Raw genomic sequence first — 55,708 nt, 5'->3', positions numbered from 1 at the left:
TGCCGTCGAAGTTGACCTGGACGTCCTCAAGGTCGTTGATCGTGGCGACGATCGGGTGGGTGGAGGGCAGCTGGTCCTGGCGGTACGCCCAGCTCTTCTCCATTGCGGCGAAGGTCGTCCACGCCTCGGTCCACTCGGTCGCCTCGGCGGTGGCGAGGGTGGAGGCGTACTCGGCGAACGACTCGTTCAGCCAGAGGTCGTTCCACCACTTCATGGTGACCAGGTCGCCGAACCACATGTGGGCGAGCTCGTGCAGGATCGTGACGACCCGGCGCTCCTTGATCGCGTCGGTGACCTTGGAGCGGAACACGTAGGTCTCGGTGAAGGTCACCGCGCCGGCGTTCTCCATCGCGCCCGCGTTGAATTCGGGCACGAACAGCTGGTCGTACTTCTCGAACGGGTACGCGTAGTCGAACTTCTCCTCGTAGAACGCGAAGCCCTCGCGGGTCTTCTCGAAGATGTAGTCGGCGTCGAGGTACTCGGCGAGGCTCTTGCGCGCGTACACGCCGAGCGGGATGGTGCGGCCGTCGCGGCTGGTCAGCTCGCTGTGCACCGACTCGTACGGGCCGGCGATGAGCGCCGTGATGTAGGAGGAGATGACCGACGTCGGGGCGAAGGACCAGGTCTTGGCGCCCTCTGCGGCGTCGACGGGCTCGGGGGTGGGGGAGTTGCTCACGACCGCCCAGTGCGCGGGGGCCGTCACGGTGAACGTGAACTCGGCCTTGAGGTCGGGCTGCTCGAACACCGCGAACATGCGGCGGGAGTCCGGCACCTCGAACTGGGAGTAGAGGTACACCTCGCCGTCCACCGGGTCGACGAAGCGGTGCAGGCCCTCACCGGTGTTGGTGTAGATCGCGTCGGCGTCGACGGTCAGCGTGTTCTCCGCCTGGAGGCCGTCGAGCTGGATGCGCACGCCGTCCGAGACCGCAACGGGGTCGAGCTCGACGCCGTTCAGCGTGACGGAGTGGACGGTCCGCGTGATCGCGTCGATGAACGTGGACGCACCCTCGGTCGCGGAGAAGCGCACGGTCGTTGTGCTGCGGAAGGTCTCCGGCCCGGTCGTCAGGTCGAGCGCGACGTCGTAGCTGTGGGTGCGGACGAGCGACGCGCGCTCCTGGGCTTCGATGCGGGTGAGGTTTTCTCCGGGCAACGCTGACTCCTTGAAAAGCGGATCGGGGGGTGTGGATCGTGTCCACCGGAACCACCTTACTGACGCGACGACGGCGGCGTCGGCGGCCTTCCCTAGACTGTTCGCATGCGCATCCACATCGCCACCGATCACGCCGGTCTCGAGTTCAGCACGCACCTGCAGGCGCACCTCACGGAGGCCGGTCACGAGGTGGTCGACCACGGCCCGACCGAGTACGACCCGATCGACGACTACCCGGCGTTCTGCATCAACGCGGCCAAGGGTGTCGTCCGCGACCAGCAGGCCGGCGTGAAGGCCCTCGGAGTGGTGTTCGGCGGCTCCGGCAACGGCGAGCAGATCGCGGCGAACAAGGTGCTCGGCGTCCGCGCCGCGCTGGTCTGGAACGAGAGCACCGCAGAGCTCGCCCGCCAGCACAACGACGCCAACGTGATCTCGATCGGCGCGCGCCAGCACACCGTCGAGGAGGCCACCCGCTTCATCGACCTCTTCATCGCCACCCCGTTCTCGCTCGAGGAGCGCCACGTGCGCCGCATCGCCCAGCTCGCGGAGTACGAGGCCACCGGCGACATCGCGGGCAAGAACGTGGACCGCTGATGCCCGAGGGCCACTCCGTCCACCGGATCGCGAAGCAGTTCGCCGTCAACTTCGTCGGGCACCGCGTCGCGGTGTCCTCCCCGCAGGGCCGGTTCGCCGAGGACGCGAAGCGCATCGACGGGCACACGATGATCGCCGCGAAGGCGGTCGGCAAGCAGATGTTCCTCGAGTTCGACAACGAGCTCTGGCTGCGCGTCCACCTCGGCATCTACGGCGCCTGGGACTTCGCGGGCGACATCAGCATCGACCCGACCATCGCGAGCGCGAACGGTCGGATGGGGCAGACCAACCAGACGGGGACAGTCCTCGACGAGGCCGGCGAGAACTCCCTGCACTCCATCGGCGCTCCCCGCCGCACCCGGCTGCGCATGTCGGAGTCCGAGAAGGTGGAGGCCGACATCGACGTCTTCCCGCCGGAGCCGATCGGTCAGGTGCGCGTCCGGCTCCTCACGGACACGGCCGTCGCCGACCTCCGCGGCCCGACCGCGTGCGAGGTGCTCGACCCCGCCGAGGTGGACGCCGTGATCGCCAAGCTCGGCCCCGACCCGCAGGTGGACGACGGCCCGGGGGCAGAGGAGGCCTTCGTCGCGAAGGTCCGCAAGAAGCCGACCGCCATCGCCCTGCTGCTGATGGACCAGAGCGTCGTGAGCGGCATCGGCAACGTGTACCGCGCCGAGCTGCTCTTCCGCGCGCGCCAGAACCCGCACACGCCCGGCAAGCTCGTCCCGGAGGACACCGTCCGGGCGTTGTGGCGCGACTGGGTGCACCTGCTGAGGATCGGCGTCGAGACCGGCCAGATGATGACGATGGACGACCTGGACGAGGAGTCGTTCCGCAAGGCCATGGCCAAGCGCGAGGACCGGCACTGGGTCTACAAGCGCGAGGGCCTGCCCTGCCGGGTGTGTGGAACGCACATCGTCATGGAGGAGCTGGGCGGCCGCAAGCTGTACTGGTGCCCCCAGGATCAGAAGTGAGGAGACGTTCGTGCGTCAGAACCCCAGCTTCACGCTGACCGACCGCGCCGAGATCGAGCGGATCATCCGCGAGAACCCGTGGGGCACCTTCGTGAGCAACGCCTCCACCGGGCTGGTCGCCTCGCACTACCCGGTCATTCTGGACGACACCCGCGACGAGCTGACGATCGTGAGCCACGTCGGCCGTCCCGACGAGCAGCTCCACGAGCTGGGCGAGCACGAGCTGCTGGTGATCCTCCAGGGCCCGCACGGCTACATCTCCTCGTCCTGGTACGACGCCGACCCGGCCGTGCCGACGTGGAACTTCGTCGCCGTCCACCTCTCCGGCGTGCCCGAGCTGCTGAGCCCGGAGGAGAACCTCCAGGTGCTGGAGAAACTGGTCGACCACTTCGAGCGCGAACTGCCGGACCCGCGACAGATGCGCGGCACCCTGGAGGACGAGCGCTACGCCGAGCGCATCTCCTCCGGCACGGTCGGCGTGCGGCTGACGCCGACGAAGATCGTGGCGAAGCAGAAGATGAGCCAGAACCGGCCCGACCACATCGTCGACTCGATCATGGCCGAGCTCGGCGGCGACTCGCCCTACGCGAGCCCGACGCTGCTGCGCGAGATGACGCTGGTGCACGACCGCCGCCGCGCGGCGCGATGACGTTCGTCCTGGCGGACGCGCGACTGCCCGGGGCGGGCCGGCGCGTGGACGTGACGGTCGCCGACGGCCGCATTGCGTCCATCCACCCGGCCGGGGTCGCCGGCGAGCGGAGCCTGGAGCGCATCCCGCTCGACGGGCGTTGGCTGACTCCGGGGCTGTGGGACCAGCACGTGCACTTCACCCAGTGGGCGCAGACCGCGCGCCGCCTGGACGTGTCGCGCGCGACGTCGGCGGCCGAGGCGGCCGCCCTGGTGCGCTCGCGCGCGGAGGCGGACCCCGGGACGGACGTGCTCGTCGGCTTCGGTTTCCACGACGCGCTGTGGCCCGACCTCCCGACCCGAGAGCTGCTCGACGAGGCGGCGGGGGAGCGACCGGTGGTGCTGATCGCGGGAGACCTGCACTGCTCGTGGCTGAACACCGCGGCGTTCGCGCGCTTCGCCCCCGACGCGGAAGGCGCGCTGCTGCGGGAGGACGAGAGCTTCGCCCTGACCAGCCGGCTCACTCCGTCCGACGAGACGACGCTGGACCGGTGGGCTGCAGAGGCCGCCGAGCAGGCGGCGACGCGCGGCGTTGTCGGCATCGTGGACCTGGAGTACGGCTGGAACCTGGAGGTCTGGACGCGCCGGTTCGCCGCGGGGTCCCGAGCGCTGCGCGTCGAGTTCGGTGTCTACCGCGACCGGATGGCCGACGCGGTCGCCCTGGGCCTCCGAACCGGCCATGCCGTGGACGGGACGGACGGCCTCCTCACGATGGGCCCGTTCAAGGTGATTTCGGACGGCTCGCTGAACACCCGCACCGCACTGTGCCTGCACCCGTATGCCGACGGCGGCCACGGCGTCGCGAATCTCACCCCCGACGAGCTGGCGGCCGACCTCCGGTTCGCCGTGGACAACGGGATCGAGCCGGCCGTCCACGCGATCGGCGACGAAGCCAACCGGCTCGCGCTGGACGCGTTCGAGGCCGTCGGCGCGGGAGGCCGCATCGAGCACGCACAGCTCATCGACCCGGCCGACGTCCCGCGCTTCGCCGCGTTCGGAGTGGTGGCGAGCGTCCAGCCCGAGCACGCGATGGACGACCGCGACGTCGCCGACCGGCTCTGGGCCGGCCGCACCGGCGACGCGTTCCCGCTGGCGTCGCTGCTCGCGTCCGGCGCGCGGCTCGCCTTCGGCTCCGACGCTCCGGTCGCCCCGCTCGACCCGTGGGCGGCCATCGCGTCCGCGGTCGGTCGCACCCGCGACGGCCGGGAGCCGTGGCATCCCGAGCAGCGCATCCCGGTGGAGGCGGCGCTGGACGCGTCGACGCGCACGCGGGTGACCGTAGGGGAGCCGGCGGACCTCGCCGTCGTGGAGGCCGACCCGTTCGCGGCGATGCCGGACGGGCTGCGCGGCATGCCGGTCGCCGCGACCCTGCTCGCCGGACGCTTCACGCACAACGCGCTCGCCTGACGCGACCGGAGGGGGATAACCCCCGCACGTTTCGGGAGGGTCGCGGTATGGGGCCGCGCGCGTCCCTTCGCGAGGCTGGAAGCATGAACGAACCGACCGCCGTCCCGCTGCCCGCGGGCACCGTCCCCGACCCGGCAGCCGCGTCTGCCAGGGTGGACACCGTGATCGCCTCCTCCGCCGCCCCGAGCGCCGCCTCCCGTACGTCGTACGGGTCGCTGTGGCGCGGCGTCCCGCGCGAGCTCGGCTTCCTGCTGCTGACCATGCCGATCGCGATCATCGGGCTGTCCGTGCTGTGGTCGCTGTTCTGGACGGGCATCGGCACCATCGTGATCTACGTCGGCTTCTTCATCGTCCTGGCCACGTTCTACACGGCCCGCGCGTTCGGCGTGGTGGAGCTGACCCGGCTGGACTGGGCGGGGCGGCCGGCGATCCCGCGACCGGTGTGGGAGGACGACAGGCCCCGCACCTTCTGGCGCATCCTCTTCGGCCCCTGGGCGAACGGCCACTACTGGCTGTACCTGCTGCACGGCGTGATCGTCAACCCGATCGTCAGCGTCATCACCTGGAGCATCACCGTCACCTGGGCCTCGGTGGCGCTGGGCGGCCTGACCGGCTGGATCTGGCTCGGCTTCATCCCCAACGGGACCCGCGACTTCTTCCTGTCCCGGGTGGTAGCGGACGCCGTCTTCCGCACCCACTCGACCTTCGACCCAGCGGTCGGCGACGCCGTCCTGTACCTGATCGCCGGCGTCCTGTTCGCCGCGACCCTGCCGTTCGTCACCCGCGCCCTCACCCTGCTGCACCACGCCGTCGCCCGTGGCCTGCTCGGCGCGTGGCCGTCGGAGGCCCTCCAGCGCGAGATCGCCGACCTGTCGGCTCAGCGCGGCGCCGCCGTCGCCGCCGAGGACCAGTCGCTGCGCCGTCTGGAGCGCGACCTCCACGACGGCCCGCAGCAGCGCCTGATCCGCCTGCAGATGGACATCGCCGCCGCCGAGCGCAAGCTGTCCGATGATCCGGAGGCGGCCGCCTCCCTGCTCGCCGAAGCCCGGAAACAGGCCGGCGACACCCTGGAGGAGCTGCACGCCCTCTCCCGCGGCTTCGCCCCGCCGATCCTCCAGGACCGCGGCCTCGGCGCGGCGGTCGACTCGCTCGCCGCGCGCAGCACGGTGCCCGTGACGGTGGAGTCCACGCTGGAACCGGGGGAGCGCTTCAGCCCAGAGGTGGAGCGCAACGCCTACTACGTGCTGGCCGAGCTGGCGGCGAACCTGGCGAAGCACTCCGGCGCGACCGCCGGGCGGCTGGTCCTGGAGCGGACCGTCGACGCTGCGGGTGACCCGTGGCTCTCGGTCTGGCTGACCGACAACGGCCGGGGTGGCGCTGTGATCGTGCCCGGGCACGGGCTGAGTGGCCTGGTGGAGCGAGTCCACGGGTTGCGCGGGGAGCTGCTGGTGGACAGCCCGGAAGGCGGCCCGACCGTGATCGGGGCACGGCTGCCGCTGGCGTAGAGGCCGGGCCTTGGGCCCTCGGCTCTAGGGTGGAGGGGTGCCAACACCCGCGCCCCTCCGCGTCGTCGTCGCCGACGACTCCGTGCTCCTCCGCGAGGGCCTCATCCGCCTGTTCGACGAGGCCGGCTTCGTCACCGTGGGAGCGTTCGGCGACGCCGACGCGCTGCTCGCCGCCCTCCCGGACCTCGCTCCGGACGTGGCGGTGCTGGACGTGCGGATGCCGCCCACCTTCCGCGACGAGGGCGTCCGCGCCGCCCTCACGCTACGGGCGTCGTTCCCTTCGGTGGGCGTGCTGCTGCTCAGCCAGTACGTGGAGGGCACCTACGCCGAGGAGCTCCTGGCGAGCGGCCGCGGCGGCACCGGCTACCTCCTGAAAGACCGGATCGCCTCCCTGGACGAACTCCGCGACGCGGTGACCCGCGTCGCCGCCGGCGGCACAGTGCTCGACCCGGAGGTGGTGCGCGAGCTGCTGGTGCGGCGCACGGACCCGCTGGCTGCGCTGACACCGCGGGAGCGCGACGTGCTGACGCTGATGGCGGAGGGCCGAACGAACGCGGCGATAGCCTCCCGCCTGGTCATCGGCGTCGGCGCAGTGGAGAAGAACGTGACGTCGATCTTCCAGAAGCTGGCGCTGGAGGACTCGGGCGACGACCACCGGCGGGTGCTGGCGGTACTGGCGTACTTGCAGCGATGAGATCGGTCCTCACTTGTACCAGACCGCGACCCCGCCATGGTGCGAGCAGGTGCCCTGGTGGTGCGCCGAGTAGGAGAGCGTCCCATCGTTGCACTTCGCTGTCGGGCCGCCCGCTGGAACGGCCTGTTCGGAGCCGGAACTCGAACCCGAGCCGGAGTCCGAGCCGCTGTCGGCCGGCGCGGGCGCCGGCGGAGCGGGAGGCGGGGGCGGAGCGGGCGGGCTGAGGATCAGCTTGACCGACGACCCGGCGCGCAACGACGTTCCGGCCGGCGGATCCTGACCGACGACGGACCAGCCCGGCTGGCTCGCCAGGGCCTGACCCGAGGTGTCCGCGAACAACACCAGCAGCCCCTGCTGCGTGAGCTCGGCCGCCGCCTGGTCCGAAGTCTCGCCCACGTGGCTGGCGGTCACCACAGGAGCGCGGAGAATCAGCTTGACCCAGGAGCCTTCGGGCACCGACGCGCCGGCGGGTGGGTCCTGCCCGACGACGGACCAGCCCTGCTGGCTCGTCAGGGCCTGACCCGAGGTGTCCGCGAACGACACCAGCAGCCCCTGCTCCGTGAGCTCGGCGAGCGCCTGATCCGAGGTCTCGCCGACATGGTTCGCGGTCACCACCGGCGGGGGCGTGGGAGTGGCGCTCGGGGTGGGAGTGCTCGTCGCGGCGGCATTCGGGGCCGCCGAGGTGTTCTGGCCCGCGGGCGCATCGCCCGCCGAGCACGCCGTCACTCCGCCCAGGACCAGCAGGAGCGCCACGGCTCCGGTCGTCAGCCCGTTCCATCGTCTCTTCGCGTGCGCCATCGCAAGCACCCCCTCGACGCGGGAAGGCTAACGCCGCAAAACATGAGGATGCCTCACCCAATTTGGGGGGGGCAGGCGATGACGGGGGAGAAACGGAGGGGATGACGGGAATCGAACCCGCGTAATCAGTTTGGAAGACTGAGGCTCTACCATTGAGCTACATCCCCGAAGGCCGTCCTCTGCGGACGGCCGTCGACCATCGTAGTACACGCGGGGGGATGCCCGCGTGCAGTAGACTTGCGCACGGTCTTTCGCACCGCTTGAAGCCGGGGCGTAGCTCAGCTTGGCTAGAGCGCCCGCTTTGGGAGCGGGAGGTCGCAGGTTCGAATCCTGTCGCCCCGACGAGGACCTCGTTCCTTGCGAGTAGACCATCGTTCGAACATTCAGGAGAACCCAGACATCGTGAAGACCACGGTCGAGAAGCTCAGCCCCACGCGCACCAAGCTCATCATCTCGGTGACGCCGGAGGAACTGCAGCCGTCCATCAAGCACGCCTACGAGCACATCGCGGAGCAGGTGAGCATCCCCGGTTTCCGCAAGGGCAAGGTGCCGCCGCCCATCATCGACCAGCGGGTCGGCAAGGCCGCCGTTCTGGAGCACGCGGTCAACGAGGGGCTCGACTCCTTCTACCGCCAGGCGGTCGAGGAGAACGACGTGCGTCCGCTCGGCCGTCCGGAGGCGGACATCACCGAGTGGCCCAGCGAGAGCGACTTCTCGGGTGACCTTCTGCTCACCATCGAGGTCGACACCCGTCCCGAGGTCACCCTTCCCGACTTCGGCGACATCACCCTCACCGTCGACGCCGCCGAGGTGTCCGTCGACGACGTCGAGGAGGAGCTGGACCGCCTGCGCAGCCGCTTCGGCACGCTCGTGACCGTGGACCGCCCGGCCAAGTCCGGCGACTTCGCGCAGATCGACCTGGTCGCCGTCATCGGCGGCGAGGAGGTCGACACCGCCGCGAACATCTCCTACGAGATCGGCTCCGGCGAGCTCATCGAGGGCATCGACGAGGCGCTCGACACGCTGACCGCCGGCGAGACCACCACCTTCGAGGCCCCGCTCATGGGCGGCGACCACGAGGGCGAGAACGCGCAGATCACCGTCACCCTCAACGCCGTCAAGGAGCGCGAGCTCCCGGAGGCCGACGACGACTTCGCGCAGATCGCCAGCGAGTTCGACACCATCGGCGAGCTCCGCACCAGCCTGCGCGCTCAGGTCGAGCGCGCCAAGGCGTTCGGTCAGGGCACCGCGGCGCGCGACCAGCTCGTCGACAAGCTGCTCGAGCTGGTCGAGATCCCCGTCCCGGCCTCCCTGGTCGAGGACGAGGTGCACCGTCACCTCGAGCAGGAGAACCGCCTCGAGGACGACGAGCACCGCGCCGAGGTCACCGAGTCGAGCGAGAAGACCTTCCGCACGCAGATCCTCCTCGACGAGGTCGCGCAGGCGGAGAACGTCAAGGTCAGCCAGGACGAGCTCACCCAGTACCTCGTGCAGGGTGCCGCCCAGTACGGCATGGACCCGAACGAGTTCGTGAAGATCCTCAGCGAGAACGGCCAGATCCCGTCGATGGTCGGCGAGGTCGCCCGCAACAAGGCGCTCGCGATCATCCTCGGCAAGACCGAGGTCGTCGACACCAACGGCAAGAAGGTCGACCTCACCGAGTTCGTCGCCCTCCCCGAGGACGAGGACGAGACCGCGTCGGACGACGACACGGCCGCTGCCGAGGCCCCGGCCGAGGAGCCGGCCGAGGAGCCGGCCGCCGAGGAGAAGCCGAAGAAGCGCGCCGCCAAGAAGAAGGCCGAGTAACACCTCTTCCCACGAAGGCCGGGTCCCCAAGGACCCGGCCTTCGTGCTGTCCGGGCATCCACCTGGCAGAACACGCCGTCTCGAGGTAGGCCGTCGCGGCGTGTCCTGCCAGGTCGTTGCTAGCCTGGCGACGTCGAGGAGGAACCACGATGGACGACTGGCGGCAGCGGGTGGACGCGGTGTGGGCCACGGCCCACGAGGTGGGCGAGCAGGCCACGGTGGCGGCGATCGACGCGCTCGTCGCCGAACGCCCGGCCGACGACCCGGTGGCACTCTTCGAGGCCGCGGGCGCCCGCGACTTCGCCGGCCGGGAGGCCGAGGCCGAGCCGCTCTACCGCGCGGCCCTCGCGAACGGGCTCGCCGAGCCGGAGCGCGGGCAGGCGATCGTCCAGCTCGCCAGCACGCTCCGCAACCTCGGCCGGCCGGGCGACGCGCTGGCGCTGCTGCGCGATTTCCTCGCCGCCGAGCCGGACCATCCGCTCGCCGACGCCGCCCGCGCCTTCGCCGCGCTGGCGCTGTTCGACGACGGCCTCCCGGCCGACGCGCTGCGCCAGGCGCTGCGCGCGCTCGTCCCGCACCTGCCGCAGTACGGCCGCGCGGTGGAGGCCTACGCGGCCGCGCTCGACGACGACTGACGCCGTGCGCTCCGGACCGGCGCGACACCCGCTCTGCCCAGGGCGAACAGCGGGGTAAAGCGTTCCCCGCTCCGATAGATTCGATCCCAAGCGACAAAGGAAACGGAGCGAACATGGCCGACATGGGTATCCAGCCCAATGTTTTCGACAGACTGCTGAAGGACCGGATCATCTGGCTCGGTTCCGAGGTGCGCGACGAGAACGCCAACGAGATCGCCGCGAAGCTGCTGCTCCTCGCCGCAGAAGACCCCAAGCGGGACATCTACCTCTACATCAACTCGCCCGGCGGCTCGATCACCGCGGGTATGGCCATCTACGACACCATGCAGTTCGTCCCGAACGACATCGTCACGGTCGGCATCGGCATGGCCGCCTCGATGGGTCAGCTCCTGCTGACGGCCGGCACCAAGGGCAAGCGGTACATCACGCCGAACGCCCGCGTGCTGCTCCACCAGCCGCACGGCGGCTTCGGCGGCACCGCCAGCGACATCCAGACCCAGGCCCAGCTCATCCTCGACATGAAGAAGCGCCTGGCCGAGATCACGGCGTCGGCGACCGGCAAGTCGGTCGAGCAGATCAACGCCGACGGCGACCGCGACCGCTGGTTCAGCGCCCAGGAGGCCCTGGACTACGGCTTCGTCGACCACATCCGGGAGTCCGCGCTGGACGTCTCCGGCGGCGGCGGAACCGACCAGGACGCCAAGTAGCAGACGCCGGAAGGACAAGGACATCACTATGAACACCCCCATGCTCGGCGGGTCGGCCTTCAGCGGCGTGCAGGCGCCAGGCTCCCGCTACATCCTCCCCTCGTTCGAGGAGCGCACGGCCTACGGCTACAAGCGCCAGGACCCGTACGCGAAGCTCTTCGAGGACCGCATCATCTTCCTCGGCGTGCAGGTCGACGACGCGTCGGCGGACGACATCATGGCCCAGCTCCTCGTGCTCGAGAGCCAGGACCCGGACCGCGACATCGTCATGTACATCAACTCGCCCGGCGGCTCGTTCACGGCCATGACGGCGATCTACGACACGATGCAGTACATCCGCCCGCAGATCCAGACCGTTGTGCTCGGCCAGGCGGCCTCCGCCGCGGCCGTGCTGACCGCGGCCGGCACCCCGGGCAAGCGCCTGGCGCTGCCGAACGCGCGCATCCTCATCCACCAGCCCGCCGTCGGCGAGGCCGGTCAGGGGCAGGCGTCCGACATCGAGATCCAGGCCAACGAGATCATGCGCATGCGCACCTGGCTCGAGGAGACGCTCGCCAAGCACTCCAACCGCTCGGTCGCCCAGGTCAACAAGGACATCGACCGCGACAAGATCCTCTCCGCCGAGGAGGCCCTGGAGTACGGCCTCATCGACCAGGTGCTGACCAGCCGCAAGACGCTGCCGGCGCTCGTCAAGTAGCCTCCGAGTCCCGAACGCCCCCGTCCCGCCGGACGGGGGCGTTCGCGCGTCCGGGAGCGTGCGTCTGCTAAGCGTCACATTCGTCACGAATGTCGCGTTTGCCGCCGCGAACGTCGCGATTCGTCACGAATCGCGATTCGCACATTCGGCAGCGGTCCTGCGGGGCCTGGCACCGCGTCTGCTCGTGGCATAAGGGGCCCGCGTGTCGAATCGTGTCCGGTGCGCGCCAATGTCGCCGTCTCGGGTTAGGCTCGACGGAGACACCCGAAGAAGGAGGGGGAGGCGGATGGCACGCATCGGGGAGAGCGCCGATCTGCTCAAGTGTTCCTTCTGTGGCAAGAGCCAGAAGCAGGTTCAGCAGCTGATCGCCGGTCCTGGCGTGTACATCTGCGACGAGTGCGTCGAGCTCTGCAACGAGATCATCGAGGAGCGGCTCGCCGAAGCGGGCGAAGAAGCCTCGGGTGAGTTCGACCTCCCGAAACCGAAGGAGATCTTCGGCTTCCTCGAGGAGTACGTCATCGGTCAGGAGCAGGCCAAGCGCGCCCTGGCCGTCGCCGTCTACAACCACTACAAGCGCGTGCGGGCCAAGCAGACCCTCACGTCCGCCGACGCCATGGACGACGTCGAGATCGCCAAGTCGAACATCCTGCTGATCGGCCCGACCGGCTGCGGCAAGACCTACCTGGCTCAGACGCTCGCGCGCCGGCTCAACGTACCGTTCGCGGTCGCCGACGCCACGGCGCTGACGGAGGCCGGCTACGTCGGCGAAGACGTCGAGAACATCCTGCTGAAGCTCATCCAGGCCGCCGACTACGACGTCAAGCGCGCCGAGACCGGCATCATCTACATCGACGAGGTCGACAAGATCGCCCGCAAGGCCGAGAACCCGTCGATCACGCGCGACGTCTCGGGCGAGGGCGTCCAGCAGGCGCTGCTCAAGATCCTGGAGGGCACCGTCGCCTCCGTTCCGCCGCAGGGCGGTCGCAAGCACCCGCACCAGGAGTTCATCCAGATCGACACGACGAACGTCCTGTTCATCGTCGCCGGCGCCTTCGCCGGGCTGGAGGACATCATCTCCTCGCGTGCGGGCAAGAAGGGCATCGGCTTCGGCGCCCCGCTGCACTCCAAGGGCGACGACATCAACCTCTTCTCCGAGGTGCTGCCGGAGGACCTGCACAAGTTCGGGCTCATCCCGGAGTTCATCGGCCGTCTCCCGGTCGTGACGACGGTGACGCCGCTCGACCAGGACGCCCTCATGCAGATCCTGACCGTGCCGAAGAACGCGCTCGTGCGTCAGTACCAGCGCATGTTCGAGCTCGACGGCGTGCAGCTCGAGTTCGAGCAGTCGGCGCTGGAGGCCATCGCCGACCTCGCGGTGCTCCGGAAGACCGGCGCCCGCGGCCTGCGCGCGATCATGGAGGAGGTGCTCGGCCCGATCATGTTCGAGGTGCCGTCCAGCTCCGAGGTCGCACGGGTCGTGGTCACCCGGGAGGCCGTGCTCGAGAACGCCGCGCCGACTATCGTCCCGCACCGTCCGCGGCGCGAGGAGAAGTCCGCGTAACCGTCGCCGGCTTGATCAGGAACTCGGGCGCTCTCGTCACCATCAGCCACGCCGGAAGCACGGCGAGCGACAGAATGGGCAGCACCAGCAGGTTCTGAGTGACGGCGACGCCGACGAAGATGGCGATCCAGCCGTCCCGGGTGACGGCGAGCGTGATCCCGAGCACCCCGGCGGCCACAGCGACCGGGAGCGGAACGGCCGGCACGAGCGCGCTGGCGAGCGTTCCCAGGGCCGCCCCGATGAACACGGCCGGGAAGACACGACCCCCGCGGAACCCGGCACTGGCCGCGACCAGCAGCGCGGCCAATTTGACGAGGATGATCAGCACGATCTGGCCCACGGAGTAGTCGGCGCGGTTCACGACGAGCGTGCCCATCTGCTCCAGCCCCTTGAACAGCGTGATCGGTCCGCCGAGCGCGCCGAGCAGGCCGAGCACGACGCCGCCAGCGAGAGTGATCAGCAGCGGGTGCCGGAGGGCGTGGAAACCCCGGTGGAGCAGCGGGAACAGCACGGCGCCGAGCAGGCCGAGCGCGGTGGAGACCACGCCGATGATCAGCGCGGCGAGCACATCCCACCCGGTCACCTGCGTGTACGCCGGCATCGGGATGGCGAGGTGCGGGTGCGCGAGCAGCGTCATCGTCAGCGACCCCGCCGCGGCCGCGACCAGGGGCAGGAAGAGTTTGTCCCAGAGCGCGCCGCCGCCCTTCACCGCGGCGACGATCCCGGTGAAGACGAGAGCCGCGGCCACCGGCGTGCCGAACAGGGCGCCGATGGTCCCGGAGGCCGCCATCAGCATGACCAGCCGCGCGGGCACGGCCTTCCACAGCCTCCCGACCAGCGTCACCAGGATGCTGACGTTGATCGCGATGATCGGGTTCTCCGGCCCGAGGCTCACGCCGCCGGCCAGACCGAGGACCGCAGCGAGGGCGAGCGACGGCACGACCCCGATCCGCAGCGGCGCGGCGACGAGGTCGGTCGTGGCGGAGTCGGGACCGCCGTGGCCCGGGACCAGCCAGACGGTCAGGCCGACCGCGAGACCCGTCACGGTGAGGATCAGGAACGTCCACCATCCCGACGACGGGGCGACGCCGAGCGCCTTCGGCAGCGTGGTCCAGACTCCGTCGTCGATCACGGCGGCGACCTCGTCGACCACCCACAGCGTCAGGGCGCTGACCACGCCGATGACGACGGCCGGGATCGAGAGCAGGACGAGCTGGCGGACGGACGGCGTGGCGAGTTCCGGCTCGGCAGTGGTCATGGCGCCCCTTCCCGCACGGATGCGCTCAGGGTAGAGCTTCGCGCGGGAAGGGGGCTAGGGCTGCCGTGGCCGGGGCCGGCTCAGCCGTCGAGGCCGCGGCGCTTCAGCAGCGGCTCGATGACCGCGTCGCGGCCGCGGAAGTCGCGGTAGGCCTCCAGCGGGTCCTTCGAGCCGCCGACGCCGAGCAGGCGGCTGCGGAAGCGGTCGCCGTTCTCGCGCGTGAGTCCGCCGTTCTCGGTGAACCACTCGACCGTGTCCGCGTCGAGCACCTCGCTCCAGATGTAGGAGTAGTAGCCCGCGTCGTACCCGCCGGAGAAGGTGTGGGCGAAGTACGTGCTCGCGTAGCGGGGCGGCACGGCCGGGTTGTCGAGACCGACGGCCGCGAGGGCCGCCGCCTCGAACGCGGCGACGTCGGTCACCGCGTCGTCGGCGGTGATGGCGTGCCAGGCCTGGTCGAGCAGTGCCGCGGCCAGGTACTCGCTGGTCGCGAAGCCCTCGTTGAACGACTCGGAGGCGTGCAGCTTGTCGATCAGCTCCTGCGGCATCCGCTCGCCGGTCTCGTGGTGCACCGCGTAGTTGGAGACGATCTCGGGCCAGAGCATCCACATCTCGTTCACCTGGCTGGGGAACTCCACGAAGTCCCGGAACACGTTCGTCCCCGCGAACTTGGGGTAGGTGACGCGCGCGAACAGGCCGTGCAGGGCGTGCCCGAACTCGTGGAACAGCGTGTTCGTCTCGTCGTAGGTGAGCAGGGTGGGTTCGCCCGGCGCCGGCTTCGGGACGTTGAGGTTGTTGACCACCACGGTCGGATAGCCCAGCAGCTCCGACTGCGAGATCAGCGGGTTCATCCACGCGCCGCCGCGCTTGGAGTCCCGCGTGTAGAGGTCGAGGAGGTACAGGCCGAGCCCGGAGCCGTCCTCGTTGCGGACCTCGAACACGCGTGCGTCCGGGTGGTAGGCGACCAGGTCGGGCCGCTCCTCGAAGGTGATGCCGTACAGCTTGGTCGCGGCGTAGAAGACGCCGTCGCGCAGCACCCGCTCCGCCTCGAAGTACGGGCGCATCGCCGCGAAGTCGACATCGTAGGTCGCCTGACGCACGGCGTCGGTGAGCTTCGCCCAGTCCCACGCCTCGACAGTCTCGCCCTCGCCGAGCTGCCCGGAGAGCACGGCCTGCCGCTGGAGGTCGGCCTGCTCGGCGCGTGCGTTGCGGGCCGCGGCCGGTGCGAGCCGGCCGAGCATGTCGGCGACGGCCTGCGGTGTGCGCGCCGTCTCGTCCGCCGTGACGAAGGCGGCGTGCGTGTCGAAGCCGAGCAGGCGGGCGCGCTCCGCGCGCAGGCGCGTGATCTCCAGCACCAGGTCGCGGTTGTCGTGCTCGCCGCCGTGGATGCCACGAGAGCGGGAGGCGGCCATGATCCGCTCGCGCGAGCGGCGGTCGGTGAGGCTGGCGAGCCACGGGTGGCCGGTCGGCAGCACCAGCGTGACCACGTACTTGCCGTCGAGTCCTCGCTCGCGGGCGGCCTCCGCGGCGGCCGAGAGCTCGCCCTCACCGAGGCCGTCCAGCTCCTCGGCCGAGTCGAACACGACGGCGAGTTCGTTGGTGTCGGCGAGCAGGTTCTTCTCGAAACGCGTGGTCAGGGTGGACAGTCGCTGGTTGTACTCCCGCAGCCGCTCCTTCTGCTCCTCGTCGAGCCCGGCACCGGCGAGGGTGAACTCGGTGAAGTACCGCTCGATGAGGTAGACGCCCTCCGGGTCGAGCCCGAGGTCGTGGCGACGCTCGTGCAGCGCCGCCAGGCGTGCGTAGAGCGCGGGGTTCAGCCGGATAGCGTCCTGGTGCGCGGAGAGCAGGGGCGCGATCTCCTCCTCCAGGGCGTTCGTGAAGTCGGTGCTGTCGGACGAGCTCTTGTTGAAGAACGCCTCGGCGACGCGCTGCAGCACCTGCCCCGACCGTTCCAGAGCGAGCATCGTGTTCTCGAAGGTCGGCTCGTCGGGCGAGGACGCGATGGCCTCGACCTCCGCGAGCTGCTCCTCGAAGCCCTGCTCGAAGGCGGGGCGGTAGTGCTCGTCGCGGATGTCGGCGAACGGCGGGAGCTGGTAGGGGAGCGGGCTGGGCGAGAGGAAGGGGTTCGAGGAGTCGGCCATGCCCTCAGCCTAGGGGCCTCGAAACGTTCATCCGGGATTCCGTGACGCTCGTCGAGCCCGACCTACGATGATGGCATGAAGATCGTCGACCGCTATATGCACGGTCATCACGAGAGTGTTCTCCGGTCCCACGAGTGGCGGAATCTGGCCAATTCGGGCGCGTATTTCGAGGCACGCCTCCGCCCGGGGATGACCGTGCTCGACGTGGGCAGCGGCCCGGGGACGCTGACGTTCGACATCGCGGAGCGCGTGGCGCCGGGCACGGTGGTCGGCGTCGACCGGAGCGCCGACATCGTGGAGCACGCGACGGATGCCGCGGCGCGATGCGGGGCGAGCGGTGTGTCGTTCGCCGTGGGCGACGCGTGCGCCCTCGACTTCCCGGACGACTCCTTCGACGTGGTCCATGCGCATCAGGTGCTGCAGCATCTCTCGGACCCGGTGGCCGTGCTGCGGGAGTTCCGGCGCGTTGTGCGACCGGGCGGTTTCGTCCTCGCGTGCGACGTCGACTGGGGCGGCACGATGTGGGCGCCGCAGCTTCCCGGCCTGGCCGAGTGGATGCGGATCACGCAGGACGTGCAGCGCGGCAACGGCGGCGAGCCGTTGGCCGGCCGCTTCCTGCGGACACGGGCACTCGAGGCCGGATTCTCGCACGTGACCAGCTCCGCCTCGGTGTGGTGCTTCGCCTCGGACGAGGAGCGGCGCTGGTGGGCCGAGCTGTGGAGCGAGCGGGTCACGGAGTCCGACTGGGGCGCGCAGGCGCGCGAGGCGGGCGTTGCGGACGCGGCCACCCTCGACACCGTGTCCCGCGCCTGGCTGGAGTGGGCCGCCGACCCGACCGGCTGGTACGGGATGCCGCACGGGGAGATCATCGCGCGCGGCTGACCGGGTCGGCGTTCTGCCCGGGGCGCCGTCCGCGCCAAATGCAAAGGTTTGGTTGCAAACTCTGTCTTGCAAAGAAACGCTTGCAAAGAAGTCTTTGCATCGCTACTCTGGTGTCATGTCCACCGACGACGCGAACCCCGCCGAGACCTCGAACGCGCCCGACTCGTACGAGCCGCACTTCGAGTCCCTCGGCATGCCTGCCCTCCGCGCCCTCGCGCACCCGCTGCGCGTCGAGATCATGAACGAGCTGTCCGACTTCGGCCCGGCCACCGCCTCCATGCTGGCGGAGCGGCTGGGGGAGTCCAGCGGGGCGACCAGCTACCACCTGCGGCAGCTCGCCAAGCACGACATCATCATCGAGGACAGCGAACGCGGTAGCGGCCGCGAGCGCTGGTGGAGGATGGCGCCGGGCGGCGTCACCATCGGCGGCGCCGACACGCTCGAGACGGCCGCCGGCCGGGAGGTCACCGAGCAGATCTCGCTGAGCTGGCAGCAGAACAACGAGCGCCGGCTCAACGCGTTCCTGCGCCGCGGTCTCGACACGTTCGGGCCGGAGTGGGTGGGGGCCTCCGCGCTGTCCACCTCCCACCTGGAGGTGAGCCGCGAACAGCTCGCCGAGGTGGCGACCGAGTACTACAAGCTGCTCAACCGGCTCAAGGAGAAGTGGAAGGCCGAGCCGGCGGACGACCGCAAGCGCATCCAGGTGCAGTTCAACGCCTTCCCGCTCGTGGAGCAGGAGCAGCGCGGCCAGGGGGAGCGCGGCCAGGGGGAGCGCGGCCAGAGTGGCCAGGACGGGCAGGGGCGGCCATGAGCACCGCGGCGCCGGCGACGTCCGGCCTCGGCGCCGGCTTCGCCCGGTTGTGGTCCGCCGCCATCGCGAGCAACCTCGCCGACGGCATCGGCCGCACCGCAGTCCCGCTGATCGCGACGACCCTGACCCGCGACCCGGCGCTGATCGCCGGCCTCACGGCCGTCACCTTCCTGCCCTGGCTGCTGTTCGGCATCCCGGCCGGGATGCTGCTGGACCGCGTGGACCGGCGGGTGGCGATGGCCGTCGCCAACGGCCTGCGGTTCGCGGTGGCCGCCCTCGTCGCCGTCCTCATCGCCGCCGACGCGCTGACGATCTGGAGCCTGTACGCCTGCGTGCTGGCCTTCGGCCTGGGCGAGACCGTGTTCGACAACGCGACCACCACGGTGACGCCGAGCCTGGTCGCCCGCAGTCGGCTCGACCGCGCGAACGGGCGGATGCAGTCCGCCGAGATCGTCGTCCAGAACTTCATCGCGACGCCGATCGCCGGCTTCCTCTTCGCCGCCGCGATCGCGCTGCCGCTCTGGCTGACCGGGGCCGGCTTCCTCATCTCCGTGCTGCTCGTGCTCACCATCCCGGTCGCGGCGGCGCGGGCGCACCTGTTCGGCTCCGAGGACGGGGAGGCCGCCCCGCGTCCGCGAATGGGCGCCGTCGTGCGATTCCTCTGGGATGACCGGTTCTTGCGCAAGATGATCGTCCTGACGTCGAGCACCGCGTCCGCTCTGGCGTTCGCGCAGGGCAGCGTCGTGCTGCTGCTCCTGCAGACCTACGCGCTGCCGCCGTCGCTGGTCGGCGTCGTGACCGCGGTCATCGGCGTCGGCGCGCTCGCCGGCGCGCTGATCGCGAGCGGGCTCGTCGCCCGGTTCGGCCGCGGACGCGTGATGTACGCCGCCATGCTCGTCGGCGGGGTCGGCCTCCTCGGCGTCGGGCTCACCGGCAATGTGGTGGCCGGCATCCTCGCCTACGCGCTGGGCGCCTTCGGCGTCGCGGTGTGGAACGTCCCGTGGGGCGCGCTGCGCCAGGCGATCGTGCCCGGCGCCATCCTCGGCCGGGCGATGGGGATCGTCCGCACCATCGGCTGGGGCCTCACCCCGCTCGCCACCGTGCTCGGCGGCTTCGTCGCCCGCATCGACCTCCGCCTGCCGTTCCTCATCGGCGGCGTGGTCGTGGTGGTGCTCGCGCTGATCGCGACGCGCCTGCTGCTCAGCGCCGGTCGTTACGGCCAGGCGCCCACCGACGAGAACCCCGACGAAAACCCCGACGGGAACATCTCGAACCCGTCACCAGAAGTCCAGACCATCCCGGAAGGAACCGCATCATGACCGCCATCGCCGTGTCCGTGCACCGGCCGTTCAGCCACCGCGCAGCTCTCCGGCTCGGTCGCGCCCTCACCGCGTGGGGGATGCGCCAGCCGGCCCGGCAGAATCGTCACGCCGAGCTGGTCGCCACCGTCGAGCGGAGCCGCGACCGGGCGGCGCGCACGCTGCCGCAGCTCCCGCGCTGAGCCGCAGGCCCGTTACGCCTCGTCGTAGTCCGAGGGCTCGGTCTCGACCACCTGGGTGATCGTGGCGGAGTCCTCGTGCGCGTTGTAGCGGACGATCGTGCCGTCGTCGAGCTCGACGACCGGGTTGCCCTCCAGCCAGGTCAGCGTCCAGCGCCACCCGGTGGCGTCGACGTCGGTCGCCGTGAGCTCCTCCTCGACGGTGGAGACGGCGTAGGTCACGACCTCGGGGAGGTTCGCGGGCGGGGTCTCGCCCACGGCCCAGCGGGTTCCGAGCTGCATCAGGCGCTCTCGGCGTTCTGTGCGGCGGCGAGGTCGATCTCGTAGGTGACCCAGGCGGTCTTGTTCGCGACGGAGTCGTAGACGCGCTGCGCGTCGGCGTTGTCGGTCGCGGTGATCCACTGCACGACGCCCAGGCGACGCTCCTCGGCGAGGGCGCGCACGGCGGCGATGAGCTGGTGGCCGACGCCCTTGCTGCGCTCGTCCTCCAGCACGTACAGGTCGTCGAGGAACAGCCCGCGGTCGCCTTCCAGCGGCCGGGCGAACTCGCGCACGTTGGCGAGGCCGACGATGCGGTCGCCGTCGACGGCGACGAAGCCCTGCTCCTCGTGGTCGGGGTCGGTGAGCCAGGACCACAGGACGAGCGCCCTCTGGTCGGTCAGCTCGGTGCCGTAGAACTCCGCGTACTTCGCGTACAGGTCCAACCAGGCGAAGAAGTCGCCATCCTTGACCGGCCGAACTACCGTCGACATCAGCCCCTCCGTTCGCCTTGCTCCCCGGCTCAGGAGTCCGGGAGTCGTATCGACCTTATCGCGGACCCGTTCACGGGACGAGGTCGTAGGTCACCCACTTCGTCTTCTCCGCCACCCGATCGTAGAGGCGGCGGGCCGTCTCGTTGTCCTTCGCGGTGATCCAGCGGACGACGGACAGCCCGCGCTCCTGGGCCACGCTGCGGAGCTTCTCGAGCAGGGCCGTGCCCGCCCCTTCGCCGCGCGCGTCCGGGACGACGAACAGGTCGTCGAGGTAGAGGCCGGTGCTGCCGTCGAGCGGCCGCGCGAACTCGCGCACGTGCGCCAGGCCGATCGGGGTGCCCTCGGCGTCGACCGCGAAGTACGCCTCGAGGCTGTTCTCGGGGTCGGTGATCCAGCTCCACACGAGGAGGGCCTTCTCGTCGGTCACGGGCGTCTCGTAGAACTCCCCGTACCCGGCGTAGAGGTCGAGCCAGGTGAAGAACTCGTTGTCCTCCACGCGCCGAACGTCAGCCGTCATCGTTCCTCCTCGCTCAGCGTCTGCGCAAGGAGGATATCGGTCACTTCGAGCGTGTCGGCTGCTACGAAACGCAGTTCTGTGATTCTGCCCACCGAAGCGAGGTCCGCGGCGGCGGATTCGATCGCCGCCAGCTCGTCGGCGGGGGCGCCGATGACGGCCGAGTCCACGGGGGTGCGCTGGGAGGCCTTGGCGGCGGTCTTGGCGCCGCGGATGCCGGTCAGGGCACGGCCGACGACGGTGAGGACGGAGCGGGCGTCGTCCCAGTCCGCCGACGCCACGTCCGCAGCCTCCGGCCAGGCGGCGAGGTGCACGGAGCCGGTCTCGGACCAGCTCCACGCCTCCTCGGTGGCGAACGGCAGCACCGGCGCGAACAGGCGCAGGAACGCCGACAGCGCCGTGCGGAGGGCGACGACCGCGGAGACCTGGCCGGCGTTGGGCTCGCCGTAGGCGCGCTCCTTGACCAGCTCCAGGTAGTCGTCGCAGAAGGTCCAGAAGAACGTCTCGGCCGTCTCCAGCGCGCGGGCGTGGTCGTAGCCCTCCAGCGCGGCGGTGGCGTCGGCCACGACGTCGGCGAGCTGCTGCAGCATGCTGCGGTCGAGCGGTGCTGTCACCTGGGCGAGGTCGAGCGACTCCGGGGCGTCGAAGCCGTGGATGAACTTGGCCGCGTTGAGCAGCTTGATCGCGAGGCGCCGGCCGATCTTGATCTGGGTCGGGTTCTGCGGGTCGAAGGACGCGTCGGTGCCGAGCCGCGAAGAGGCTGCCCAGTAACGCACGGCGTCCGAGCCGTGCCGCTCCAGGATGTCGGCCGGCGTCACCACGTTGCCCTTGGACTTCGACATCTTCTTGCGGTCGGGGTCGACGATGAAGCCGGAGATCGCGGCGTTCGTCCACGGCGCGACGCCGTGCTCGAGCTGCGAGCGCAGCATGGTCGAGAACAGCCAGGTGCGGATGATGTCCTGGCCCTGCGGGCGCAGGTCGAACGGGTACACCGCCTGGAACAGCTCGGGGTCGTCCACCCAGCCGCCCGCGAGCTGCGGGGTGAGCGAGGAGGTCATCCAGGTGTCCATCACGTCGTGCTCGCCGACGAAGCCGCCGGCCTGGCCGCGCTGCGACTCCTGGAACCCGGGCGCCGGGTCGGACGACGGGTCGACCGGGAGGTTGTGCTCGTCCGGCAGGATCGGCTGGTCGAACAGCGGGTTGCCCACGCCGTCCAGCGGGTACCAGACCGGGATCGGAACGCCGAAGAAGCGCTGGCGCGAGATGAGCCAGTCGCCGGTGAGGCCGTTGACCCAGTTCTCGTAGCGCACGCGCATGAAGTCGGGGTGCCAGCCGAGGCTGCGGCCCAGCTCGATGAGCCGCTCGCGCAGCTTCTCGTCGCGGGCGCCGTTCTTGACGTACCACTGGCGGGTGGAGACGATCTCGAGCGGCTTGTCGCCCTTCTCGAAGAACTTGACCGGGTGCTGGATGGGCTTCGGCTCGCCGACCAGGTCGCCGGAGGCGCGCAGCAGCTCCACGACGGCCTGCTTGGCCGAGAAGACGGTCTTGCCGGCGAGCTGTGCGTACGCCTCGCGGCCCTCCGCGCTCTCGATTGCCGCGGGCGGCTCGGTCTGGATGCGGCCGTCGAAGCCGATGATCGCGCGGTTGGGGAGGTCGAGCTCCCGCCACCAGGTCACGTCGGTGATGTCGCCGAACGTGCAGATCATGGCGATGCCGGTGCCCTTGTCGGGCTGGGCGAGGTGGTGGGCGACCACGGGCACGTCGACGCCGAAGACGGGCGTGCGCACGGTCGTGCCGAACAGCGGCTGGTAGCGCTCGTCGTCCGGGTGCGCCACGAGCGCCACGCACGCGGGCAGCAGCTCGGGGCGGGTGGTCTCGATGTAGACGGGGCCGTCGGCGCCGTGGAAGCCGACGCGGTGGTACGCGCTCGGCTGCTCGCGGTCCTCCAGCTCGGCCTGGGCGACAGCGGTGCGGAAGGTGATGTCCCACAGCGTCGGGGCGAGCGCCTGGTAGGCCTCCCCGCGGGCGACGTTGCGGATGAAGGCGAGCTGCGAGGTCTGGAGCGCCTCCCGGCCGATGGTCCGGTAGGTCTGCGACCAGTCGACGGACAGGCCGAGCGTGCGCCAGAGCGCCTCGAACTGCTTCTCGTCCTCCACCGTCAGCCGCTCGCACAGCTCGATGAAGTTGCGCCGCGAGATCGGCTTCTGGTCGGCCGCCTTGGAGCTCTTGTTGTCGCCGCCCTCGAATGGCGGCACGAAGTCCGCCTCGTAGGGGAGCGACGGGTCGCAGCGCACACCGTAGTAGTTCTGCACGCGCCGCTCGGTCGGCAGGCCGTTGTCGTCCCAGCCCATCGGGTAGAAGACGCGCTTGCCGCGCATGCGCTGGAAGCGGGCCACGATGTCGGTGTGCGTGTAGCTGAACACGTGCCCGATGTGCAGCGAGCCGGAGGCCGTGGGCGGCGGGGTGTCGATCGAGTAGATCGCGGCGCGGCCGGCGGCGATGGCGCCGTCCCGATCGAATTCGAAGGTGCCGTCCTGCTGCCAGCGACCGCCCCAGACGGCCTCCAGGCCTTCGAGTGCTGGCTTGTCGGGCACGGGGTTCGCGGCGGTCATGGCTCTCCGATTCGATATGTGCGGCACCGTGTCAGCGGGGTGCCTGAATGTGGGGTACCGGACAAGTTTACAGAACAGCCCTGGTCACGGCTGCACGACGACGGACCAATATGCTGAACGCCTGATTTCAATGTGAGTGAGGCGTCATGACCGGTGCGGTTGCTGTCGAGACCGAACGATTGCGAGAAGCCGCGGGCACGCTGTCCCGTGCTGCCGAGCGAAGGCATCCTTCGCGGGTCGCGGGACCGGAGCTCGGTTCCCGCGTCTCCGCGGCCGCGTTCGAACGGTTCGAACGGTACTGGTCCACCCCGCGGTCACTGCTGACGAGCAGTGCCGAGGCGCTGAGCAACGGCCTGCTCTCACTGGCCGACGGGTATGAGCGGCGTGACGCGGAGGACGCGGGGATGTTCGAGGGCGGCGTCCGTGCGATCTAGCGGAGCGGACTGGTCGGTCGTCGGCTTCAACGCCGACCCCACGCCCGGCGAGGTGGAGGCGGTCGAAGCGTGGGCGCGCGAGCTGGCCGAACAGACCGAGTGGCTGTGGCACCAGTCGGAGGCCATGCGGCGGACGCTGACGATGCTCGAGGCTCCCGCGTGGACCGGGATCGCGGCCGAAGTCTTCGCGGAAACGCTGGGGACCATCCTCGCGGCGGCGAAGACCGCCACCCAGCAGCACGACGAGGCGGCTGCGGCGACGCGCACGTCGGCGCACTCGCTCGCCGAGACGCAGCACGAGGCGGACCGGGCTCGGCGGGAGGCGGAAGAGGCGCAGGACGACCTGGAGCGGGCGCAGGCGCTGGCCGGCGCGCTCTCCGTCGAGCACGCAGCCCTCCTGGCTGCCCTGGCGGTCGTGGACGCGGCGTCGTCGGTGCGCCACGACGAGCAGACCGTCCTGCTCGAACTCATCGGCGCCCGCCACCGCCTCGATGACGCGCAGCAGCGACTGGACGAGGCCAGGGCACGAGCGCGGCGCGCGAAGGACGACTACGACTCGGAGGAGCGGATCTTCGCTCGTCGCCTGGAATCGACCCTGGACGGCGGCCTCACGCGCGCGGCGACGCCGGGACTCGGCGCGGACTTCATCAGCGCGCTCTCCGCGTTGGCCTGGTACGACCGGGCGAATCCGGGGGTGACGATTCGCCCGGCGTCGACGACGCTTCCTGCGCCGGGAGCGGGCGTGCAACAGGTCGCCCGGTGGCTGCTCAGCGGGGCGTACAGCATCGAGAAGCTGATCGCCCTGTGCGGTGCAGGTGTGGTCACGGCGGCGATCGCGCTGGTGGTCATCGGGGGTGTGGGAACGGGCTCCACGAGCGGGTCGCGGTTCTACACGCCGGAGGAGCGGATACAGCGGGCGCGACTACGGATCTACGCCCTCACCCACAACCGCGACGGCACGGTCAAGGAGCATATCGGCGGAACGCCGGTCGGCGCCCCGGCGGAGTGGTTCAACGACGCCAAGAGCTACGAGGACGTGGACGCGATCGTGAAGGAGAACTCGCGGAAAGGAAATAACAGCGATGTCCGCGAGGTCGAGACGCCCGAGGATCTGGCGAAGATCGCGGAAGAGATCATCCAAGGCGGCGAGAAGGATGACTCGTGGGGCGACTATAAGGGTGATGTGTTCCGGCTTCCCGATGAGACCAGGATCGGGGTGCGCAAGAAAAGTAGTTCTGGCGGCCCCACCATCGATATCAAGTCACCCAGCGGCCGATACACCAAGCTGCATCTGCCGAAAGGATACGGAAAGTGAAGATTCAGCCGAACAGCCTGGCGCATTTGTATCTGAATATGACTGGCGGCGATTGGGTGAGTATCGACGAGGCGAATTACAGGGCGAAAGAGTTCGAACCTGACGAAGTGAAGCGCAAAGCGTTGGTTCTCAGCACCATGCGGTCGCTCGCGGAAGCCGACTACTTGAAGATCGGGTCCGTCGAGTACGTGAGCTCGGAGCGCGACTTGATCGACTTCTTCGAGTGGCCGGGGACGTTGGACGAGAAGATCGAGCGGCTCAGCGGGGTGTACATGCCGGAAGGTCGAGACGACAAGGACTGGGGGTGGGCCTGCATGTTCGAGATCACCGAGGAAGGCGAGCGAGTCGAGGAGTCGCTGCCTCCGCTGGACGAACGATTCTTCGACTAGCCATGAACGTCGAACCAGACAGCCTCGAGCACCTGTATCTGAATATGGGTGGCGGTGACTGGCTGAGCATCCGTGCGGTGAACTACGAGGCAAAGGCCTTCGAACCTGACGAGGTGAAGCGAAAGGCGCTGGTCCTCTCGACCATGCGTTCGCTCGCCGAGGCTGGCTACTTCAGGATCGGCCAAGTGCGAGGGATTGACCCCGAGGAGCCCGCAATCGCCTTCTTCGAGTGGCCGGGGACCTTGGACGAGCAGATCGAACGACTCAACGGTGTGTACATGCCTGAGGGCCGCGACGACACGGATTGGGCATGGCTGTGCATGTTCGATCTCACCGAGGAAGGCGAGCGGCTCGAGGAGTCGCTGCCTCCGCTGGACGAACGATTCTTCGACTAGGCAGGTCCCTGGCGCAAGCACGCAGCCCGAGCCAGGGACCCGCACGCATTCAGACGACCGCAGGCGTCGCCGCGACCTCCGCGTCCACATCCTCATCCAGCACCGGCCGCCGCCGCGCCGCCGCCCACGCCGCCACCAGCGTGATCACCGACATGACAGCCAGCACGACCCCCGGGTGCCACCACGCGTTGTGCACCGCCTGCCCGAACACCAGCGTCACCGCCGGCACGAACGACGTGAGCAGCGCCGCGACGCTGTACGCGACCGAGAGGGCGCTGTAGCGGATCGGGCTCGGGAACAGGTCGGACATCAGCCCGCCGAGTCCGGCCCACGAGAGGGTCGGCAGGATGCCGCCGATGATCATGCTGGCGACGAGCACGCCGAACGTGGCGCTCTGCAGCACGAAGTACATCGGGAAGGCGACGACGAGCGTCCCGATCGCGCCGATGGCGACGACGCGGGCCGAGCCGATCTTCGCCGCCCAGAGGCCGAACAGCGGGATCGTGACGAGCTGGAGCAGACCGCCGATCGTGGTCGCCACGAGGAGGTCCTGGAACTTGAAGCCCAGCACGCTGGTGCCGTAGTCGACCATGTAGGTGTTCATCAGCGAGTACGAGCCGATGCCGAGAACGGCCGCGCCGATCGCGATGATGAAGGCCTTCGGCGCCTTGGTGAAGACGTCGAGGACCGGGAAGCGGTCGCGGCGGCCGGTCTCCACGAGCTTGCGGAACACCGGGGTCTCGTCGATCGACCAGCGCAGGTAGAGCGACACCAGCAGCAGCGGGAACGCCGTGAGGAACGGGATGCGCCAGCCCCACGAGGCGATGTCGGCCGGCGACATGGTCAGCGTCAGGACGATGAAGACGACCGCGCTGAGGATGGAGCCGACCGGCGAGCCGAGCTGGGGGAGGGCGGCGTAGAATCCGCGGCGCTTCGGGTTGGCGTACTCGGTCGCCAGGAGGATCGAGCCACCCCATTCGCCGCCGAGCGAGAGGCCCTGCACGAGACGCAGCAGCACGAGCACGACACCGCCGAACCAGCCGGCCGCGGCGTAGGAGGGCAGCACGCCGACGAGGCCGGTGCTGATCCCCATCAGGAGGATGGTCATCAGCAGCACGGGCCGGCGGCCGATCCGGTCGCCGAGGTGGCCGAACACGACCGCGCCGACCGGGCGGATGACGAAGCCGGCCGCGATGGCCAGGAACCCGGCGAGGACCCCGCCGAACGCCCCCAGCGGCGTGAAGAACAGCGGGCCGACGAAGAACGCGGCGAAGTACGCGTAGAGGTAGAAGTCGTACGATTCGAGGGAGGTCCCGACGAACGATGCGATGGCGACGCGGCGAGCGGTGCCCGGCGTGATGCCCGGGCGATCGGTCTCGCTGACGGCGAGCGTGGGGGTGGAGGTCACGGGTGTCCTTCTGACGGGGGTATTTGAACCGGGTCCAATATTAGGCGTGAGGAGACAACGCATCGTGACACCGCGCCATTCCATGCAGGCGGCACCGTCCGGCGCGTCGGCGCAGTCCGGCGGCCACGGCCACAGCGGCTCCGGGCGGCCGCGCGCCTCGTCGCGCGGCATGCTGGCGGAGGCCGCGGGCGAGCTGTTCCTGGAGCAGACCTACGCCGGCACCACCGTGGACGACATCGCGCGGCGCGCAGGCGTCAGCCGGGCCACCTTCTTCAACTACTTCGCGGCCAAGAGCGACCTGCTCTGGCTGGAGGTGGACGAGTCGCTCGCTGCGTTCCCGGCGATGCTGGCCGCGGCCGACGACGATGTGGAGCCCATGACCGCGGTCCTGGAGGCCGTCGTGCGGCTCGCCGAGGGCTTCGGCCCCGACCGGCTGCCGCTCGCGGTGACCCAGGTCGAGCTGATGGGCACGGACGCCGAGCTGCAGGCCTCCGCGCTGCCGCGTTTCCTCTCGGTCGTCCGGCTGGTCGCAGCGGCGATCTCCCGCCGCGCGGGGGAGGACCCGGACGGGCTGCTCCCGCGGGCCGCCGCGACCGCCGTCGTGGGAGCCGCCGTGGCCGCGGCAGGCGTCTGGGCGCGGGCCGGCGTGCGGCGCGGCCCGCTGGCGCCGCTGGTGCGCGCGGCGGTCGAGCCGGTGTGCGCCGGCTACGCCGCCGCCTTCGGGTCCGACTAGGGCCGATCACCCGATAGAATGGTGCGAACGACGTCGACCCGGCCATCACCGGTGAGTCTTCGGAAGAACGGCGGGCCCTCGCCCGCTCACTAGAACCGAACGGGGCAGGCCCGTCACAGCCGCAGAACGAGAGGCCTCACCCGGCGCCGCAGGCGGGTAGGGCAAGCGGGGTGGTACCGCGACGGGCGTGCGAGCGTCCGGCGTCCTCGTGCAGATCACGACTGCCAGGAGAGAGATGCCGTACCCCAAGTCCGCACCGGATGGAGCGCCCGAGCCCGGGCGCGAGCCCCAGGACGTCACGCCGTCCCCGGTGTTCCCGGAGATCGAGACCGACGTCCTCGCCTTCTGGGCCGAGGACGGCACCTTCCGCGCCTCCGTGGAGAACCGCGAGGGCGCGCCCGAGTGGGTCTTCTACGACGGCCCCCCGTTCGCCAACGGCCTCCCGCACTACGGCCACCTGCTGACCGGCTACGCCAAGGACGTCTTCCCGCGCTTCCAGACGATGCGCGGCAAGAAGGTCGAGCGCCGGTTCGGCTGGGACACCCACGGCCTGCCCGCCGAGCTGGAGGCGGAGCGGCAGCTCGGGATCACCGACAAGAGCCAGATCGAGGAGATGGGCCTCGCCGCCTTCAACCAGGCCGCGAAGGACTCCGTGCTGCGCTACACCCGCGAGTGGCAGGAGTACGTCACCCGCCAGGCGCGCTGGGTCGACTTCGACAACGACTACAAGACGCTCGACACCTCCTACATGGAGTCGGTGATCTGGGCGTTCAAGCAGCTCCACGAGAAGGGCCTGGCCTACGAGGGCTACCGCGTCCTGCCGTACTGCTGGCGCGACCAGACCCCGCTGTCCAACCACGAGCTGCGCATGGACGACGACGTCTACAAGATGCGTCAGGACCAGACGGTCACCGTGACGTTCCCGCTGACCGGCGCGAAGGCGGAGGCGCTCGGGCTCACCGGCGTCCGCGCCCTGGCCTGGACGACGACGCCGTGGACCCTGCCCACCAACCTCGCGTTGGTGGTCGGCCCCGACATCGAGTACGCGGTCGTCCCCGCCGGGCCGAACGGCGCCGCCGACGTGCACGGGCGCGACGGCGGGCGGCACAGCGCGGCCCTCCACGAGGAGTCGCTGAGCGGCGAGTACCTGCTGGCGATCGACCTGGTCGGCAACTACGCGAAGGACCTCGGTTACGGCTCGCCGGAGGCCGCGCGCGACGCGGTCAGCCGCACGGTCCGCGGCAGCGAGCTCGCCGGCGTCACCTACGACCGGCTCTGGGACTACTACGCCGACACCGAGAAGTACGGCACCCAGAACGCCTGGCAGATCCTCGTCGACGATTACGTGACGACCGAGGACGGCACCGGCATCGTCCACCAGGCCCCCGCCTACGGCGAGGACGACCAGCGCGTCTGCGAGGCCGCGGGCATCCCGGTCATCATCTCGGTGGACGACGGCGCGCGCTTCCTGGCGGAAGTGCAGGACGTCGCCGGCCTCCAGGTGTTCGAGGCGAACAAGCCGCTCACAACGCTGCTGCGCGAGGACGGCCGGCTGCTGCGCCAGGCGAGCTACGAGCACTCGTACCCGCACTGCTGGCGCTGCCGCAACCCGCTGATCTACAAGGCGGTGTCGAGCTGGTTCGTGCGCGTGACGGAGTTCCGCGACCGGATGGTCGAGCTCAACCAGGGCATCAACTGGGTGCCCGAGAACGTCAAGGACGGCCAGTTCGGCAAGTGGCTGGCGGGCGCCCGCGACTGGTCGGTGTCGCGCAACCGCTACTTCGGCTCGCCCATCCCGGTGTGGAAGAGCGACGACCCGGAGTTCCCGCGCATCGATGTGTACGGCTCGCTGGAGGAGCTGGAGCGCGACTTCGGCCGCCTGCCCGTGAACGCCGCGGGCGAGCCCGACCTCCACCGCCCGTTCATCGACGAGCTGACCCGGCCGAACCCGGACGACCCGTCCGGCCGCTCCACCATGCGCCGGATCCCGGACGTGCTGGATGTCTGGTTCGACTCCGGGTCGATGCCGTTCGCCCAGGTGCACTACCCGTTCGAGAACCACGACTGGTTCGACAGCCACAACCCGGCCGACTTCATCGTGGAGTACATCGGGCAGACCCGCGGCTGGTTCTACCTGCTGCACACGCTCGGCACCGCGCTGTTCGACCGCGCCGCGTTCAAGAACGTCATCTCGCACGGCATCGTGCTGGGCAGCGACGGGCAGAAGATGTCCAAGTCGCTGCGCAACTACCCGGACGTCAACGAGGTCTTCGACCGCGACGGCTCCGACGCGATGCGCTGGTTCCTGATGTCCAGCCCCGTGCTGCGCGGCGGCAACCTCATCGTCACCGAGGAGGGCATCCGCGAGGGCGTCCGCCAGGTGCTGCTTCCGCTCTGGAGCACCTGGTACTTCTTCTCGCTCTACGCCAACGCGACCGGCTACGAGGCGAAGCGCGGGGTCGCGTCCACCGACGTGCTCGACCGCTACCTCCTCGCCAAGACGCGCGACCTGGTGGAGGCCGTGACCGCAGACCTGGAGGGGCTCGACTCGACGCTCGCCGCTGCCAAGCTGCGCGACTTCGCCGACGTGCTCACCAACTGGTACGTGCGCCGCTCGCGCGACCGGTTCTGGACCGGTGTCGCCGAGGACGGCACGGGCGCCGAGGCGTTCGACACGCTGTACACGGCGCTGGAGACGCTGACCCGGGTCGCCGCGCCGCTGCTCCCGCTGGTCAGCGAGCGGATCTGGAAGGACCTCACCGGGGGCCGAAGCGTGCACCTCACCGACTGGCCGGAGGCGGCGGAGTTCCCGGCCGACGACGCGCTGGTCGACGCGATGGACCGCATCCGGGCGATCAGTTCGACCGCGCTGTCGCTGCGCAAGCAGTCCGGCCGCCGGGTGCGGCTGCCGCTCGCGTCGCTGACCGTGGTCGCGGCCGACGCCGGCGCCCTGCGACCGTTCGAGGGCATCCTGCGCGACGAGCTCAACGTCAAGGCGGTCGAGCTGGTCGAGCTCGCCGACGACAGCGCCGCGGCCTACGGCATCACCAGCAAGCTGACGGTGAACGCCCGCGCCGCCGGACCGCGGCTCGGCAAGCAGGTGCAGCAGGTCATCCAGGCCGCGCGCGCCGGCGACTGGTCGGAGCACGACGGAGTCGTTACCGTGGGCGGCGTGGAGCTGGTCGAGGGCGAGTACGAGCTGGTCCTGGAGACCGCCCAGACCGACGACGAGGCGACCTCGGCGCTGGCGCTGCTGCCCGGTGGCGGCTTCGTGCTGCTCGACACGGCCACCACGCCGGAGCTGGAGGCCGAGGGCCTGGCCCGCGACGTCATCCGCGCCGTGCAGGACACCCGCAAGGCGGCCGGGCTCGACGTGAGCGACCGGATCGAGCTGAGCGTCGCGTTCGAGCACGAGGACGACGTGGCGGCCATCGCGCTCGCGGGCGAGGCGGTGGATATCGCTGCCGAGACCCTGGCGCTGGAGTTCGAGTTCGTCTCGGCCGGCGCCCGCTCCGCCGACGACCGCGATGACTTCAGCAAGGACTTCGCCGCCGGCCTGTTCGCCAACGCGGGCCGGTTCACGGTCGGCGTGACGAAGGTGGAGGCCACCCGATGACCGACGACGACGAACTGCGCGAGGACGCGGAGGCGGTCTACCAGGCCCTCCTCGCCCGCGTCGGCGAGGGCGCCCCCGAGCGCCGCCTCGACGCGACCCGCCGCGCCGTCGAGCTGCTCGGCGACCCGCAGCGGGCCTACCCGATCATCCACGTCACCGGGACGAACGGGAAGACCTCGACCAGCCGGATCGCCGAGAGCATCCTGCGCGCCTACGGCCTGCGCACCGGCCTGCTGACCAGCCCGCACCTGGTGCGCTTCAACGAGCGCATCATGATCGACGGTGTGCCCATCTCCGATGAGGCGCTGGTGAGCAACTGGGAGGATGTGCGCCCGTACCTGGAGATCGTCGACGCCGAGCTGGAGGAGCAGGGCAAGGCGCCGCTGACCTTCTTCGAGGCGTTGACAGCGCTGGCGTTCGCCGCGTTCGCGGACGCACCGGTCGACGTCGCCGTGATCGAGGTCGGCATGGGCGGCGAGTGGGACTCCACCAACGTCGGCGACGGCCAGGTGGCGGTCTTCACGCCCATCTCGCTCGACCACACCAAGCAGCTCGGCGCCACGGTCCGCGAGATCGCGCGCACCAAGTCCGGCATCGTCAAGCCATCCGCCGACGTCGTGACCTCGGCGCAGGTTCCGGAGGCGATGGCCGAGCTCGAGGAGGCCGCCCGGCTCACCGAGTCCACGCTCGCGGCCCAGCCGCAGGCGTTCGACGTCGTGAGCACGCAGGTCGCCGTGGGCGGCCAGCTCGTCACCGTGCGGGGACGCGCGGCGACCTACGAGGACGTCTTCCTCCCGCTCTACGGCGACCACCAGGCGCAGAACGCCGCCGTCGCGGTCGCGGCCGTCGAGACCTTCCTCGGCCGCGGGACCCAGCCGCTCAAGTCCGACCTGGTGGAGGAGGGCTTCGCGACCGCGACCTCGCCCGGCCGCCTCCAGCTCGTCGGCGTCGAGCCGACCGTCCTGGTCGACGCCGCGCACAATCCCGCCGGTGCCGCGACCCTCGCCGACGCCCTCCGCCGTTACTTCGACTTCGACGAGCTCACCTTCGTGATCGGCAGCCTGGGGGACAAGGACGCCCGCGGAGTCATCCGCGCGCTCACCCCTGTTGCCACCCAGTTCTTCGTGACCGAGCCGGCATCCGACCGTGCGCTGCCCGCCGACGAGCTCGGCGACATCGTGCGCGAGGAGGCCGGCGACGAGGCGACCATCGTCTACACCGACGCGCTCGACGCCCTGGAGGCCGCCCGCGAGTGGGCGGGCGAGGAGCCCCGGCGCGCCGTCGTCGTCACCGGCTCCATCGTGCTGGTCGGCGCCGCCATGGCGTACGCCGACGAGCAGGGCTGGAAGGACGCGACCGCGTGAGCGACGCCAAGCAGCCGCGCGCCCGCCGGCAGCGCTCCCTGCGCGAGAGCCTCGGCTCGATCGTGCTCGGCTTCGAGCTGATCGTCGTCTTCCTCGGCGCCCTCGTGCTCTTCGGCCTGAACGCCCTGCCCGCCTGGGCCGCGCTCGGCGGGGGAGCGCTGGTGGTGCTGCTGATGATCGCGGCCATCGGACTCATGCGCAACCGGATCGGCGTCGTGCTCGGCTGGATCGTCCAGCTCCTCGTCGTCGCCGCCGGCTTCCTCCAGCCCGCCTTCTTCATCGTGGGGGCGATCTTCACGGCCATGTGGACCTACTGCATGATCGTCGCCTCCCGCATCGACCGGAACACCACCGACCGGAACAACCGAACGGAGATCAGATGACCACCGCCGTCGAAGAGACCCTCGTCCTCGTCAAGCCCGACGGAGTCGCCCGCAACCTCACGGGCGAGATCCTGCGCCGCATCGAGGCCAAGGGCTACTCGCTCGTCGACATCCGGATGCTGCAGGCCGACCGCGAGCTGCTCGCGAAGCACTACGCCGAGCACGAGGGCAAGCCGTTCTACGAGCCGCTCGTGGAGTTCATGGAGTCCGGCCCCGTCGTCGCCCTGCGCGTCGCGGGCAACCGCGTGATCGAGGGCTTCCGCTCGCTCGCCGGCGCGACCGACCCGACCACCGCGCTGCCGGGCACCATCCGCGGCGACCTGGCCCGGGACTGGGGCCTGAAGGTGCAGCAGAACCTGGTGCACGGCTCGGACTCGCCCGAGTCGGCGCAGCGTGAGCTCGCGCTCTGGTTCGACTGAGCGCCTCGCGAGACGAGAACGGCTCCCGACCGCCTGGTCGGGAGCCGTTCTGCGTGCGTGGGGTTCAGGCGAACGCGCGGTGGATCCAGTCGAGCTGGATCTGCGCGAGCACCGCGACGATCGCATAGCTGACGATGGTGATCAGCGGAACCCAGCCGTAGAGCGTCCGGAAGACCCGGCGCGCCCGCTCCGGCGTGGGGATGTGCCCCTCCTTGAGGTTGTAGAGCGTGACCGCCCAGAACGTCGGGATGGTGACCGTCCAGGTGACCATGCACCACGGGCAGAGCACGTTGAGCACGGTCAGCGACTGGGTGATGAGGAAGATCACCAGCACCAGGGCGAGCAGCACGCCGACGTTGAACGCGATCCAGTACCAGCGCGCGAAGTGCCCGGCGGCGAACAGGCCGACCCCGACCGCGATGGTCGCGGTCCAGCCGGCGAGGCCGAGCAGCGGGTTCGGGAAGCCGAGCAGCGAGCCCTGCCACGAGTTCAGGTTCTTGCTGCAGCCGACGAGGACGTTGAAGTTGCAGGAGAGCTGCGCGTGCGAGTCGGCGAGCAGGTGGAACTTGTCCGTGGTCAGCATGAAGGCCGCCCAGAAGCCGATGACGCCTGCGACGATCAGGAAGATCGCGAGCGCGGTCGGGCGGCGATACTCCGCGGGAGCGGGATCGGTCGTCGGCCGCTGAGACTTCTGGGACTTCTGGGGCTCCTGGGCGGCGGTCGCGGTCTTCGAGGCAGGCACAGTCGGATTATGGCATGGCGCGGCGCGCCCGTTCTGTGAACGCGGGTCGCGCCGGTCCACGGGCCACGACATGCGATAATCATTGGATACGTCGTCCCGGCAGCACGCCGGCCGACGCGAACAGAAGGCTTGAGGGCGCCAGGTGCGCCCGAATGAACAGCCGGCCACGCAGGCCGGCACAAGACAAGGGAGAGCCGGACGCGGGTGCCTCGAGCACCGGCAGTCCGAGCCAGGATTACGGCAGGCGCCGAGCGGCGCCTCCGACGGAGAGTACCCGGTGAGCGGGTTGCCGCCACCGGTCGAGGAGTGCACCAGCGATGGTGGAAAACGAGAATATCGACAGCACGAACAGCAACGAGCAGGGAACGGGAGGCCGCAGGCGCCGGGGGATCTTCGGCAGCAGACGGGTGACCCGTCCCGCCGGGACCGCTGAGACGCCGGTGTTCGCCGGTGAGCGCGAGATCGCCGAGCAGGAGGTCGCCGCCGAGCAGGTGGGCGGCGCGCCCGCCGGGGAGGACGTCGCGCCCGGTCAGGACGCCGCAGCGGCGGCCGACCTGACCGTCGCCGTCACCGAGGAGACCACCGAGCCCGCGGAGTCCGCCGTCGACGTCGCGACGCTCGCGGCGGACGGCCACGAGCCTCCCGCGCTTCCCGAGCGTCACGGCGACGAGGAGGAGCCGGCCGGCGCGGCCATCCCCGGCCTGCCGCCGACCACGCTGCTGTTCCAGGCCCCGGACATCGTGCCGCTGCCCCCGCTCCCGGACGAGGAGCCGACCGCCGCCGTGCGCCGGCGCTCCCGCCGCCGCGCGGGCGAGAACGGCCGCCCCGAGGCCAACGACCCGGCGAACACCGTGGTCAAGGTGCGGACGCCCCGCGAGCCGGAGCTGATCACCGAGCCGCAGAAGGTCAAGGGCTCGACCCGCTTGGAGGCCAAGAAGCAGCGCCGCCGCGACGGGCGCGACGCCGGCCGCCGCCGCCCGGTCATCACCGAGGCCGAGTTCCTGGCCCGCCGTGAGTCGGTCGACCGGCAGATGGTCGTCCGCTCCAAGGGTGGCCGTATCCAGATCGGCGTCCTCGAGGACAAGGTCCTGGTCGAGCACTACGTCGCCCGGTCGCAGGAGGCCTCCCTCATCGGCAACGTCTACCTCGGCCGCGTGCAGAACGTGCTGCCGAGCATGGAGGCGGCCTTCGTCGACATCGGCCGCGGCCGTAACGCCGTGCTCTACTCCGGCGAGGTCGACTGGGACGCCGTGGAGACCGGCAACCAGCCGCGCCGCATCGAGCTCGCCCTCAAGGCGGGCGACCGCGTGCTCGTCCAGGTCACCAAGGACCCGGTCGGCCACAAGGGCGCACGCCTGACCAGCCAGATCTCGCTGCCCGGCCGCTACCTCGTCTACGTGCCGAACGGCTCCATGAACGGGATCAGCCGCAAGCTGCCCGACACCGAGCGCTCGCGCCTCAAGAAGATCCTCAAAGAGGTCCTCCCGGAGAACGCCGGCGTCATCGTGCGCACGGCGGCCGAGGGCGCCACCGAGGAGCAACTCACCCTCGACGTCACCCGACTGACGGCGCAGTGGGCCGACATCAGCCGCCAGGTCGAGACGCAGTCGGCGCCCGCGCTCCTGCACAGCGAGCCGGACCTGCTGATCAAGATCATCCGCGACGTCTTCAACGAGGACTTCCAGAAGCTGGTCATCGCCGGCGACGACGCGCGCCAGACCATCGAGGCCTACCTGCGCCAGGTCGCTCCCGACCTGATCGACCGCGTGGAGGCCTACACCGGCGACCGGGACGCGTTCGACGAGTACCGCATCACCGAGCAGATCGAGAAGGCGCTGGAGCGCAAGGTCTGGCTGCCCTCCGGCGGCTCGCTGGTCATCGACCGCACCGAGGCGATGACCGTGGTCGACGTCAACACCGGCAAGTTCGTCGGCTCGGGCGGCAACCTCGAGGAGACCGTCACTAAGAACAACCTGGAGGCCGCGGAGGAGATCGTCCGCCAGCTCCGGCTGCGCGACATCGGCGGCATCATCGTGGTCGACTTCATCGACATGGTGCTGGAGTCGAACCGCGACCTGGTGCTGCGCCGCCTGATCGAGTGCCTGAGCCGCGACCGGACCAAGCACCAGGTGGCGGAGGTCACCTCGCTCGGTCTCGTGCAGATGACCCGCAAGAAGCTGGGCCTCGGCCTCCTGGAGACCTTCAGCGAGGCGTGCGAGGTCTGCGCGGGCCGCGGCGTGATCGTGCATCACGACCCCGTCGTGAAGCACCGCCAGCCGCAGCAGCAACCGCAGACCGAGCGCCGTCGCGGCCGCGGCGGCAACGCCGGCACCGGCAACGGCGGCGGTCAGCAGCAGCCGAGCGCCCCGCACACCACCGGCACGCACGCGATCACCGACGACGCCAAGAACGCGCTCGCGCAGATCGCGGCCTCGACCATCCACCCGCACCACGAGGGGGAGGCCGCGCCGGCCGCCGAGACCGCCGCGGGCGCACAGGCTCCCGAGGCGACCGCCGACGCCGCGCCGAAGAAGCGCCGCCGCAAGGGGAAGGGCCCGCGCGACGAGCGTCCGGCCCCGTCGCCGGCCGAGTCGCCGGCCGAGTCGCCGGCGGCGGAGCCCGCGAGCGAGCAGGCCGCTGTCCAGGAGTCCGCTCCCGCCGCTCCGGCAGCCGACGAGCACCCGCACCTCGACTTCCCGGTCATCGAGCTGCCCGAGCCCTCCGCTCCTGTGGAGCACGCCCCGGTGGCGACGGCCGTGGAGACCGAGCTCCTGCTCGACTCCGTGCTGGACGCCCTCCCGCAGCCGAAGGCGCCGGGCCAGGGCCGCAGCCGTGGCCGCCGCGCGAGCACGGCCGTCATCACCGGCGGCCAGATCCCGGGCGCACAGAGCGCGGACGGACAGCGCGAGGGCTGAGACGCCTCCGACGGGCGCCGTCACCGACCGCAGGTCAGTGACGGCGTCCGCGGTCGCGCGCCCGCACGCGCAAGCCGCTGGCGATGAGCCGGGACACCAGCTCTTTGCCGCCGACCGCCACCGCCCCTGCCGCCACGAGCTCGTCGTAGCGGCGCTCCGGCACGTCGTAGTGGTCGAGGTCGAACGCGCGCGCCGGCACGTCCGCTGCGGCCGCGAACGCGTGCAGCTCGTCCAGCGACGCGTCGCTGACCAGGTGCGACCACAACATGCCGTGGGCGGGCCATGCCGGGGGATCGATCAGGACCGTCATACAATGATTGTAGGAACCGGTCCCGTCCAGGGTTCCGGTCGGTCCCGGCGCTCCCTCGCTGAATTGACGGGTCGTGCGGCGTCGGGTAAAGTTGACCGTTGGTGTGTGCCGGTAGGCTGGTGCACCTCCACGGTTTTCTGAGAGCCACCCGCCGCCATCGGCGGGCGCGAGCTCACCAGTAACTCCCTGAACAAACAAGAGCAGGACAGATCCACGGCATCGCCGGGAGCTGATCCCCGACGAAAAGGTACGTGAAAGTGGTTTACGCAGTTGTGCGCGCCGGTGGCCGGCAGGAGAAGGTCGAGGTCGGCACCATCGTGACGATGGACCGCATCAAGGCCGACAAGGACGGCAACGTCGAGCTGGCCGCCGTCCTGCTCGTCGACGGTGACAAGATCACCTCTGACGCGAAGTCCCTCGCCAAGGTGAAGGTGACCGCCGAGGTCCTGAACGACCTGCGCGGGCCGAAGATCGTCATCCAGAAGTTCAAGAACAAGACCGGCTACAAGAAGCGCCAGGGCCACCGTCAGGAGCTCACGCGCGTCAAGATCACCGGCATCAAGTAGCCGACAGAACCTCTCGAGGAGAAGAAGACATGGCACACAAAAAGGGCGCGAGCTCCACTCGCAACGGTCGTGACTCCAACGCGCAGCGTCTCGGCGTGAAGCGCTTCGGCGGCCAGACCGTCAACGCCGGCGAGATCCTGGTCCGCCAGCGCGGCACGCACTTCCACCCGGGCGCCAACGTCGGCCGCGGTGGCGACGACACGCTGTTCGCCCTCGAGGCGGGCGCGGTCGAGTTCGGCACCAAGGGCGGCCGCAAGGTCGTCAACATCGTCGCCGTCGAGGCCTGAGCCTCCCCACGACAGCACTTCCACGGATGGGCGGGCTTCGGCCCGCCCATCCGTCGTTTCACCAAATTTGAGGAGCACCCATGGCCACGTTCGTGGATCGCGTGACACTGCATCTGCGCGCGGGCAACGGCGGAAACGGGTGCGTCTCGGTCCGCCGCGAGAAGTTCAAGCCGCTCGCCGGACCCGACGGCGGCAACGGCGGAAACGGTGGCGACATCGTGCTGGTCGCCGACCCGCAGGTCACCACCCTGCTCGGCTACCACCGGCACCCGCACCGTGCCAGCGAGAACGGCGGCTTCGGGATGGGCGACCACCGCAGCGGCCACACCGGCGGCGAGCTGGAGCTTCCCGTCCCGGTCGGCACCGTCGTCAAGTCGGCCGACGGCGAGGAGCTCGTCGACCTGACCGAGCCTGGCATGCGCTTCGTCGCGGCCGCGGGCGGTCTCGGCGGCCTCGGCAACGCCGCCCTCGCGACCACCAAGCGCAAGGCGCCCGGTTTCGCGCTGCTCGGCACTCCCGGCTGGGAGGGCGACATCCTCCTGGAGCTGAAGACCGTCGCCGACGTCGCGCTCGTCGGCTATCCGTCGGCCGGCAAGTCCAGCCTCATCGCCGCGCTCTCGGCCGCGAAGCCGAAGATCGCCGACTACCCCTTCACCACGCTGCACCCGAACCTCGGGGTCGTCCAGGCGGGCGACGTGCGCTACACGGTCGCCGACGTCCCCGGCCTCATCGAGGGCGCGAGCGAGGGCCGCGGCCTCGGCCTGGAGTTCCTCCGGCACGTTGAGCGCTGCTCCGCGCTCCTGCACGTGCTCGACTGCGCGACACTGGAGCCCGGCCGCGACCCGCTGAGCGACCTGGAGGTCATCCGCAGCGAGCTGGCGGCCTACCCGGTGCCGGAGGGCCAGGTGCCGCTGCTGGAGCGCCCGCAGCTCATCGCGCTCAACAAGATCGACGTCCCCGACGCCCGCGAGCTCGCCGACTTCGTCCGTGGCGACCTGGAGGCGCGCGGCTACCGCGTGTTCGAGATCTCCACGGTCAGCCACGAGGGTCTGCGCGCGCTGTCGTTCGCGCTGGCCGAGCTGGTCGAGGAGGCCAGGAAGGCCGAGGCCGCCGAGGCCGAGATCCGTCCGCGCATCGTCATCCGGCCCAAGGCCGTGGACGACGCCGGCTTCACCGTCAAGGTCGAGGGCGGCTCGGACGGCCCCGTGTACCGCATCCTGGGCGCGAAGCCCGAGCGCTGGGTCGCCCAGACCGACTTCGCCAACGACGAGGCCGTCGGCTACCTCGCCGACCGGCTCGCCAAGCTCGGCGTCGAGGACCGCCTCTTCACCGCGGGCGCCGTCGCCGGCTCCACGGTCGTCATCGGCCGCGACAACGGCGTGGTGTTCGACTGGGAGCCGACGCTGACCTCCACCGCCGAGCTGATGACCTCGCCGCGCGGAACGGACGCCCGCATCGACGTGAACGCCCGACCCACCCGCGCGCAGCGCCGCGAGGACTACTTCGACCGGATGGACGGCAAGGCCGAGGCCCGCGCCGAGCTCCTCCGCGAGAAGGAGGCCGGGCTCTGGCAGGACGACGACTACGACGACTACGACGGTCAGGACTCCGGATCCCGGAGCGAGGGCGAGGAGACGGGCCGGTAATGACGATCGACGAGCGCGCCCAGGTCCCCACTGCCCGACGCATCGTCGTCAAGGTCGGCTCCTCGTCGATCAGCGGCGACAACGCGGGGCAGATCGCCCCGCTCGTCGACGCCCTGGCCGAGGCGCACGGTCGTGGCTCGCAGGTCATCCTGGTCTCGTCCGGAGCCATCGCGACGGGCATTCCGTACCTGTCGCTGGATGGGCGCCCGACCGACCTGGCCACCCAGCAGGCCGCTGCTGCGGTCGGGCAGAACGTGCTCATCTACCGGTACCAGGACAGCCTGGACCGCTACGAGATCGTCGCCGGCCAGGTGCTGCTGACGGCGGGCGACATGGAGAACCCGACCCACCGCAGCAACGCCAAGCGCGCGATGGAGCGGTTGCTCGACCTGCGCATCCTGCCAATCGTCAACGAGAACGACACCGTGGCGACGCACGAGATCCGTTTCGGCGACAACGACCGGCTGGCCGCGCTGGTGGCCCTGCTGGTGGAGGCCGACCTGCTCGTGCTGCTCTCGGACGTCGACGCGCTCTACACGAAGCCTCCACAGGAGCCCGGCGCCGAGCGCATCGCGCACGTGGACTGGGGCGACGAGCTCGCGGGCGTGGAGATCGGCTCGACGGGCCTCTCCGGTGTCGGCACCGGGGGAGCGCTGACCAAGGTGTCGGCCGCCCGGCAGGCCGCGGAGCGCGGGACGGCCGTCATTCTCACGGCGACGACGCTCGTCTCGGAGGCGCTGCGCGGCGAGGCAGTCGGAACGTGGTTCGCGCCGTCGCCGAGCGCGGTCGACGCCGACGTCGCGCGGCCGGCTGCGGGGCAGGACGCCGACGCCGAGGCCGCCGCCACGGCCTAGACTTGGCCCATGTCCTCGACCGTCGCCTCACCCGTCTCGCTCGCCAACCGTCTCGCCGCCGCCAAGGCCGCGTCGCTGCCGCTGGCGACCGCGACGACCGAGCAGAAGAACGCGGCGCTGCGCGCGATCGCAGAGGGCGTCGTCGCGGCGGAGCGGAGCATCCTCGCCGCGAACGAGCTCGACCTCGCCAACGGCCGTGAGAACGGGCTCTCCGCAGGCCTCCTCGACCGGCTGACCCTGAACCCGTCCCGGCTGCAGAGCCTCGCGGACGCGGTGCTGGAGGTCGTCGGCCTGACCGACCCGGTCGGCCAGGTGGTGCGCGGCAGCGATCTCCCCAACGGCGTGAAGATCGCCCAGACCCGCGTGCCCTTCGGCGTCGTCGGAGCCATCTACGAGGCCCGGCCGAACGTCACCATCGACATCGCGTCGCTCGCGATCAAGAGCGGCAACGCGGTCGTCCTGCGCGGCGGCACGGCCGCTCTCAACACCAACGCCGTGCTCGTGGAGGTCGTCCGCGACGCGCTCGCGAGCGCCGGCCTCCCCGCCGACGCCGCTCAGACCATCGACGAGTTCGGCCGCGACGGCGCGAACGAGCTGATGCGCGCCCGCGGCCTGGTCGACGTGCTGATCCCGCGGGGGAGCGCCGACCTCATCCAGGCCGTCGTCACCCAGTCGAGCGTCCCGGTGATCGAGACCGGCGCCGGGGTCGTGCACATCGTGCTCGACGAGAGCGCGCGCGAGGACTGGGCCGTCGACATCGTGCGCAACGCCAAGGTGCAGCGTCCCAGCGTCTGCAACGCCGTCGAGACCCTGCTGGTGCACCGGAACGCCGCCGCGCGCCTGCTGCCCCCCGTGCTCGGCTCCCTCGCCGAGGCCGGCGTCACCATCCACGCCGACGAGACCGCGCTGCCGTACGCGCCGGATGGTGTCCCCGTGACGGACGAGGACTACGCGACCGAGCACATGAGCCTCGACATCTCGGTGCGGGTCGTGGACGACCTGGACGCCGCGATCGCGCACATCCGCCGCTACTCCACGCAGCACACCGAGGCGATCGTCACCAACGACCTCGGCAACGCAGAGCGCTTCCTCGCGGAGGTCGACTCGGCCGTCGTCATGGTCAACGCCTCGACCCGGTTCACCGACGGCGGCGAGTTCGGCTTCGGCGCGGAGGTCGGCATCTCGACCCAGAAGCTGCACGCGCGCGGCCCGATGGGGCTCCCCGAGCTGACCAGCACCAAGTGGGTCGTCCGCGGGTCCGGCCAGATCCGCGCGTGAGCCACCGCTAGACGCATGCTCCACCACTAGACTGGGGAACGGCCTCGCGCCGCAACGCCCCGAAAGGAACACCACCGATGTCCCAGTTGACGACCATCATCGCCGCCGCGGCGGCGGAGACCCACGTCGATCTGCCCATGCCCACCTGGGCCTACGGCACGATCGCGATCGTCACCTTCCTGTGCCTGCTCGGTGTCATGTTCAGCTTCCGCGACGTGGCCAACCGCCACGCCCACCGCTCGACTCCCGACGCCGCGTCGCACGCTGCGGCCCCTGGCGCCACCCACCACGGCACCGGTCACCCGACCCAGGGGCACTGAGGCCTCCCGCGCCCGCCGCCCATACATGCAGCTGACCGAGAAGAGCCGCCCGCGCATCGGCGTGATGGGTGGGACGTTCGATCCGATCCATCACGGCCACCTGGTGGCCGCGAGCGAGGTCGCGCAGTCGTTCGACCTGGACGAGGTCGTCTTCGTGCCCACCGGCCGGCCGTGGCAGAAGGGTGAGGTCACGCCCGCCGAGCACCGGTACCTGATGACGGTGATCGCGACAGCCTCCAACCCGCGGTTCACCGTCAGCCGGGTCGACGTCGACCGGGTCGGGCCCACGTACACGATCGACACCCTCCGCGATCTGCGGCAGGAGCGGCCGGACGCCGAACTGTTCTTCATCACCGGCGCCGACGCCATCGCGCAGATCCTGAGCTGGCGCGATATCGACGAGCTCTGGAAGCTCGCGCACTTCGTTGCTGTGAGTCGCCCGGGACACGACCTCAATATTTCTGGATTGCCGAAACAGGACGTAAGCTTGTTGGAAGTTCCGGCCCTGGCGATCTCGTCCACCGACTGCCGGAGCCGGGTGAGCAGGGGATTCCCCGTCTGGTACCTCGTCCCCGACGGGGTGGTCCAGTACATCTCCAAACATCACTTGTATCGGAGCGCGGAATGACGTCATGGCCTGAACAGCCAGCGGAAGCGAGCCAGCCGCCGCAGACACGGCGACAGGCCAGGGAAAGTGAACGTACGGCGGCGCGTCAAGCGGCGCGGCGCGCGGGCACCTCCCAGTCGACCCCGGCGGGGGAGATCCCCGAGACGTCCTCGACCCCCGGCGCCGTTGCCGACGACGCCGTCGCCACCGCCCAGACCCCGGCTGAGGAGCAGGCTCCCGCCATCCCCGCGTCGGCGTTCGCCGAGCCCGGCGTCTCGTCGGGCGGCAGCTTCGACAACCTGCTGTTCACCGCCCCGAAGCGCCCGGCCGCCGACCCCAGCGCCGACGCTTCCTCGTTCGACCTGTTCAGGCAGGCGCCGGACTCCTCCAAGCCGGAGCCGGTGACGCAGCCGGTCTCCGTGCTGCCCGGTTCCTCGGCGGCTCCGGTCCGCGCGACCTCGCCGCAGAGCACCGCTCCTGCGTCGTCGACGTCGGACGACGAGTCCGATGCGGGCGGCGACCGCACGCTCACCCGTCGCGAGCTCCGCGCGATGCTCCAGGCCCAGGCGGCGAACCAGCAGGCGAACCACTCGCCGGCCATCGCCGAGCCGATCATCCCGGTGACGTTCACCGACGAGGGGGCGCCCGCCGCCGCTGCGCAGCGGGACGAGACGGCAGTGACGTCGTCGCCGGCCTCCGTCTTCACCGGCTTCGGGTCCCAGGCTGCGGCTCAGGCGGCTCCGGCCGCCCCCGCTTCTGCTGCCCCGGCGCCCGCCGCCGCCGCTGCGCCCGCCGAGGCGGACACCTCCGCTCAGGAGCGCCGTCCGTTCACCCCGCCGACCGGTCACTGGTCGATGGCGGCCGAGCTGGAGGACGGCTCCGAGCCGATCACCTCCCGCAACGTCGGCCACTCGACCGCGGCCACCACGACCAACGCGCTGATCCTCCCGTCGCTGCCGCAGGCGGACGCGACCGGTCCGCTGACCAGCACCGGCGAGATCCTCGTCACCGGCTCGATCGACCTCCCGCGGACGCTCGGCTCGACCGGCGCCCACGACCGCATCGACTCCTCCGACATCGACCGGCTGCTCGACAGCGAGGAGAACGAGTTCAACACTTCCGAGGTCGCGCCGGTGCGCGCCTCGCGCGCCATCAGCACGCACACGTCGACGCGTGGCGTGATCGCCCCGCCGAAGAAGCGTGGCAACGCCCTCCCCGTCGTGCTCATGGTGACCGCGGGCGTGCTCGCCGTCAGTGTGATCGGCCTGCTGATCGCGGCGTACGTGCTCCACGTGTTCTGACTCCGATGATCCGCGCACGCCTCTTCTCGACCCGCACTCTTCCGAAGGACTCTCTGTGACCGCATCCCCGCACGCCCGGGAAATCCTCCAGCTCGCAGCGGAGGCCGCCGACTCTAAGGGCGGCGTCGACCTCGTGGCGCTCGACGTCTCCGGCCCGCTGCCGCTGACGGATGCGTTCCTCCTGGTGTCCGGCTCGGTCGAGCGCAACGTGATCGCGATCGCCTCCGAGGTGGAGGACCGCCTCAACGACGCCGGCGTGCGCACGCTACGCCGCGAGGGCAAGTCGGAGGGCCGCTGGATCCTCCTCGACTTCGGCGACCTGGTGGTGCACGTCTTCCACGAGGAGGACCGCATGTACTACGCCCTCGAGCGTCTCTGGAAGGACTGCCCGGTCCTCCCGCTCGAGCTCCCCGTCCACACGGCGGAGTAGCGGCCCACGCGCACACGCCCGGGCTGCACGGCCGATTTACGTTGCGCCGTCCGCGTGTAGTACGCTTGATGAGTTGCCCGGGGAGACCCGGTGAACGAAAACCGAACATGGGTCTGTGGCGCAGCTGGTAGCGCACCTGCATGGCATGCAGGGGGTCAGGGGTTCGAGTCCCCTCAGATCCACCAAAGAACACAGAAGCCGGCTTCCTCGGAAGCCGGCTTCTTTCGTGTGTACGGTCATCAGCGCCACACCGCCCCCGACGCTCCGCCGGAGGGATGCTCAGGCCCGCGGGTGATTCCTCGGATGGAGGCGACGCCCGGGACCGGGGTATCGACGTCGCCATCGCTTCAGCGGTCGATCATCTCTGAGATGCTGCCCTTTTCGAGACAGGAGACCGCCATGTCCCAGACCCTCGTCGGTCGCGCACCCGTTCCGGACTTCGCGAGGTGAGCGGCGCAGCGCACGGCCGCGACGACCAGGCCCCTGGCGCCATCGAAGACTTCGGCTACCAGCAGGAGTTGCAGCGCAAGCTCACCTTCGCGGACCTCCTCGTCTACGGTCTGATCTTCATGGTGCCGATCGCGCCGTTCGCGATCTTCGGCAGTGTGTTCCAGGCGTCCGGCGGGATGGTCGCGATGGCGTACATCGTGGGGATGCTCGCGATGATGTGCACCGCGAACTCGTACGCCCAGATGGTCAAGGCGTTCCCGATGTCCGGCTCGGTCTACACCTACGTCGGCCGCGGCATCGCCCGAGCCCTCGGTTTCGTGGCCGGGTGGATGATCCTGCTCGATTACATCCTGATCCCGTCACTGTTGTACTTAGCGGCCGCGATCGCGATGAACGGGATGCTTCCGGACATCCCGCTGTGGGCATGGTTGGTGGCGTTCGTGGTGCTCAACACCGTCGTCAACTACCTCGGCATCGAGTTCACCGCGCGGGTCAACAAGGTCATGCTCGTGCTCGAGCTGCTCGTGCTCGGCGTGTTCCTCGTGATCGGGATCACGGCGGTCGCCAACGGGCAGGGCCAGTTCAGCTTCGACGCCTTCTTCGACGCCCACACCTTCAACTGGGGGCTGATCTTCGGGGCGGTTTCCATCGCCGTGCTCTCGTTCCTCGGGTTCGACGGCATCTCCACGCTCGCGGAGGAGAACGCCGGGTCGACACGCTCGCTCGGCCGATCCATGATCTTCGCCCTGCTCCTGGTCGGGGTCCTCTTCGTGGTGCAGACCTGGGTGGCGTCGATGCTCGTCCCGGACCCAGCACAGCTCATCGCGAAGGGCGACCCGGCCGGGACCGCGTTCTACGAGGCGTCGAGGAATGCCGGCGGACCGTTCCTGTTCGTCCTCACCGCCGCGGCGACCGCCGTCGCGTGGGGCTTCGCCAACGCGCTCGTCGCGCAGGCCGCGACCTCGCGCCTGCTGTTCGCGATGGCGCGCGACCGGCAACTGCCTCGGTTCCTCAGCACGATCCACCCGAAGCGGAAGGTCCCCGCGAACGCGACCTTCGTCGTGGCGGGCATCTCGCTGGCGCTCGGGCTCTTCCTGGTGACCCAGCCGAACGGTCTCACCGAGATCTCCACGCTGGTGAACTTCGGAGCGCTGACGGAGTTCTCGCTGCTGAACGTCGCGGTGGTCTGGTGGTTCATCGTGCGACAGAGGTCGCGCAGGTGGTTCGTCCACCTCGTGCTGCCGCTGCTCGGCCTCGGGATCCTGATCGCGGTGATCATCAACGCCAGCATCGCCGCGCAGGTCCTCGGGATCGCGTGGCTTGTCGTCGGTATCGTCGTCGCTGTGGTCCTGAAGACGACCGGGCGGATGACCGACCCGACCGCGACCGCACCCGCCGTCGAGACAGAGGAGGCCCGCTGACATGGCGATCCACGAACTGAAACCGTCCCCGGGGGAGTACTCCTACGTGTTCGGCGGCGTTGCGCCGCGGCTCAGCGTGAAGCCCGGCGACATCGTGAAGGTCAGCACCGAGGACTGCTTCGGTGGCCGGGTGACCCATCAGGACCAGCTTCCCAGCGAGGTGGTCCCGTTCTCCGAACTCAACCCGGTGTCGGGTCCGATCGAGGTGGCCGGTGCGGAGGTCGGCGACCTGCTCGCCGTGCACTTCGTGTCCATCGTGCCGGCACGGTCCACCGCGATCTCGTCCACCTTCCCGCACTTCGGGGCGCTCACTCCCACCCACGAGACGGCGATGCTCGCGGCGCCGCTGGAGGAACGAGTGTGGTTCTACGACCTCGACCTGGATTCGGGGACGGCCACGTTCCGCGCCCGGCGCAGCGATCACACGCTGCGCCTCCCGCTCGACCCGATGCACGGAACGGTCGGGGTCGCACCCGCCGGCGGCGAGACCCGCCTCGTGGTCACCCCGTCCACCTACGGCGGAAACATGGACACGCCCGAGGTGCGGGCCGGAGCCACGCTCTACCTGCCGGTGAACGTGCCGGGCGCGTTGCTCTCCATCGGCGACGGGCACGCCCGCCAGGGCGAGGGCGAAGTCTGCGGAACCGGCCTCGAGTGCGCCATGAACACCGTCATCGCCATCGACCTGGTCAAGGGCGGCGCCCCGGCGTGGCCGCGGATCGAGAGCGACGACTTCATCATGACCACCGGCTCCACCCGGCCGTTGGAGGACGCCTACCGGATCAGCCAGAAGGAACTCGTCGACTGGACCAGCGACCTCACCGGGCTCGACACTCTCGACGCCTATCAGCTGGTCAGCCAGCTCGGACTGGCACCCGCCGCGAACGTCTGCGACCCCAACTACACGATGGTGGCCAAGCTGCCGACGTGGGCGCTCGGGGCCGCGAAGGCGTACGGCGGCGTCCACCAGCGGCTGCGCGCCGCGGCCGAGGCGTACCTGACCCGCTGACCTCGTCGCGCCCGGAGTTCGACAGGGGTCGCAACACGCCGTTTCGGTCTGCGGATGACGGCGTGTTGCGACCCCTCTGGGGTGGACCGCTCACTCGGCGGGCAGGTGTCCCGCCTGCCGACGTTTCCGCGCCGCGGGCCGCCGCCGCCCGAACACGATCACAGCGACCAGCGCCGCCACGTACGTCGCCACGGCCGCGATCCCCAGCGGCGTCCGGGCGGCGAGCGCGATCGTGCCGGCCACCGGGATGACGCCGACGAAGCTGCCGACCGAGGACACTACGTACGGCAACGGGTCCGGGGTCGCGTTGGCGTCGCCCTTCAGGCGCAGTGTGGTCACATCGCCCTTCGTGGTGACCTCCTTCACCCGGTGCGTGATGAGGCCCGTGCCGCCGTCCTGGCGGGGGACCGTCACGATGTCTCCCTTCACCACGTCCGCCGCGGGGACGGTGCGGTAGAAGACCAGCGAGCCGACCGGCAGCGTGGGCTCCATCGAACCGGAGATCACGACGACCGGGCGGAGGCCGAAGACCGCGCAGACGGCGACGGTCACGATCGCGACGGCGCCCAGGATCGCGGAGACGGTGAGCAGGGCCGAGCCGAGCCACTGCCACAGGGAACGACGAGGGCTGTCAGGGCGTCGAGGCGCCATCGAACTCCACCTCCAAGGCGGTCTGGCCACCGTTGTAGGCGGCGGTCTCCGGGGTGTCGACATAGAAGAGGGTGACGCTGAGGTCGTGGCGGCTGCCGGCGTTCCCGGCCACCCACGCGGCGCCGTCGGCCAGGGCCGGCGCTCCGCGCGCGGGCAGGCGTCCCAGTACGCCCGTCGCGGCCGCGACCGTGGCGCCCTGGCTGGGGTCGGTGGCACTGCCGCCGACCAGGAGCGCGCCGGTCGTCGTGTCGACGACGGTAACGCGCAGGAACGGCGTGATGTTCGGGCTGCTGCCGACCTGTCCGGTGCCGGCCGCGTCCGACGGCTTGACGGTCACCGTGAGGGCGGCGGCGAGCTGCGGGGAGTTGTTGGCGACGCCGAGGTCCACCGTCACCGAACGGCCGGGGACGAAGCTGTCGTCCCCGGCGATCGGGACGGTGACTCCCTGCCCGGGGCGGGCCTCGGCCACGTTCCCGTCCGGGAGGACGGACACGATGTCGAAGGTCGCGCCGCCGACGCCGTCGGGTCCGGCATTCAGGCCGGCCTGGTCGGTGAAGGCGCTCATGGTCTGGCCGACCGTGAAGAGCGCGGCAGTGAGCGCGATCGTGCCGCCGGCGATGGTGGCGAGGGCGATCCGCCTGCGTGGTGTCTTCCTGTGCTTCATCACGACCCCGGCGGAATCATCGTCGTCAGCCCTTGGACCGCGTTCGTCGGGACGGTGTTGTTGGCCCAGTCGTTGATGATCGAGTAGTACGTGTTGTTGTTGCCGCCCCCCGTGCCCCCGCCCCAGTTGACGAACGATCCGTCGGCGTTCAGCGCCGTGCCGGAGTACCCGAACGCGCCGATGGCGGTCACGCTGCTGCCGAGCGGGGCGAGCTGCACGGGGGTGACCTGGTTCGTTGTCGACGGCGTGCCGAGGGCGGGGTCCGGGCCGCGGCCGAAGGCGTAGCGGCCGTAGACGTAGACCTGGCCGGACTCGCCGAGCACCTGGACGTAGTCCTGGCTGGGCGCGACCGATTTGACCGGATCGTCGTTCGGCAGCGTCAGCGCGATCGGCGTGGCGCTGGCCACTCCGGAGACGTATGGTCGCCCGGTGCCGTAGTTGGACGCGTCGCCCCAGGTGACCAGGTGGCCGCCGTCGAAGACGAGCTGGTTGCCGAAGTAGTGGCCGGTGAGCGAGGTGATCGTGCACGCGTCGCCGGGGGAGCCCATGACGACGCCGACCGCGTCGCACCCGGACTGCGCGAAGGGCGACAGGAAGGTCGACCGGTACGGCGCGTTCCGGTTGGTCCCCAGGTTGTCCCCGGACGGATCCGACGCGTACGACGCCCCGGCGTTGGCCCAGCCCCACCAGAACACGCCCGTGGTCGAGTCGTTGGCGTCGAAGTTCCCGCGGATGGCCCAGCCGTTCCACATCCCGGCCCCGATGCTATGCACGCCGGACATGATCAGCGACGGCGTGGGTGAGGACGCCGTCGCCGTGCCCTGACCGGTGATCCCGCGAGCCTGCGCGTAGCCCCAGGTGTAGAGGTCCCCGGTGCTGGTCAGCGCCATGAAGACGCCGGACGACGAGCGGAGGTCGACGACCGTCCCCGGGATCGAGACCGGGCCCGGCTGCGTGTACGGGATCGGCGTGCCCGGCCGACCCATCACGTTGTTGCTGTTGTTTCCGCCCCAGGTGTAGACCTGTCCGTCGTCGGAGAGCGCCGCCAGCCCGGTGTTGGCGATGGTGGTGGGGTAGTAGTTGTCGAGGCTGGTTCCGGCGACCTTCACGATGTACCGGTGGTTCGGGCCGGTGTAGCCGTCGTTCGGCAGGATGACGGGCGTCGGCGCCGCGTTGGACGCGACGGTCAACGTGCCGTTCCCGGCCAGCCCGTTGCCGCGGAAGCCCCAGACCCACAGCGTCCCGTCGTCCTGGAGGGCGGTCGCCGTGTTGGCCAGGTACGTGTCCGTCGGGACCATCCGCGCCGTCCGGGTGAGCAGCGGGCTGACGGTCGGGGACGTCTCCGCCCGGGCGGTGTCGGTGTAGGCGGCGGTGGTGGTCGGCACGGCGGCCAGGGGCACGACCGCGACGGCCACGAGCGCCAGCGCGGCGGCGACGCGACGACCCGTCCGTCTCAGTGCGCGTCTGTTCATGGCTGTTCACTCGGCTTTCGTCGTCGGAGACGGAGCAGGATGCCCGCGCCGATGAGGGCGAGAGGGACGCCGACGCCGAGCACCGTGAGGCCGGTGTCGGCGAGCGGCGGTGGCGTCGGCGCGGCCTCCAGCGAGCTGAGCCGGATGGTGAGTTGTGCGCTCCGCCCCTGGTACTCGTTGCCGGCGGCGGCTTGGAGGACGACGTCGCCGGACACCGACTTCGTGCCGCCTCCGGTGACGGTGCCGAGCCGCACGGGGGCGCCGCCGATCAGCCCGCGCAGGGGGGTCTGCGGGATGACGGTCGTCCCGTCCACCCGGACACTGACCTGGAGCGTGTCGTCGATCGTGGCCGCAGCGCCGGAGACGTCGAGCACCTCGAGGTAGACCGTCGCGGCGGACGTTGCGGGGTTCTGCACCGTGGCGGCCCACGCCGTCTGGTGGCCCGGGCCCGGCATCTGCACGGTCAAGAGCTGAGCGGGTCCCGCGGCGGCGGCGGGCTGGACTCCGCAGAGCCCGAGCAGCACGGCGGCGGCGACGATGGCGGCTCTCCTCACGAGGTGCTCCCGTCGAACCGGACACCGAGCACGAGCGTCCGGTTGAAGATGTAGGGGTTGCCGACCGCGTGCGGCAGAGTCACCTGCACCTCGACGGTCTTCGGCACGGACTGGGTCCAGCCGGTGAGGACAGGCGGGGACGCGTCGATCGCCGCGGCAGTCGCGGCCGTCACGACCGCGGTCCCGTCGACGGTGACCGTGTAGAGGGCGTAGTCGTAGGGGTCGGCGCCAGGGCCCGTGCCTCCCGGGTCGGTCGGCCGGCTGCCGGGGTACGCGTTGGAGAGCGTGACGTGCACGGGCCCGGTGGCGGCCGTCGTCGTCACGACCTGCATGTCGACGTGCGCGGAGGCGTCGAAGGTGATGGTGCCGCTGCCGGAGCTGTCGAGCGCGAACGGGGTGGGGTTGCCCTCCTGGACGGCGCCTCCCGCGTCGAGGAACGCGATGTTGTAGCTGCCGCCGATGGCGCCGTTCGTCCCGAGGCCCGGCGCCGACTGGTCGGTGAAGGCGGCGGAGGTGGTGCCGATCGCCGAGAGGCCGAGGATGACGCTCAGGCTCAGGAGGCCGGTGGCGGCCAGCGCACCGGGCCCCGGCCGCCCGCCGAGGGAACGGACGCGGCGCCCGCTCACAGGCTCGCCCCGGTGAACATGAGCTGGATGGGGGTCGTCGTGCCGTTCACCGAGGCCGGAGCGTCGGCCGGCAGGGTGACCTCGACGTCCAGCACCCGGTCCGCGCCCGGCGCCGTGGCCCCGGTGAGCGGGATGTCCGCCGCGCCGGTCGGCGGTACTGCGGCCGCGTACACATGGCCTCCCTCGGAGATGGTGAACCGCAGTTCGGGGAACAGCGGGTTCTGGGCGGCCGGATCGATCAGGTGGACGCTGATCGATCCGGCCAGTCTCGGGCTGTTGTTGCGCACGGCGACGCGGGCCTGCACCGAGGTGCCCGGCTCGAGCACCGTCGCCGGCAGCGCGACCACCACGGGGTCGGGACGGCCCTGCTGCCATTCGGCGGGGGCCGGCTGCCAGCCGGGCACGTCGCTGCCCGCGACCTGCAGGTCGAAGGTGTTGTCGGTGCCGTCCAGCGCGACGATGACGTCGGACCAGTTCACTGTGCTGGCTGCGGTGACGGCGACGCCGAGGGCGACGCAGACTCCCGCAGCGGACAGTGCCGGCCGACGCCACCGCCGACGCGTGCGCACGGGGCTCGAGGTCATCGGATCAGGGAGTCGACGTACCGTTGAACTGGGCCTGGATGAACGCCTTCATGCCGTTGAGGCTGTTGTCGGTGAACGAGGCCCCGGACTCCGCCTGGGTGAGCAGCCGCACCGAGATCGTCACGTCCGACACCTCGCCGGCCGCGAGGCCGTTGAGCGTCAGCGAGCTGAGCTGGGCGTACGTCTGGTCGGTGACGCTGATCGGCGTGGCGCCGAGCGAGGTGGCCGGCATCGAGACGTCGAACCTCAGGCTGGACAGGTAGTTCGGGTCGGTGACGTCCGCCCCGCTGTCCGGGAGCTGCACGAGTCCGAGCGAGAGGGTCGAGTTCAGCGTCGCGGACGCGTTCCGGACGGGGATGTCGACCGAGATCGGTGCGCTGCCCGGGAAGATCGTGTTCGCTCCGACGATCTCGATGGGAGCTCCGGCGGGGGTGTCGGCCTCCTGCCACGAGCCGGGGATCTGCGCGCCGGTGACCGGGTCGGTGTCGACGACCTGGATGTTGTACTGATCGGCGCCGATCCCGTTCGCCCCGAGGTTGAGGTTCGCGAAATCGGTGAAGGCGGCGGCGGTGACGCCGGCGGCGATCGCGACGACGGCCCCGAGGCCGATCACCGCCTTGGTTCTCCTGGACATGCCGCGCTTCTCGGGCGCGGCGGCTTCCTGCGTCATTGCTCTCCCTTGGGGTCTCGGACGGCCTCGCCGTCTTCAGGGTCGTGACCCTAGCACCGGGGTCGCGTCGTGTTTCGCCGCCGGGCACGGGATTCTCGCCCGACCGCGTCGCCGCGAGAGCCGTCTGAGGCGCCGAATCGTCTGAGCTTTCACCCCCTCCGTCCGGCGGCGTGTCGCCCGGTCGTCGGCGGGGTCACTCCTCGCTCATTTCGGCGATCCGACGCGCCAGAGGCGCATCACCTCACATTCGAGGAGCTCACGTCGATGCGGATGCCGTCGGTGGTGCCGCGCAGGCGCGCGAGCTCGATCCCAGGCGGTCCGGAGTAGCCCGCGCCGGGAGTCCAGATCTCCGTGCCGAGCGCCCGTTCGCTCGGGCTCAGCCCGGCACGCCGCCACGCCGCGGTGATGGACGCATACCGGGCCTCCACGTATTCCTCGGTCGCACCGGGTTCGTGCCAGAGCGGGAGCAGCAGGTCGCAGTGGACGCTTCCGTCGTCCGCCGTCGCGCAGGTGGTGGGGTCGGCGTCCGGTGGAGGGCCGCCAGCGCGCTTCCCGAGGACGGCCGTCTCCATCAGGAAGGCACGGATCCCTGCCTCATAGTCGCTGCGGATCCCGGCGGCTTCCTCTGCGGGGAGGGGCGGATCGTCGACGGCCCTCCAGTCGGGTTCCGGGGTCGCAGCGCCGAGCGGGAGTCCGACGAAGCCCGTCACGCTGCGGTCGGCGGCGGCGGCGTGGACGACGAACGCGGTCCGCGGCAGCTCGAGGCGGTCCGCGGCGGGGTCCACGACGGCGGCGAGGAGGTCCGCGACCGCCTCGGGGCGTCCGGTCTCGATGTCGAGGTGCGGCCGGTCCTCCGACCGCTGCTCCCGGTAGGCGATCCTCGAGACGTCCGGCCGGCGGGAGAGCTCCTCCAGGGTTGCGATGAGCGGGTCGAGCGGAACCTCGGCGGCGACCTCCACGGCGGCAGAGCGCTCGGATCCCCCAAGCGGCCAGTCCACCTCGACCGCGGAGAGTCGCCCCGTCCCGAAACCGTCGAGGCCGCGGAGGGACGCCGCTGTGTCGGCGAGCGGGGTCGGGCCCGCCGCGGTGACCGCGGCCATGCGCACCGACGCGGTCGACCACGAGAGGGTGGCGCCCGCCACAGTGGGCAGTCGCCGCAGGGCGTCAGCGGCGGCCACGGCAGCGGGGAGGCCTGCTCCGTCCCGGTGACCGCGCGAGTCCTCGATCGACACCGGGGCGAGGCCGGGTCCGCCGGGGACGATGACGTCGAGGGTCACGTCCGTGGCCTGCGCGAACGTCGCGCCGTCGACAGTGGTGGCCGCCTTCGTGGCAGGGCCCGCGAGGCCGCCGGCGTCGCGCAGCGTCACGCCGAGGGAGACGAACCGCTGGTGCGGGTGGCGCCAGCTCCCTTCCGAGACGTCCGAGCGCGCGGACGCGACGCCCGGCTGCTTCCGCAGGTCGGACGCGACCTTCGCGGCCTCCCGGACGAGCGGCTCCGGAGGCTCGGACACGAAGGAGCAACCCGCGAGGATGGACGAGACGAGGGCGGCGACGCACACCAGCGCCGCGCCGGCCGCGAAACGGCGACGCTGTGAGACCATCCGACCAGTTCACCGGATGCTCGCGGGGTCCGTCGTCCGTCGCGGCGCCGACCCTCGTCATCCCAGCGGCGGATCCGGGCGGCCGCATCCACGGACCGCGCGCGCCCCGCACCCACCCGGAATCGGCCATCGCTTAGGATTCACCCAGTTCTGTTCGTCGAACCGCCCGGGGGACCCGCTATGACCGACCTGCCTCGCCGTCAGCAGCGCGCGCGCGGGCCTGCGCCGGTGCGGCACGGGAGACTGCCCCAGCGCAGGCTCCTCGCGTCCGTCCTCAAGCTGCTGGCCGGCGTCGTCGCGATCGCCGTCGTCAGTGGCTTCTCGCTGACCGCGTACGCGGTGTGGGATGTCGCCCGCTCGGTGAAGCACGGTGTCACCCTGGTCGCGCTGCCGGGGCACACGGCCGCCCCGCAGGACATCCCGAATGTGGGGGCCATCCCGGGCGGAGTCAACCTGCTGTTGGCGGGGACCGACACCCGGAGCGGTCTCGGCGGCGTCTACAACTCCGCCGCGGAGCAGGACGCCAGTTCGGGTGCGGGCAACAACGACGTCACGATGCTGCTGCACATCGCGCAGGACCACAAGAGCATGATGGTGATCAGCTTCCCGCGCGA

56 protein-coding genes and 3 tRNA genes (2 of these 59 running past the window's edge) are annotated in these 55,708 nt (G+C 70.5%); 39 read left to right on the top strand and 20 right to left on the bottom strand.

The features are described from left to right. On the bottom strand, positions 1-1,150 hold the start of the coding sequence (pepN, locus tag ABIA36_RS16175; RefSeq protein ID WP_369963556.1) for an aminopeptidase N. 1,397 nt of this gene lie to the left of the window's left edge; only the first 1,150 of its 2,547 coding nucleotides appear in the window; it begins with the start codon at positions 1,148-1,150; the stop codon falls past the left edge of the window. A gap of 105 nt (positions 1,151-1,255) precedes the next feature. Between pepN and ABIA36_RS16170 the strand changes: the two genes are divergently transcribed. From ABIA36_RS16170 to ABIA36_RS16145, 6 genes are all read left to right on the top strand, one after another. After that, on the top strand, positions 1,256-1,744 hold the full coding sequence (locus ABIA36_RS16170) for a ribose-5-phosphate isomerase (protein ID WP_369963555.1): 489 nt from the start codon (positions 1,256-1,258) through the stop codon (positions 1,742-1,744). Next, positions 1,744-2,718, top strand: a complete 975-nt coding sequence (locus ABIA36_RS16165) for an Fpg/Nei family DNA glycosylase (protein WP_369963554.1) — start codon at positions 1,744-1,746, stop codon at positions 2,716-2,718. Before ABIA36_RS16170 ends, ABIA36_RS16165 begins: the two co-directional genes overlap by 1 nt. Positions 2,719-2,728: 10 nt before the next feature. Further along, entirely contained in the window at positions 2,729-3,367 is a 639-nt protein-coding gene (locus tag ABIA36_RS16160; protein WP_369963553.1) for an FMN-binding negative transcriptional regulator, read from the top strand. Next, on the top strand, positions 3,364-4,812 hold the full coding sequence (locus tag ABIA36_RS16155; RefSeq protein ID WP_369963552.1) for an amidohydrolase: 1,449 nt from the start codon (positions 3,364-3,366) through the stop codon (positions 4,810-4,812). Before ABIA36_RS16160 ends, ABIA36_RS16155 begins: the two co-directional genes overlap by 4 nt. A gap of 83 nt (positions 4,813-4,895) precedes the next feature. Beyond that, positions 4,896-6,317 carry a sensor histidine kinase gene (locus ABIA36_RS16150; protein ID WP_369963551.1) on the top strand — a complete coding sequence of 474 codons (1,422 nt, stop codon included), beginning with the start codon at positions 4,896-4,898 and terminating at the stop codon, positions 6,315-6,317. Positions 6,318-6,354: 37 nt separating this feature from the next. Further along, positions 6,355-7,011 carry a response regulator gene (locus ABIA36_RS16145; RefSeq protein ID WP_369963550.1) on the top strand — a complete coding sequence of 219 codons (657 nt, stop codon included), beginning with the start codon at positions 6,355-6,357 and terminating at the stop codon, positions 7,009-7,011. A 9-nt stretch (positions 7,012-7,020) separates the two neighbouring features. On the opposite strand, the gene ABIA36_RS16140 is transcribed toward ABIA36_RS16145, so the two are convergent. Then, a complete protein-coding gene (locus ABIA36_RS16140; RefSeq protein ID WP_369963549.1) occupies positions 7,021-7,809 on the bottom strand; it encodes a PASTA domain-containing protein in 789 nt (262 codons plus the stop codon). Between the two features lie 96 nt (positions 7,810-7,905). After that, positions 7,906-7,976 (bottom strand) — tRNA-Gly (locus ABIA36_RS16135). Between the two features lie 100 nt (positions 7,977-8,076). On the opposite strand from ABIA36_RS16135, the gene ABIA36_RS16130 reads away from it, so the two are divergent. The 6 genes from ABIA36_RS16130 to clpX all read left to right on the top strand — a co-directional run bounded on the left by ABIA36_RS16130 (position 8,077) and on the right by clpX (position 13,215). Further along, positions 8,077-8,151: transfer RNA gene (locus tag ABIA36_RS16130), tRNA-Pro, on the top strand. Positions 8,152-8,211: 60 nt separating this feature from the next. Next, on the top strand, positions 8,212-9,615 hold the full coding sequence (tig, locus tag ABIA36_RS16125; RefSeq protein ID WP_369963548.1) for a trigger factor: 1,404 nt from the start codon (positions 8,212-8,214) through the stop codon (positions 9,613-9,615). Between the two features lie 149 nt (positions 9,616-9,764). Further along, a complete protein-coding gene (locus ABIA36_RS16120) occupies positions 9,765-10,250 on the top strand; it encodes a tetratricopeptide repeat protein (protein ID WP_369963547.1) in 486 nt (161 codons plus the stop codon). Between the two features lie 113 nt (positions 10,251-10,363). Next, positions 10,364-10,957: an ATP-dependent Clp protease proteolytic subunit gene (locus ABIA36_RS16115; RefSeq protein WP_369963546.1), complete on the top strand. Its 594-nt coding sequence runs from the start codon at positions 10,364-10,366 to the stop codon at positions 10,955-10,957. A 28-nt stretch (positions 10,958-10,985) separates the two neighbouring features. Beyond that, positions 10,986-11,654: an ATP-dependent Clp protease proteolytic subunit gene (locus ABIA36_RS16110; protein WP_369963545.1), complete on the top strand. Its 669-nt coding sequence runs from the start codon at positions 10,986-10,988 to the stop codon at positions 11,652-11,654. 286 nt (positions 11,655-11,940) lie between these two features. After that, positions 11,941-13,215: an ATP-dependent Clp protease ATP-binding subunit ClpX gene (gene clpX / locus ABIA36_RS16105; RefSeq protein ID WP_369963544.1), complete on the top strand. Its 1,275-nt coding sequence runs from the start codon at positions 11,941-11,943 to the stop codon at positions 13,213-13,215. Here clpX and ABIA36_RS16100 read toward each other — a convergent pair. Together ABIA36_RS16100 and ABIA36_RS16095 are read right to left on the bottom strand one after the other, a co-directional pair. Continuing rightward, entirely contained in the window at positions 13,172-14,473 is a 1,302-nt protein-coding gene (locus ABIA36_RS16100) for an ion channel protein (RefSeq protein WP_369963543.1), read from the bottom strand. The genes clpX and ABIA36_RS16100 overlap by 44 nt on opposite strands. An 80-nt stretch (positions 14,474-14,553) precedes the next feature. After that, complete coding sequence (locus tag ABIA36_RS16095; RefSeq protein ID WP_369963542.1) at positions 14,554-16,611, bottom strand: M3 family metallopeptidase; 2,058 nt, start codon at positions 16,609-16,611, stop codon at positions 14,554-14,556. Between the two features lie 75 nt (positions 16,612-16,686). On the opposite strand from ABIA36_RS16095, the gene ABIA36_RS16090 reads away from it, so the two are divergent. The 4 genes from ABIA36_RS16090 to ABIA36_RS16075 all read left to right on the top strand — a co-directional run bounded on the left by ABIA36_RS16090 (position 16,687) and on the right by ABIA36_RS16075 (position 19,805). After that, positions 16,687-17,493, top strand: a complete 807-nt coding sequence (locus ABIA36_RS16090) for a class I SAM-dependent methyltransferase (protein ID WP_369963541.1) — start codon at positions 16,687-16,689, stop codon at positions 17,491-17,493. 115 nt (positions 17,494-17,608) lie between these two features. After that, a complete protein-coding gene (locus ABIA36_RS16085; protein ID WP_369963540.1) occupies positions 17,609-18,304 on the top strand; it encodes an ArsR/SmtB family transcription factor in 696 nt (231 codons plus the stop codon). Then, positions 18,301-19,623 (top strand): MFS transporter, encoded by a 1,323-nt coding sequence (locus ABIA36_RS16080; protein WP_369963539.1) that lies wholly within the window; start codon positions 18,301-18,303, stop codon positions 19,621-19,623. The genes ABIA36_RS16085 and ABIA36_RS16080 overlap by 4 nt, the downstream gene beginning before the upstream one ends. Next, positions 19,620-19,805 (top strand): hypothetical protein, encoded by a 186-nt coding sequence (locus ABIA36_RS16075; protein ID WP_369963538.1) that lies wholly within the window; start codon positions 19,620-19,622, stop codon positions 19,803-19,805. Before ABIA36_RS16080 ends, ABIA36_RS16075 begins: the two co-directional genes overlap by 4 nt. A gap of 12 nt (positions 19,806-19,817) precedes the next feature. Here ABIA36_RS16075 and ABIA36_RS16070 read toward each other — a convergent pair whose 3' ends face one another. The 4 genes from ABIA36_RS16070 to valS all read right to left on the bottom strand — a co-directional run bounded on the left by ABIA36_RS16070 (position 19,818) and on the right by valS (position 23,680). Then, the gene (locus tag ABIA36_RS16070; protein WP_369963537.1) at positions 19,818-20,084 is read right to left on the bottom strand and encodes a hypothetical protein; all 267 of its coding nucleotides are present in this window, start codon (positions 20,082-20,084) and stop codon (positions 19,818-19,820) included. Further along, positions 20,084-20,554 carry an N-acetyltransferase family protein gene (locus tag ABIA36_RS16065; protein ID WP_369963536.1) on the bottom strand — a complete coding sequence of 157 codons (471 nt, stop codon included), beginning with the start codon at positions 20,552-20,554 and terminating at the stop codon, positions 20,084-20,086. Before ABIA36_RS16065 ends, ABIA36_RS16070 begins: the two co-directional genes overlap by 1 nt. A gap of 70 nt (positions 20,555-20,624) precedes the next feature. Next, on the bottom strand, positions 20,625-21,071 hold the full coding sequence (locus ABIA36_RS16060; RefSeq protein WP_369963535.1) for a GNAT family N-acetyltransferase: 447 nt from the start codon (positions 21,069-21,071) through the stop codon (positions 20,625-20,627). Further along, positions 21,068-23,680 carry a valine--tRNA ligase gene (gene valS / locus ABIA36_RS16055; RefSeq protein WP_369963534.1) on the bottom strand — a complete coding sequence of 871 codons (2,613 nt, stop codon included), beginning with the start codon at positions 23,678-23,680 and terminating at the stop codon, positions 21,068-21,070. Before valS ends, ABIA36_RS16060 begins: the two co-directional genes overlap by 4 nt. 146 nt (positions 23,681-23,826) lie before the next feature. Here valS and ABIA36_RS16050 point away from each other — a divergent pair, with 146 nt between their 5' ends. From ABIA36_RS16050 to ABIA36_RS16035, 4 genes are read left to right on the top strand one after another with little or no spacing between them, the layout of a single operon-like run. Continuing rightward, the gene (locus tag ABIA36_RS16050) at positions 23,827-24,114 is read left to right on the top strand and encodes a hypothetical protein (RefSeq protein ID WP_369963533.1); all 288 of its coding nucleotides are present in this window, start codon (positions 23,827-23,829) and stop codon (positions 24,112-24,114) included. Beyond that, a complete protein-coding gene (locus tag ABIA36_RS16045) occupies positions 24,104-25,429 on the top strand; it encodes a WXG100 family type VII secretion target (RefSeq protein WP_369963532.1) in 1,326 nt (441 codons plus the stop codon). The genes ABIA36_RS16050 and ABIA36_RS16045 overlap by 11 nt, the downstream gene beginning before the upstream one ends. After that, positions 25,426-25,818: a hypothetical protein gene (locus tag ABIA36_RS16040; RefSeq protein WP_369963531.1), complete on the top strand. Its 393-nt coding sequence runs from the start codon at positions 25,426-25,428 to the stop codon at positions 25,816-25,818. Before ABIA36_RS16045 ends, ABIA36_RS16040 begins: the two co-directional genes overlap by 4 nt. Positions 25,819-25,820: 2 nt before the next feature. Then, the gene (locus ABIA36_RS16035) at positions 25,821-26,213 is read left to right on the top strand and encodes a hypothetical protein (RefSeq protein WP_369963530.1); all 393 of its coding nucleotides are present in this window, start codon (positions 25,821-25,823) and stop codon (positions 26,211-26,213) included. A gap of 49 nt (positions 26,214-26,262) precedes the next feature. On the opposite strand, the gene ABIA36_RS16030 is transcribed toward ABIA36_RS16035, so the two are convergent. Then, on the bottom strand, positions 26,263-27,621 hold the full coding sequence (locus tag ABIA36_RS16030; RefSeq protein ID WP_369963529.1) for an MFS transporter: 1,359 nt from the start codon (positions 27,619-27,621) through the stop codon (positions 26,263-26,265). 64 nt (positions 27,622-27,685) lie between these two features. On the opposite strand from ABIA36_RS16030, the gene ABIA36_RS16025 reads away from it, so the two are divergent. From ABIA36_RS16025 to ndk, 5 genes are all read left to right on the top strand, one after another. Beyond that, positions 27,686-28,354, top strand: a complete 669-nt coding sequence (locus ABIA36_RS16025; RefSeq protein WP_369963528.1) for a TetR/AcrR family transcriptional regulator — start codon at positions 27,686-27,688, stop codon at positions 28,352-28,354. A 235-nt stretch (positions 28,355-28,589) separates the two neighbouring features. Next, a complete protein-coding gene (gene ileS, locus ABIA36_RS16020) occupies positions 28,590-31,970 on the top strand; it encodes an isoleucine--tRNA ligase (RefSeq protein ID WP_369963527.1) in 3,381 nt (1,126 codons plus the stop codon). Continuing rightward, a complete protein-coding gene (locus ABIA36_RS16015; protein ID WP_369963526.1) occupies positions 31,967-33,334 on the top strand; it encodes a folylpolyglutamate synthase/dihydrofolate synthase family protein in 1,368 nt (455 codons plus the stop codon). Before ileS ends, ABIA36_RS16015 begins: the two co-directional genes overlap by 4 nt. After that, positions 33,331-33,717: a DUF4233 domain-containing protein gene (locus ABIA36_RS16010; protein ID WP_369963525.1), complete on the top strand. Its 387-nt coding sequence runs from the start codon at positions 33,331-33,333 to the stop codon at positions 33,715-33,717. The genes ABIA36_RS16015 and ABIA36_RS16010 overlap by 4 nt, the downstream gene beginning before the upstream one ends. Beyond that, complete coding sequence (ndk, locus tag ABIA36_RS16005) at positions 33,714-34,136, top strand: nucleoside-diphosphate kinase (protein WP_369963524.1); 423 nt, start codon at positions 33,714-33,716, stop codon at positions 34,134-34,136. Before ABIA36_RS16010 ends, ndk begins: the two co-directional genes overlap by 4 nt. Positions 34,137-34,200: 64 nt before the next feature. On the opposite strand, the gene ABIA36_RS16000 is transcribed toward ndk, so the two are convergent. Continuing rightward, positions 34,201-34,764, bottom strand: coding sequence for a vitamin K epoxide reductase family protein (locus ABIA36_RS16000; protein ID WP_369963771.1), 564 nt, complete (start codon positions 34,762-34,764; stop codon positions 34,201-34,203). 431 nt (positions 34,765-35,195) lie between these two features. Between ABIA36_RS16000 and ABIA36_RS15995 the strand changes: the two genes are divergently transcribed. Further along, positions 35,196-37,793 carry an Rne/Rng family ribonuclease gene (locus ABIA36_RS15995; RefSeq protein WP_369963523.1) on the top strand — a complete coding sequence of 866 codons (2,598 nt, stop codon included), beginning with the start codon at positions 35,196-35,198 and terminating at the stop codon, positions 37,791-37,793. 34 nt (positions 37,794-37,827) lie between these two features. On the opposite strand, the gene ABIA36_RS15990 is transcribed toward ABIA36_RS15995, so the two are convergent. Continuing rightward, a complete protein-coding gene (locus ABIA36_RS15990) occupies positions 37,828-38,103 on the bottom strand; it encodes a DUF4031 domain-containing protein (protein ID WP_369963522.1) in 276 nt (91 codons plus the stop codon). 257 nt (positions 38,104-38,360) lie between these two features. On the opposite strand from ABIA36_RS15990, the gene rplU reads away from it, so the two are divergent. The 12 genes from rplU to ABIA36_RS15930 all read left to right on the top strand — a co-directional run bounded on the left by rplU (position 38,361) and on the right by ABIA36_RS15930 (position 48,272). Continuing rightward, positions 38,361-38,669, top strand: a complete 309-nt coding sequence (rplU, locus tag ABIA36_RS15985) for a 50S ribosomal protein L21 (protein WP_369963521.1) — start codon at positions 38,361-38,363, stop codon at positions 38,667-38,669. 29 nt (positions 38,670-38,698) lie between these two features. Then, entirely contained in the window at positions 38,699-38,956 is a 258-nt protein-coding gene (rpmA, locus tag ABIA36_RS15980; RefSeq protein WP_369963520.1) for a 50S ribosomal protein L27, read from the top strand. Between the two features lie 80 nt (positions 38,957-39,036). Continuing rightward, the gene (obgE, locus tag ABIA36_RS15975) at positions 39,037-40,602 is read left to right on the top strand and encodes a GTPase ObgE (RefSeq protein WP_369963519.1); all 1,566 of its coding nucleotides are present in this window, start codon (positions 39,037-39,039) and stop codon (positions 40,600-40,602) included. Continuing rightward, positions 40,602-41,456, top strand: coding sequence for a glutamate 5-kinase (gene proB / locus ABIA36_RS15970; protein WP_369963518.1), 855 nt, complete (start codon positions 40,602-40,604; stop codon positions 41,454-41,456). Before obgE ends, proB begins: the two co-directional genes overlap by 1 nt. A gap of 9 nt (positions 41,457-41,465) precedes the next feature. Further along, on the top strand, positions 41,466-42,734 hold the full coding sequence (locus ABIA36_RS15965) for a glutamate-5-semialdehyde dehydrogenase (RefSeq protein WP_369963517.1): 1,269 nt from the start codon (positions 41,466-41,468) through the stop codon (positions 42,732-42,734). Positions 42,735-42,811: 77 nt separating this feature from the next. Continuing rightward, positions 42,812-43,054 carry a hypothetical protein gene (locus tag ABIA36_RS15960; RefSeq protein ID WP_369963516.1) on the top strand — a complete coding sequence of 81 codons (243 nt, stop codon included), beginning with the start codon at positions 42,812-42,814 and terminating at the stop codon, positions 43,052-43,054. Between the two features lie 25 nt (positions 43,055-43,079). Beyond that, positions 43,080-43,682: a nicotinate-nucleotide adenylyltransferase gene (nadD, locus tag ABIA36_RS15955; protein ID WP_369963515.1), complete on the top strand. Its 603-nt coding sequence runs from the start codon at positions 43,080-43,082 to the stop codon at positions 43,680-43,682. Further along, positions 43,679-44,962, top strand: a complete 1,284-nt coding sequence (locus ABIA36_RS15950; protein ID WP_369963514.1) for a hypothetical protein — start codon at positions 43,679-43,681, stop codon at positions 44,960-44,962. The genes nadD and ABIA36_RS15950 overlap by 4 nt, the downstream gene beginning before the upstream one ends. Positions 44,963-45,017: 55 nt before the next feature. After that, on the top strand, positions 45,018-45,392 hold the full coding sequence (gene rsfS / locus ABIA36_RS15945; protein WP_369963513.1) for a ribosome silencing factor: 375 nt from the start codon (positions 45,018-45,020) through the stop codon (positions 45,390-45,392). Between the two features lie 109 nt (positions 45,393-45,501). Beyond that, positions 45,502-45,577: transfer RNA gene (locus ABIA36_RS15940), tRNA-Ala, on the top strand. A gap of 261 nt (positions 45,578-45,838) precedes the next feature. After that, positions 45,839-47,263 (top strand): APC family permease, encoded by a 1,425-nt coding sequence (locus ABIA36_RS15935; protein ID WP_369963512.1) that lies wholly within the window; start codon positions 45,839-45,841, stop codon positions 47,261-47,263. 1 nt (position 47,264) lies between these two features. After that, positions 47,265-48,272 (top strand): acetamidase/formamidase family protein, encoded by a 1,008-nt coding sequence (locus ABIA36_RS15930; RefSeq protein ID WP_369963511.1) that lies wholly within the window; start codon positions 47,265-47,267, stop codon positions 48,270-48,272. 90 nt (positions 48,273-48,362) lie between these two features. On the opposite strand, the gene ABIA36_RS15925 is transcribed toward ABIA36_RS15930, so the two are convergent. The 8 genes from ABIA36_RS15925 to ABIA36_RS15890 form a co-directional block, all read right to left on the bottom strand. Further along, positions 48,363-48,923: a signal peptidase I gene (locus tag ABIA36_RS15925; RefSeq protein WP_369963510.1), complete on the bottom strand. Its 561-nt coding sequence runs from the start codon at positions 48,921-48,923 to the stop codon at positions 48,363-48,365. After that, entirely contained in the window at positions 48,904-49,590 is a 687-nt protein-coding gene (locus ABIA36_RS15920) for a hypothetical protein (protein ID WP_369963509.1), read from the bottom strand. Before ABIA36_RS15920 ends, ABIA36_RS15925 begins: the two co-directional genes overlap by 20 nt. Next, positions 49,587-51,059, bottom strand: coding sequence for a hypothetical protein (locus ABIA36_RS15915; protein WP_369963508.1), 1,473 nt, complete (start codon positions 51,057-51,059; stop codon positions 49,587-49,589). Before ABIA36_RS15915 ends, ABIA36_RS15920 begins: the two co-directional genes overlap by 4 nt. After that, positions 51,056-51,613, bottom strand: a complete 558-nt coding sequence (locus ABIA36_RS15910) for a hypothetical protein (protein ID WP_369963507.1) — start codon at positions 51,611-51,613, stop codon at positions 51,056-51,058. The genes ABIA36_RS15915 and ABIA36_RS15910 overlap by 4 nt, the downstream gene beginning before the upstream one ends. Continuing rightward, entirely contained in the window at positions 51,610-52,239 is a 630-nt protein-coding gene (locus tag ABIA36_RS15905) for a hypothetical protein (protein ID WP_369963506.1), read from the bottom strand. The genes ABIA36_RS15910 and ABIA36_RS15905 overlap by 4 nt, the downstream gene beginning before the upstream one ends. Then, positions 52,236-52,823, bottom strand: coding sequence for a hypothetical protein (locus ABIA36_RS15900; protein ID WP_369963505.1), 588 nt, complete (start codon positions 52,821-52,823; stop codon positions 52,236-52,238). The genes ABIA36_RS15905 and ABIA36_RS15900 overlap by 4 nt, the downstream gene beginning before the upstream one ends. Positions 52,824-52,827: 4 nt before the next feature. After that, complete coding sequence (locus tag ABIA36_RS15895) at positions 52,828-53,493, bottom strand: hypothetical protein (RefSeq protein WP_369963504.1); 666 nt, start codon at positions 53,491-53,493, stop codon at positions 52,828-52,830. A gap of 236 nt (positions 53,494-53,729) precedes the next feature. Further along, positions 53,730-55,094, bottom strand: a complete 1,365-nt coding sequence (locus ABIA36_RS15890) for a hypothetical protein (protein ID WP_369963503.1) — start codon at positions 55,092-55,094, stop codon at positions 53,730-53,732. A gap of 180 nt (positions 55,095-55,274) precedes the next feature. On the opposite strand from ABIA36_RS15890, the gene ABIA36_RS15885 reads away from it, so the two are divergent. Beyond that, positions 55,275-55,708 carry the start of an LCP family protein gene (locus ABIA36_RS15885; protein ID WP_369963502.1) on the top strand. It continues 904 nt past the right edge of the window, so 434 of the gene's 1,338 nt are visible here — the first part of the coding sequence; it begins with the start codon at positions 55,275-55,277; the stop codon falls past the right edge of the window.

Source organism: Leifsonia sp. EB34 (genome assembly GCF_041260585.1).
In the GTDB taxonomy this organism is placed as follows: Bacteria; Actinomycetota; Actinomycetes; order Actinomycetales; family Microbacteriaceae; genus Leifsonia.
The sequence above is the reverse complement of the archived record's forward strand: the minus strand, read 5'-3'. Positions and strand labels throughout refer to the sequence as shown.

Bases quoted from the DNA above. Each gene is read 5' to 3' on its own strand.
- ABIA36_RS16170 (WP_369963555.1), top strand. From the start codon at position 1,256: ATGCGCATCCACATCGCCACCGATCACGCCGGTCTCGAGTTCAGCACG.
- ABIA36_RS16165 (WP_369963554.1), top strand. From the start codon at position 1,744: ATGCCCGAGGGCCACTCCGTCCACCGGATCGCGAAGCAGTTCGCCGTC.
- ABIA36_RS16155 (WP_369963552.1), top strand. From the start codon at position 3,364: ATGACGTTCGTCCTGGCGGACGCGCGACTGCCCGGGGCGGGCCGGCGC.
- ABIA36_RS16150 (WP_369963551.1), top strand. From the start codon at position 4,896: ATGAACGAACCGACCGCCGTCCCGCTGCCCGCGGGCACCGTCCCCGAC.
- ABIA36_RS16140 (WP_369963549.1), bottom strand. From the start codon at position 7,809: ATGGCGCACGCGAAGAGACGATGGAACGGGCTGACGACCGGAGCCGTG.
- ABIA36_RS16120 (WP_369963547.1), top strand. From the start codon at position 9,765: ATGGACGACTGGCGGCAGCGGGTGGACGCGGTGTGGGCCACGGCCCAC.
- ABIA36_RS16115 (WP_369963546.1), top strand. From the start codon at position 10,364: ATGGCCGACATGGGTATCCAGCCCAATGTTTTCGACAGACTGCTGAAG.
- ABIA36_RS16110 (WP_369963545.1), top strand. From the start codon at position 10,986: ATGAACACCCCCATGCTCGGCGGGTCGGCCTTCAGCGGCGTGCAGGCG.
- clpX (WP_369963544.1), top strand. From the start codon at position 11,941: ATGGCACGCATCGGGGAGAGCGCCGATCTGCTCAAGTGTTCCTTCTGT.
- ABIA36_RS16100 (WP_369963543.1), bottom strand. From the start codon at position 14,473: ATGACCACTGCCGAGCCGGAACTCGCCACGCCGTCCGTCCGCCAGCTC.
- ABIA36_RS16095 (WP_369963542.1), bottom strand. From the start codon at position 16,611: ATGGCCGACTCCTCGAACCCCTTCCTCTCGCCCAGCCCGCTCCCCTAC.
- ABIA36_RS16090 (WP_369963541.1), top strand. From the start codon at position 16,687: ATGAAGATCGTCGACCGCTATATGCACGGTCATCACGAGAGTGTTCTC.
- ABIA36_RS16085 (WP_369963540.1), top strand. From the start codon at position 17,609: ATGTCCACCGACGACGCGAACCCCGCCGAGACCTCGAACGCGCCCGAC.
- ABIA36_RS16080 (WP_369963539.1), top strand. From the start codon at position 18,301: ATGAGCACCGCGGCGCCGGCGACGTCCGGCCTCGGCGCCGGCTTCGCC.
- ABIA36_RS16075 (WP_369963538.1), top strand. From the start codon at position 19,620: ATGACCGCCATCGCCGTGTCCGTGCACCGGCCGTTCAGCCACCGCGCA.
- ABIA36_RS16070 (WP_369963537.1), bottom strand. From the start codon at position 20,084: ATGCAGCTCGGAACCCGCTGGGCCGTGGGCGAGACCCCGCCCGCGAAC.
- ABIA36_RS16065 (WP_369963536.1), bottom strand. From the start codon at position 20,554: ATGTCGACGGTAGTTCGGCCGGTCAAGGATGGCGACTTCTTCGCCTGG.
- ABIA36_RS16060 (WP_369963535.1), bottom strand. From the start codon at position 21,071: ATGACGGCTGACGTTCGGCGCGTGGAGGACAACGAGTTCTTCACCTGG.
- valS (WP_369963534.1), bottom strand. From the start codon at position 23,680: ATGACCGCCGCGAACCCCGTGCCCGACAAGCCAGCACTCGAAGGCCTG.
- ABIA36_RS16050 (WP_369963533.1), top strand. From the start codon at position 23,827: ATGACCGGTGCGGTTGCTGTCGAGACCGAACGATTGCGAGAAGCCGCG.
- ABIA36_RS16035 (WP_369963530.1), top strand. From the start codon at position 25,821: ATGAACGTCGAACCAGACAGCCTCGAGCACCTGTATCTGAATATGGGT.
- ileS (WP_369963527.1), top strand. From the start codon at position 28,590: ATGCCGTACCCCAAGTCCGCACCGGATGGAGCGCCCGAGCCCGGGCGC.
- ABIA36_RS16015 (WP_369963526.1), top strand. From the start codon at position 31,967: ATGACCGACGACGACGAACTGCGCGAGGACGCGGAGGCGGTCTACCAG.
- ndk (WP_369963524.1), top strand. From the start codon at position 33,714: ATGACCACCGCCGTCGAAGAGACCCTCGTCCTCGTCAAGCCCGACGGA.
- ABIA36_RS15995 (WP_369963523.1), top strand. From the start codon at position 35,196: ATGGTGGAAAACGAGAATATCGACAGCACGAACAGCAACGAGCAGGGA.
- ABIA36_RS15990 (WP_369963522.1), bottom strand. From the start codon at position 38,103: ATGACGGTCCTGATCGATCCCCCGGCATGGCCCGCCCACGGCATGTTG.
- rpmA (WP_369963520.1), top strand. From the start codon at position 38,699: ATGGCACACAAAAAGGGCGCGAGCTCCACTCGCAACGGTCGTGACTCC.
- obgE (WP_369963519.1), top strand. From the start codon at position 39,037: ATGGCCACGTTCGTGGATCGCGTGACACTGCATCTGCGCGCGGGCAAC.
- proB (WP_369963518.1), top strand. From the start codon at position 40,602: ATGACGATCGACGAGCGCGCCCAGGTCCCCACTGCCCGACGCATCGTC.
- ABIA36_RS15965 (WP_369963517.1), top strand. From the start codon at position 41,466: ATGTCCTCGACCGTCGCCTCACCCGTCTCGCTCGCCAACCGTCTCGCC.
- ABIA36_RS15960 (WP_369963516.1), top strand. From the start codon at position 42,812: ATGTCCCAGTTGACGACCATCATCGCCGCCGCGGCGGCGGAGACCCAC.
- nadD (WP_369963515.1), top strand. From the start codon at position 43,080: ATGCAGCTGACCGAGAAGAGCCGCCCGCGCATCGGCGTGATGGGTGGG.
- ABIA36_RS15950 (WP_369963514.1), top strand. From the start codon at position 43,679: ATGACGTCATGGCCTGAACAGCCAGCGGAAGCGAGCCAGCCGCCGCAG.
- ABIA36_RS15930 (WP_369963511.1), top strand. From the start codon at position 47,265: ATGGCGATCCACGAACTGAAACCGTCCCCGGGGGAGTACTCCTACGTG.
- ABIA36_RS15925 (WP_369963510.1), bottom strand. From the start codon at position 48,923: ATGGCGCCTCGACGCCCTGACAGCCCTCGTCGTTCCCTGTGGCAGTGG.
- ABIA36_RS15915 (WP_369963508.1), bottom strand. From the start codon at position 51,059: ATGAACAGACGCGCACTGAGACGGACGGGTCGTCGCGTCGCCGCCGCG.
- ABIA36_RS15900 (WP_369963505.1), bottom strand. From the start codon at position 52,823: ATGACCTCGAGCCCCGTGCGCACGCGTCGGCGGTGGCGTCGGCCGGCA.
- ABIA36_RS15895 (WP_369963504.1), bottom strand. From the start codon at position 53,493: ATGACGCAGGAAGCCGCCGCGCCCGAGAAGCGCGGCATGTCCAGGAGA.
- ABIA36_RS15890 (WP_369963503.1), bottom strand. From the start codon at position 55,094: ATGGTCTCACAGCGTCGCCGTTTCGCGGCCGGCGCGGCGCTGGTGTGC.